This window comes from Polaribacter septentrionalilitoris, assembly GCF_009832745.1.
Classification (GTDB): Bacteria; Bacteroidota; Bacteroidia; order Flavobacteriales; family Flavobacteriaceae; genus Polaribacter; species Polaribacter septentrionalilitoris.
This window is the reverse complement of record NZ_VRMJ01000028.1, coordinates 115,344-171,722: the sequence shown is the minus strand read 5'-3', so window position 1 is coordinate 171,722 and position 56,379 is coordinate 115,344. Positions and strand designations below refer to the sequence as shown.

Below are 56,379 nucleotides of genomic sequence, written 5' to 3'. Positions count from 1 at the left end.
GCTAACAAAATAGGCTATAAAACCGCTAAAAGAAGATTTAAAATGGAACTCAGAAATTTAGCTATTGCCTTGATAGTTCTAAAATGTGAAGGAAATTTAGACCATTTTGAAACCTAAAAAAATGGCCAGAATTTCTTCCGACCATGACTAACTTTTTAGTCGGTTTTTTGTTTCTTTACAATATGGCAAGAAAAACAAAAGACCCTGGATTTGGCTACAGTTCAAAACAAAATGCACAAGATATTATTAATGATGATGGTAGTAGTAATGTTGTTCATATAAACAGAAAAAGAAACATTAACGACTTATATACCTATTTTGTAGATATTTCTTGGTGGCATTTTTTCTTTTTAATTATAGTAACTTATACCATAATCAATATCTTTTTTGCATTTATTTATGTAGGTATTGGTATAGAGCAAATAACAAAACCAAAAGGTGTTTTTTTAGAAGATTTTTTTAATGGATTTTTCTTTAGTGCACAAACATTAACTACTGTAGGCTATGGTGGAATTGCACCAAAAGGAATCACTGCCAATTTTGTGGCAGCTTTCGAGGCAATGATTGGCCTGCTAAGTTTTTCTTTTATAACAGGATTGTTGTATGGGCGATTTTCTAAACCTAAAGCAAAAATTAAATTTAGTGATAATTTAATTTTACGAAAGTTTAAAAATGAACGGGCTATCATGTTTCGTTTAATGAATCAGCGGAAAACAGTTATGATAGAGCCAGAGATAAAAGTAACCCTATCAATATCAGAAAAAGATACTAAAGGTGAATATAAACGTATTTTTTATTCCCTAAAATTAGAACGTGAAAAAATCATGTATTTGCCAACTATTTGGACCATAGTGCATCAAATTGATAGTAACAGTCCTTTGTATAATTACTCAAATAAAGAAATTCAAAACTTAGATGCGTTCTTGTATATTTTAATTAATTATCATGAAGAGTCATTTTCGCAAAAAGTATATCAAATCTATTCTTATGATTTTGATAAGTTGGCGGTTAATGTAAAATATGTTCCTGCAGCTGATTTTGATGAAGAAGGGTATACCATTCTAGATCATGATAATTTGAGTAAAGTAGAGAAAATGTATTAATTTAATGCCCCCACAAAAAACGGATTGCCATAAAAACAAGTACAATTAATCCACCATAAATCAAAACCTTTTTTCCAGCACCTTTATAATAGCGCTCATGATTTTTGATATCTTTTCTATAGCTGTAAATCATTAAACTAATAAAAGCAATCACAAAGAAAATCATAAAAATGATTCTTCCGGTTGTAAAAAAAGCACTTAAAAACATAATTTATTATTTATAAGTTGTGAATTACTCTTAGGTTTATCAAGATATAATTCATAAAGTTTTATATATATTGTTGCTCTGATAAATCAGAAATCTAAAATAGCAAAATTACAAATTAAATGAAGAACGCCATCGTATTTGGAGCAACTTCTGGAATAGGAAAATCTCTTACAGAATTTTTAGTGAGAGATGGTTACAAAGTTGCTATTACAGGTAGAAGATTGGCGCTTTTGGAAGAGTTAAAAGCACAATTTCCAAATCAAATTAGTATCAAACAAAACGATATTCAAAACGTTGATGAAGTTGAAAATGTCTTTAAAGAGATTGTTAGTGAGTTTAAAACCGTAGATTTAATTGTTCAGTCTTCTGGTGTGGCTTTTATCAATCCAAAATTTGAGTGGGATAAAGAGGAGCAAAGTATCAATACCAATGTGTTGGGTGTAACTAGATTATATACTTTGGCTTATAATTTATTCAAAGCACAACAATTTGGTCATTTGGTGGGGATTTCCTCAATTGCATCTATTCGTGGAAATAGATCTGCACCAGTTTATTTTGCAGCAAAAGCTTATCAAAAAGCCTATTTAGAGAGTTTATACCTTAAGACAAAAACTATAAAATCTAAGAAGGTTTTTATAACAGATATTAGACCAGGTTTTGTAGATACAGCAATGGCTTTAGGAGATGGCCTGTTTTGGGTAACTCCTTTAGAAAAAGCTTCAAGACAAATTTATGCAGCCATAAAAAAGAAGAAGAGAGTAGCATATATTTCCAAACGTTGGCGTCTTATTGCAGGGGTTTTAAAAGTTGTTCCAGCTTGGTTTTTAAAGAAAGTAACATAAAATAATAAAATAGTTAATAATGAAAGATAAAATAGCAGCAGTTACAGAATTTCATACTGCATTTAAATTAAACATGAATCAAAAACCAATTGCACACATTGGTGAAGATAGAAACTTATTGCGTTATAAATTAATGCGAGAAGAAAACGAGGAATATTTAGAAGCAGCAAATAACAACGATTTAGTTGAGGTTGCAGATGCATTGGGTGATATGTTATATATTTTGTGTGGAACCATTATAGAACATGGTATGCAAGATAAAATTGAAGAAGTTTTTAATGAAATTCAACGTTCTAACATGAGTAAATTAGGTGAAGATGGCAACCCAATTTACAGAGAAGATGGTAAAGTTTTAAAAGGACCAAATTATTTTAAACCCAACATTGCTGAGATTTTAGAAGATTAAATAGAGGTGTTATCCAATCTCACCTCTATGAGGTTTTAAAGCATCCCTATAAATTTTCATGTCATTTTCATCAACAGTAATGAAAGCAGAAAATAACATGGGATTTTTTTCTTGAATATCAATTTCATAAAAAGGTAAGTTTTCTAGAGTTGCAAATTCTTTTAGATGTATGGTATGATGTTTGGCGGTTTCTTTTGCATCTGGACCTCTAAAATCCCATAATAATTTTATTTTTCTATTCATTTTTTAATTTTTATGATTGATGAAAATAAATAAATAACCTTCTGTAAAACTAATTTCAATGTTATGGTGTTCAGCTGTATTTCTTGTGCCAATTCTATCTCCAAAAACTAGCGTTTCATTATTGAGTTGATAACGTAAACCTTTAGAAGTGATGTTTGTAGCTTTTGGAAAAGGAACCAAAGAAATAATATTGTTTTTGCAATTTTTGATGGTTGTTGTTTTGTCTGCCAAAAAGTAATATCCATGGTTGTCAAAAAAAGTAAGATTCAGTTTTTTTTTCCATTGAATAGCGGAGTGTAAATTTCCTAAAAAATGATCTTGCTCATTTCCGCTAGCTCCAAAGACATCAATGTTATATAGACCTTTATCAAATAAAATTTGTAAAATTTTATCAAAATCAGTCAAATCTTGATTGGGAGTTTCAATTACTTCGATGTTTTCAGGAATTTGTTGAATAGAATCAAAATCGCCCGAAATAAAATCTACTGAAATATTATTCTCTTTTAAAAAATGATATGCGCCATCTGTAGCACAAGTCACAGTATAGCTAGAAAGGTTGGGTATTTTTTTTGGTTTTTCTCCATTTAAGAGTAAGAATACTTTCTTTTCTTTCATAATACAAAAATACCCATTTCAGAATTAATGAAATGGGTAAAAGTTAACTGATATTTAGCTGAAATAGTTTTATCTTTGATGCAAATTTTTAGACTTTGGATACATCAGAATTTACTTCTAAATCAACAAACAAATATATAGATAAAGCAAGTTTTACCTGGCAAACACCAAGCAATATTGCATTGGTTAAATACTGGGGGAAAAGTAATCCTCAAATACCAAAAAATGCTTCTATTAGTTTTACATTAAACAATTGTCATACAATAACTACAATTGATTTTGAAAAGAAAGAAAAGTCTACTGTTGTGGATTTTGATTTATTTTTTGAAGGAAAACAGAAAGATGAATTCAAACCCAAAATATCAGAATTTTTTACCAGAATTCAAGCCTATTGTCCTTTTATTTTTGAATATAAAATGACAATACATTCAGAAAATTCATTTCCACATTCAAGCGGAATTGCATCGTCAGCAAGCGGTTTAAGTGCCATTGCTAGGTGTTTGATGAGTTTAGAATCTGAAATAAACTCAAGTTTATCAGAAGAATACATCAATAAAAAAACCTCTTTTTTAGCAAGGTTAGGTTCTGGGAGTGCAAGTAGAAGTATAGAGGGACCTCTAGTAGTTTGGGGAAATCATCCAGATATTGAAGGAAGTTCAGATTTATACGGAGTTAAATTCCCTTATGATGTTCATCCAATTTTTAACAATTATCAGGACACTATTTTGTTGGTTGATAAAGGTGAAAAACAAGTTTCAAGTACGGTTGGTCACAACTTAATGCACAATCACCCGTATGCAGAAAATCGTTTTCAGCAAGCCAATGAGAATCTGTCTAAGATGTCTGAAATTTTACAAGAAGGTACTATAAAAGACTTTATAAATTTAGTAGAAAGTGAAGCGTTAACGCTACATGCAATGATGTTGACGAGTAATCCTTATTTTATTTTAATGAAACCAAATACGCTTGAGGTAATCAATAAAATTTGGAGTTATAGAGCAGAAAACAATAGCAATATTTGTTTTACATTAGATGCTGGTGCTAATGTGCATGTGTTGTATCCAGAGGATGAAAAAGACGCTGTAAATAGTTTCATTAATAACGAGTTAGCAAAGTACTGCCAGAAAAATCAGTATATTTGTGACAATGCTGGTTTTGGAGCAACTAGAATCTAATTCTCTTACAATATTTAAGAATAGTACAATCAATGAAAAAAACAGCTTTACTTATTTTTCTTTTTTTAGGTTTATTATCAAGTAAAACCATTGCGCAAAAAACCATTTATTTTGATGCGAATTGGAAAGAAACCACTAAGCAAAATGCAACATACTACAGACCTGCGCCAAAAGAGAAGTCTAAAGGACAACTGGTTGTAGACTATTATATTTCTGGAGAGAAAGCTCAAGAAGTGTATTATGTTGATGGTAAACCAGATGGAAAATATTCTTTTTATTACAAATCAGGAGCATTAAAAATTGCTGGAAAATATTCAGAAGGAAAAAAAGAAGGAATTTGGAAAACCTTTTCAAAGCTAGGAAAAATAAAGGAAAAAGGGAAATATAAAGACAACAAGAAAGTGGGGATTTGGAAGATTTTCTATAAAAATATTTAATAAGATAACCTTAACATTAAAAGTTGTATTTTTGCAACGTTATCATAAAGAAAATGAAAGGACCACTATTTTATGCTAAAATCCTTCTTTTTGGGGAATATGGAATCATTAAAGATTCTAAAGGCTTAGCAATTCCGTTTAATGCATATAGAGGAGCATTAAAAACTTCATCAAATTTAATTGGAAAATCAAAAGATTCTAACGAACATCTTAAGCATTTCTATAATTATTTAAAAGATATAGATACTGCACTGGTTTCTTTTGACTTAAATCAATTAGAACAAGATATTGAAAACGGAATGTATTTCGATTCGTCTATTCCTCAAGGATATGGTGTTGGAAGTTCAGGAGCTTTAGTGGCTTCTATTTATGATAAATATGTTGCAGATAAAATAACGGTTTTAGAAAATTTAACTAGAGAAAAGTTGCTGAAATTAAAAAACATCTTTTCTGTAATGGAATCTTTTTTTCATGGTAGCAGTTCTGGTTTAGATCCATTAAATAGCTATTTAAGCATACCTATCTTAATCAACTCAAAAGAAAATATAGAAGCAACAGGCATTCCTTCTCAAAAAGAAGGAAAAGGAGCAGTATTCTTATTAGATTCTCAACAGATTGGTGAAACAGAACCTATGGTAAACATCTTTATGAATAAGATGAAAAACGAAGGGTTTAGAAAAATGATTAGCGAAGATTTTGCTAAAACTACAGATGCTTGTATCGAAGATTTTTTACATGGAAACGTAAAATCTTTGTTTGGAAACGTAAAATCACTTTCTAAATTGGTATTAAAAAACTTTAAACCAATGATTCCTGATGCATTTCATAAAGTTTGGGAAAACGGAATTAAAACAAACGATTACTACTTGAAATTATGTGGGTCTGGAGGCGGAGGTTACATTTTAGGCTTTACAGAAGACTTTGAAAAAGCTCAAATTAGTTTAAAAAACTACAAGTTAGAGTTGGTATATAGATTCTAGCCTTATGTCTAGTTTCAAAATCAAAAAAATCTCATTTAAATTTTTAAGCCTAATCTCTGTAATTAGAGGTTACAATATATTAATACTAGTTTTTGCGCAATACTTAGCAGCTATTTTTATTTTTTCTTCTAAAAAATCTCTTCGAGAAACGGTCTTAGATATTGATTTGCTTTATGTTGTTTTGGCTACTGTATGCGTAGTGGCTTCTGGCTATATTATTAATAATTTTTATGATGTTAAAGTAGATAGAATCAATCGTCCTTTAAAATCAAGTATAGATAATTATGTAAAACAATCAACAAAGTTAAATTTGTACTTTTTTCTAAATTTTTTAGGATTTCTATTTGGTTGGTTTGTGTCTTTTAGAGCGGCTTTTTTCTTTGCAGTATATATTTTTGGAATTTGGTTTTATTCTCATAAACTTAAAAAGCATCCTTTAACGGGTTTAATTTCAGCAACTGTATTAACCATTTTACCATTTTTTGCCATATTTATTTACTTTAAAAATTTTTCGAAAATTATTTTTGTTCATGCTATTTTTTTATTTTTAGTATTAATGATCAGAGAATTGATTAAAGATTTACAAAACATGAAAGGGGCTATTGTAAATAATTATGATACTTTTCCGGTAAGATATGGTGAAAAAAAAGCGAAACAACTCTCTCTCTTTTTATTGATTTTAACGATATTTCCAATGTTGATTTTATTCAATTACCCAGAATTAAGTTACATGAAATATTATTTTTACTTGGCAATGATAACGTTAACATTAGTAGCGGTTTATCTATGGAAATCAACGGAAACCAAACAATACATTAAGTTACATAATATCTTAAAACTATTGTTGTTAATAGGAGTTTTTAGTTTGGTGTTTATTGATACAAGTTTGATTGTAGAAAAAGTGATAGATAAGCTAAATTAAGCTTTATTATACCTATTTTTGCAAAAATTTTAAGTAATGAAATCAAATAAAAACTCGTCGAGAGGACGACAAGAAGGAAAAAAAAGTACGCCTCTCAATAGAAAAAACTTTAAAAAAGACTACAAGAAAATAAAGTCTACTCCAAAGTCTGATGAATCATTAGGAATTCGTCTTAACAAATACATTGCTAATTCTGGAATTTGTTCTCGTAGAGAGGCAGATACGTATATTGAACATGGAAGTGTTCAAGTAAACGGAAAATTAGTGACTGAAATGGGTTACAAAGTGCAACCTAATGATGTTGTTCAATTTGATGGAACTTCAATTTCTCCTGAACAAAAAAGATATATTTTATTGAATAAACCTAAGAACTACATCACAACTATGGATGATGATAGAGGTAGGAAAACAGTAATGGAATTGGTTGCGAACGCATCTAAAGAAAGAATTTATCCTGTTGGAAGATTAGATAGAAATACAACAGGTTTGTTGTTATTTACAAACGATGGAGATTTAGCAAAAAAATTGACACATCCAAAACATAATGTGCGTAAACTATATCATGCTTCTTTAGATAGAAAATTAGATTTGAAAGACCTAGAAAAACTTAGAGGAGAAGTAATTATTGAAGGAAGAAAAGTGTTTATTGATGCGGTTTCATATATCAATGGAGAACCAAAATCTGAAATCGGTATAGAAATTCATTCTGGTAGAAACAGAATTGTTCGTAAGATTTTTGAACATGTTGGTTATAAAGTAAAAAAATTAGATAGAGTTATTTTTGCAGAACTCACTAAGAAAAACCTACCAAGAGGAAGATGGAGAGCTTTAACGCAGTTAGAGGTAGCCAATCTTCAAAAGATGAAATAATAAAAAAAATATTAAACAAAAAACCCTATAAACATTGAGTTTACAGGGTTTTTAAGTGGTACCTCCAGGAATCGAACCAGGGACACAAGGATTTTCAGTCCTTTGCTCTACCAACTGAGCTAAGGTACCATTGCCTTAGCGGATGCAAATATAATATGTTTTTTTACATCTACTAAATAATTTTTAAAAAAATGTATTGTATTTTTGAAGCACCCATCAAAACTGAATATGAATTTAAGTATAGATATTGGCAATACCAGAGTTAAAGCCGCTGTTTTTGAGAAGAATACCATGCTAAGTGTTTTTGTTTTTGATAAGAAAAAAATCATAACAGAAATAAAAAAAATTATTAAAAATTACGAAGTTTCTGATGCAATAATGTCTAGCGTAGCTAAAATATCAGGAAAAAAGAAAGTAAAAATTCAAAATATTGTAAAAGTTCATCAATTATCTTTTGCTACAAGAGTTCCTTTTTTTAATTTATATAAAACTCCAAAAACTTTGGGTGTAGATAGAATTGCTTTAGTTAGTAATGCAGTTTTAAAGTATCCAAATAAAAATGTATTAATTATTGATGCAGGAACTTGTATCACCTTTGATTTTGTAAATGATAAAAAACAGTATTTGGGTGGTGCTATATCACCAGGTATTGAAATGCGATTTCAATCGATGAATATTTTTACAGCGACTTTACCTCGAGTAACGCCTAAAATTTTAGACGATTTTATTGGAACAGATACAGCAGAAAGTTTGAATTCTGGAGTAGTAAATGGAGTAATTCAAGAAATAGAAGGAGTCATTCATCAATATAAAACCAAATATTTAGATTTAACAGTAGTTTTAACAGGAGGAGATACAAATTTCTTGTCAAAACAATTAAAAAGTAGCATATTTGCCAATCAAAATTTTCTCCTTGAAGGATTGAATGAGATATTGACATTTAACCAATAAAAATGATTAAAAATTTAGTTTTCGTTTTTTTGCTATTAGCTTCATTTGCTATATCTGCTCAAAGAACAAGTTCATCACCATATTCTTTTTTTGGTATTGGAGAAGAGTTTACCCCAAATACAATAGAGCAAAGTGCCATGGGAGGTATTGGTGTTGCGTTTAGTCACTATAAATATTTAAATTTTCTTAACCCTGCTGCTTACGCAGATTTAAGGTATACAACATATTCTTTTGGAATATTAAACAGTAATTTAACATTAAAGAACGGAGCAACAAAACAAACCGGTAACACAACAAGTTTAAGTTATTTCGCTTTAGCTTTTCCTATTGGAAAAAAAATGGGAGCTTCAGTTGGTCTTCAACCATTATCATCTATTGGTTATTCTTTAAATAATTCTATTACAGACTCTAATGGAGACATAACACGTCTTACTTCTTTTACGGGTAGTGGTGGGGTTAGTAGAGTGTATTTAAGTTTTGGTTTAAAACTAACTAAAGAAATTACTTTTGGTTTAGAAGCTAGTTCAAGTTTTGGTAATGTTGAAAATTCAGTATCAGAACAAAAAGCAAACGTTTCTTTAGCTTCAAAATATAATGAAACATTAAAAGTTAGAGGGGGATCTCTTAGATTAGGAACTCAGTTTAACAAACAGTTAAAAAATGAGACTACTATCTCAGCAGGAGCTACAGTTAAATTAGGCCATGACCTAAGAGTTACTGGAAATGAATACTTGTATTCTTTAACATTTACATCAGATCGTTCAGAAATTTCTAGAGATACTATTTCTCAAACAACAATTACTGGTAGATATAACTTACCTGTTAAAACAACTTTAGGTTTTGGAATGGGTAAATTTGATAAATGGTATGTTGGTTTAGAGTATGAGGGTCAAGCTGCAATTGGAACTTCAGGTTTTTTAAGTACTTCAAATGCTGCATTTAGATACGGTGATTCAAATAGATTTTCTTTAGGAGGATTTTATATTCCAAAAATAAACTCCATTTCAAGTTACTTTGACAGAATTACTTATAGAGCTGGTCTTCGTTTTGAGAAGACAGGGTTATTGATAAATGGATCAGGTAGCAATGCAAATTTTACTGAAGTTGACGACTTTGGCATGTCTTTTGGTTTAGGTATACCACTGAAACAATTATCTACCCTAAATATGGGGTTTGAATTTGGTAAAAGAGGAACCACTTCAAATAATTTGATACAGGAAAATTATTTTAATTTCAGATTAGGGTTATCTTTGACAGATATTAATTGGTTTCAAAAAAGAAAAATAGATTAACAAAAAACTAACAACATGAAGAAAATTACGTTTTTATTAGCTGTAACACTTACAATGTTATCAGCAAAAACAAATGGACAGGATAATTCAGACAGAGAATGTACAATTAAATACAATCTGTTTAAAGGAGACTTTCAGTCTAAAAAGTATGATGCTGCTTATACCAATTGGATATATTTAATGGATAATTGTAAAGATTTATCTGTAAATATTTATAAGTATGGATCAACTTTAGCAGAGGATGTAAAAAAGGATCCAGCTTTAGTGAAAAGAGTTTACGAACAAAGGTTACAGTACTTTCCTAAAAAAAACCCAGCAAAAGTTCATAGTGACTATGCTACTTATCTATCAAAAAATAAGTTAGCTTCAGAAGATGAGATATTTGTAATTTTAGAAAAAGGATATAATATCGACCCAACGAAAATGGGAGTAAAGAATTTATATAAGTATTTTCAAGGAGTAACAGATAGAAACAAAGATACAAATCCTCAAAAGGTTTTTGATACGTATGATGATGTATTAGAGAATATAAACAAAAAATTAGAAGGTTATGCAGCTAGATTAAAAGAGTTAAAGAAAGACTCTTTAGGCAATAAAAAATTGATTAGAGCGTATTCTATAAATTCTAAAGCTCTAGGAACTGTAGAGGGAGGTTTAGATGCAATTATCTCTGAAATTGCAACATGCGAAAGATTGGTACCTCTTTATTCTAGAGATTTTGAAGCAAACAAATCTAATGCAGTTTGGTTAAAAAGAGCGGTATCTAGAATGTTTAACAAGGGTTGTCAAAAAGATCCTCTATTTGAAAAACTAGCAAGAGCATTTGCAGACGCATCTCCATCTCCAGAAGCATATGCTTTTTTAGCTAATGTGTTAGAAGACAATGGTGATAATTCAGGAGCTAATGCTATGAGACAAAAATCTTTTGATTTAGAGACAGACCCATTAAAGAAAGCTAAATATAAATTAAAATTTGCTCAAGCAGCAAAAGATAGAGGGCAATTAAGTAGAGCAAGAAGTTTAGCCAGAGAAGCTTTAAAGTTTAATCCTAACTCAGGTAAAGCATATTTATTTATTGCAAGATTGTATCAATCTAGTGTGAATAAATGTGGAAAAAATGAGTTCGAAAAAAGAATGGTGTATGTGGCTGCTTTAAACAAAGCAAGAAGAGCAGCATTTGTTGATCCTAGTATTTCTGCTGTAGCAGGTAGATACATAAGAAGCTACAAGGCTAATGTACCTAATAAAAAAGTAATTTTTACAGAGGGTGTAGCACCGGGAAGTTCATATACTATTAAATGTTGGATTGGTGAAACTGTAAAGGTTCCTTCAAACTAATTACTTGAGAGGTTTAAAAATAATATCAAAAAGCATTACTGCATTTATATTTGCAGTAATGCTTTTTTCTTGTACTAATAGTACACAAGAAGTAAAAGATTTCTTGGCTACTAAAAACCTACCAACAGGCATTGCAAAAAATGCTTTTCATGTGTATAAAGATTCAGGGAGAATTACGTCTAAATTAATAACACCATTACTGTATGATTTTAGCAATAGAAAAAATCATCCTTACAATGAGTTTCCTAAAGGCGTAAAAATTATTAACTTTGAAGATAAAGATTCTGTTACAATTACAGGAAACTATGCGTTAACTTATTCAAAAACATTAGTGTCAGAAATTAAAGGTAATGTTGTAGTATTGAATCATAAAGAAAATACAAAGTTAAAAACAGAGCAATTGTTTTGGGATCAAAACACCAATTATTTTTTTTCTGAAAAACCATTTACATTAATGACGTTAACAGATACCATTAATGGAGTTGGATTTGAGTGTAAAGAGGATTTAACTGAGCATTTGGCAAAAAAAACAACAGGAATATTAGAAACAACAGAAGAGTAATATGATGAATAAAATTTGGAAATTCTTTCAATATGGTTATTTAATGGTGGCTTTTATATGCTTGGTAGAAGGTGTTGTAAGATGGAATACAGATAGATCACGAGCTTATTTTTTTCTTGGTTTTTCTATTTTTATTACCTTAGTTTTTTTCTTGAAAAGACATTTTAGAAAAAAAGTAGAAGAAAGAAACAATCAAAAAAAATAGCACTTTACTAAAGTATGGAAATTGAAGTTATTATTATATTGAGTTCAATTATCCTTTCTGCCTTCTTTTCTGGTATGGAAATCGCTTTTGTTTCCGCCAATAAATTGCATATTGAATTAGAGAAAAAGAGAGAGGGTTTTATTCCTAAAATTCTTAACAGGATTACTCAAAAATCATCAAAATTTATTACCACAATGTTAGTTGGTAATAATATTTCTTTGGTGGTTTATAGTTATTACATGGGGCAATTCTTAGTTGATATTTTACCTATAGAGCACTATAATGAATTCTCTATTTTATTAATTCAAACTTTAATTTCTACAATAATTATTTTAATTACAGCAGAGTTTTTACCTAAGGCTATTTTTAGAATTTATGCAAATGAGGTTTTAAAGTTGTTTGCTGTTCCTGCTTATGTTTTTTATGTAATTTTCCATTTCTTTTCAGAATTAATCACTTTAATATCAGACTTTTTATTGCGGGTGTTTTTTAAAACCAATGCAGATGAGGAGCAGACAGAATTTAGTAAAGAAGAGTTAGGTAATTATATTTCAGAACAACTTGAAACAGGAAATGAAGACGATGAAATGGATTCTGAAATTCAAATTTTTCAGAATGCATTAGAGTTTCATAACGTAAAAGCGAGAGAAGTGATGGTGCCAAGAACAGAAATTATTGCAGTAGAAATTCATGAAAAGGTAGCTAACTTAAGAAATATTTTTATTGATACTGGTTTATCTAAAGTGCTAGTCTATAAAACGTCTTTAGATGATGTTATCGGCTATGTAAACGCTTTTGAGTTATTTAAAAGACCTAAAACAATCAAGTCAATTTTACTTCCTATTGAGCTTGTTCCAGAATCTATGTTAATTAATGATGTGCTAAATAGCTTAATGAAAAAGCGTAAAAGTGTTGCAGTTGTTGTGGATGAATATGGAGGTACATCAGGTATGATAACTGTAGAAGATATTGTTGAGGAACTATTTGGTGAAATAGAAGATGAACATGATACTCAAGAATTTCTAGAAAAGAAATTATCTGAAGAAGAATTTGAGTTTTCTGCAAGATTAGAAGTGGATTATTTGAATGAAGAGTATGGAGTAAACATTCCAAAATCAGAGGCTTATGAAACTTTAGGAGGGTTTATAATAGAGCACACAGAAAACATTCCTCTAGTAGAAGAAGTAGTTGATATTAAGGGTTTTGAAATATTGATTCTTAAAATGAGTAGTGCTAGAATAGAAGAAGTTCGTTTTAAAATTATAGATCAAGAAGATTAAATTTTAATACTATTTTTATAACTCTAAGACTTCCTTTTTAATAGCGATTAATATGTTTAAATTGGGTTGCAATATTAAAACCCAAATCGTATATTCGCCAACTGAAATTAAATTAATGACGTATGGCAGTTTTATCGAAAATTAGAGAACGTTCAATGTTCTTAATCATCATAATAGGTTTAGCACTGTTTGCTTTTGTATTAGACCCATCAACTTTAGGAGATTTTTTTAACTCAAGTAAAGTAAATGAAATTGGTGTTATAGATGGAGAATCTATATCTAGGCAAGAGTATGTTGCAGCATTAGAAGACTATAAGCAAAATGTAGGAAATAGAGTTTCTGAAATGCAAGCTTCTAAAACTGTTTGGGATAATATTGTTAGAAAAAAAATCTATCAAAATCAATTAACAGAAGCAGGTATTACTGTTGGAGAGGCAGATGTTTGGAATCAAGTAATCAATGCACCATCAGTTAAAAACAGTCCTCAGTTTCAAAATGAAGCTGGTTTATTTGATGAAGCTAAATTCAAACAATTTTTAGCGGATACAAAAGAGAATAATCCACAGATGTGGGGTGCATGGTCTAATTACATGAGTCAAATTAGAGATAATGCAGAGACCAATACATACAATACTTTAGTTTCTGCTGGTCTTGGAGCTTCTTTAAAAGAAGGAGAGTTTCAATATATAACAGAGAATACAAAATTAAACACGCAGTTTGTTTTTGTGCCTTATTCTGTAATTCCAGATAGTATTGTTAAAATAAAAAAATCTGAGGTAGAGTCATATATTAAAAATCATGCTGATGATTTTAAAGTAGAAGATTCTAGAGATATTTCTTATGTAAAATTTGATATTACTGCTACACCAGAAGATGAAGTAGCTATTAAAAACGACATTGCATCTTTAATACCAGTTTTTAAAGCATCAACTAACGATAGAGAATTTTTGAATCAGAATGACTCTGATGTTAATTTAGATGAGAGTTTTAAGTTTCAAAATCAAGTAAATGCACAAGTGGCATCAAATATTTTTAAAGGCGCTAAAGGTGATGTTTTTGGTCCTTATAAAGACCAAGGTCTTTACAAGATTAGTAAAATTACAGAGGTTGCAAAAATGGCAGATTCTGCAAAGGCTAGTCATATTTTAATTCCTTTTATTGGAGCTCAAAGAGTTGCTCCAAATGTAACTAGAACAGAAGAAGAAGCTAAGAAAACTGCTGATAGTATTTTTAACTTAGTTAAAAGAAGTAAGAGTAAGTTTGCTAAATTGGCAAAAGACTTTTCATCAGATACAGGTTCTGCTCAAAAAGATGGAGATTTAGGTTGGTTTCCATACAACAGAATGACGCCAGAATTTAGAGACTTTGTTTTTGAAGGAAAAAAAGGAGAAGTTGGTGTAGTAAAAACTCCATTTGGTTATCATATTATTAGAATTGATGATGTAAAAGAAGAGCAAACAGTACTTAAATTAGCTACTTATGCTAGACAAATTGTACCCTCTGAAGCAACAGAAAATGCAGTTTTTCAAAAAGCAGAACAGTTCGCTTTAGAAGTATCTAAAGACAATAATTTCTCAGAAATAGCAAAAGAGAATAAATATGTAACAAAACCTGCTATTGGTTTAAAGGTATTAGATGAGAATGTTCCTGGTTTAGGAAATCAAAGACAAATTGTTTCTTGGGCTTTTGGAAAAGACAGAGAAATTGGAGACTTTAAAAGATTTGATTTAGATGGAAGTCATGTTGTTGCATATGTTACTGCAAAAACCGAGAAAGGTTTAATGTCTGTAGAAAAAGCAGTGAATAGAGTTAGACCAATACTTCTAAAAGAAAAGAAAGCCAAATTAATGGCTGATAAATTTAATGGAGCTACTTTGCAAGAAATTGCTAAGGAGAATGCAACCAGCGTTAGAAGTGCTAATGGGGTAAACTTAAAGAGTCCAACTTTATCAGGTGCAGGCTCTGAGCCAAAAATTGTTGGGGCGATGTATACTGCTGATCAAAATAAAGTATATAAAAATATACCAGGTAATAGAGGGGTATTTGCATTTGTAGTTACTAATAAAGAACTACCTACAGCTTTACCTAACTATGAAACAGCTAGAAAAAATATTCTACAAGCAAGAAAAAGAAAAACTTACGCAATGTACGAAGCAATAAAGAAAGCTACAGATATAGAAGACAACAGATCTTATATGTATTCTGGAAACTAATCCTTTTAAAATACAATCAAAAAAAAATCCGTTCAATTAATTTGAACGGATTTTTTATTGTCATTACTTTAAATATAGTTTTATGTTGATTTTTATATACTTAATAATTATGTTTAAAATAGAAATAAAAAAAAGCCTTTTTGATTTATCAAAAAGGCTTTTTACTTGTAAGTAATTTTAAGTTATTATCCGTTCATTGAGATCAAAAACTCATCATTATTTTTAGAGAATTTTATTCTTTCATTTATAAATTCCATAGCCTCTATAGGATTCATATCAGCTAAATATTTACGCAGCACCCACATTCTTTGAACAGTTTTTTCATCCAATAATAAATCATCACGTCTTGTAGAAGATTTAATTAAATCAATAGCAGGATAAATTCTTCTATTAGAAATGTTTCTATCTAATTGAAGCTCCATATTACCTGTACCTTTAAATTCTTCAAAGATTACCTCATCCATTTTAGAACCTGTTTCTGTAAGTGCAGTTGCGATAATAGTTAAAGAACCACCACCTTCAATATTTCTTGCAGCTCCAAAGAAACGTTTTGGCTTGTGTAATGCATTGGCATCAATACCACCTGATAGAATTTTTCCAGACGCAGGAGCAACCGTGTTGTATGCTCTAGCTAAACGTGTTATAGAGTCTAAAAGAATCACAACATCATGTCCGCATTCTACCAAACGTTTTGCTTTTTCTAAAACAATATTTGCAACTCTTACATGTTTGTCAGCAGGTTCATCAAAAGTAGAAGCAACAACTTCTCCACGAACACTACGCTGCATATCTGTAACCTCTTCTGGTCTTTCGTCAATCAATAAAACAATTTGATATACTTCTGGATGATTTGCAGCAATAGCATTAGCAACATCCTTTAATAACATGGTTTTACCAGTTTTAGGTTGTGCTACAATCATTCCACGCTGACCTTTTCCTAAAGGAGAAAATAAATCAATAATCCTTGTTGATAAAGAACTACCTCTTTCTGCTAAATCAAATTTTTCTTGAGGAAATAACGGAGTTAAATGTTCAAAAGAAACACGATCTCTTACTACGTTAGGATTTAATCCGTTAATTTTCGAAACACGAATTAATGGAAAATATTTTTCACCTTCTTTTGGTGGACGAACATTACCTCTAACTGTATCACCAGTTTTTAAACCAAATAATTTAATTTGAGATTGAGATACATAAATATCATCAGGAGAAGATAAATAATTGTAATCAGAAGAACGTAAAAAACCATAACCATCAGGCATCATTTCTAAAACACCTTCACTTTCAATGATTCCATCAAATTCAAAATCAGGGTCTTTGTACCTATTATTAGACTTGTTACCTCTGTTAGAATTATTTTTGTCTCTATTTTGATGGTTTTGTTTGTTCTTATTATTTTGTTGAGTGTTATTCTGCTGATTTTTATGCTGAGGTCTATTCTGAGTTTTAGTATTAGCAGGCTTCTGTTGTGTCTTGACTTCTTTCTTTTCAGGAGAAACAGTTTCCTTTTTTTCGGCTACTTTAGCTGCCTCTTTAGCTATTTTAGGTTTATTCTCTGTAGGAGCAGTATTTTCAGCTGGTTTACTTGGAGCGCTTTTTACAACTCTTTTTCTCTTAGGTCTTTCAGCCTTAGGTTTCTCTTCAGTTTTAGAAGGAGATGTAGATGATGCTTTTGCAGGGTTTGCAGCTTGAACATCTAATATTTGATACACCAAGTCTAATTTTTTTAATTGACTTGTTTTAGTCAAACCAATAGATTTAGCAATTTCTTGTAGGTCAGCAAGTTTTTTTGCCTTTAGTTCTGAAATTTCGAACATTCTTTATGTGTTAAGTTAAAAAGTGAATCTTAATATAGTAAGATTATTAATTTTTTTTGATTTTTCTATTATTGTATATAGCACTATACAATACAACTTGTGCGGTTATTGTTTAGCAAATATATACATTTTTTTTAAGTTTTATGTTTTCTTTTTAAAAAAGAAAAAACTACTTTTGTATTCCTATTTTTTAAGGATGATACAAAGAATACAAAGTATATATTTATTATTAGCCTCAATTGTTTCTGGAGGATTAATATTTGTATTCAATTTATGGGAAAACTTAAAAAATCAAGTTTATGTTTTGGACTTATTTTCGAGAGATACAATCTCTTTAAAAGTAATACCAGCATTATTTTTTGTTTCTGCTATACTTTCCTTTTTAGCAATATTTTTATTTAAAAATAGAAAGTTACAATTTGTAGTAGGACGTTTGTCAATATTGATTAATCTTTTTTTATTAGGATTATTGATATATGTATCTCTAACTTTACCTGGAGAGATTTTGATTTCTAAGAAGGGTATTGGGATGTTCTTACCAATTTTGGCTATTTTGCTTGTTGTTTTGGCAAATAAAGCTATTAAAAAGGATGAAGATCTTGTAAAATCTGTAGATAGATTACGATAAGCCTAACATCTTAGTATATTTAGTGCGAAAAAAACCGAGAATTTATTCTCGGTTTTTGTTTTTTAAGCTTTTTTAAGAAAAAAATAAATACCTTACTTTTACTAGAGTATTAGAAGTGGTAAATATTTAAAAAAATAACCAATTTATAAGGTATTGAAATATAGCTAGTTAAAAAACCTCTCTCACTGAAAACAGTGAGGCTTCTCACCGTTTTCAGTGAGGTGAAAATTTCACTGAAAATGGGGGTTGTAGAATGATAATTTCTAATTTAAATTTGTAAAGTAACAATGAAAGAAAAGATTTACGTTCACGTAGCTGATGATCACAAAATATTAATAGAAGGGATCATGGCTGTAATAAATACAGATAAAGACATTGAGATAAGAGGTTACTCTTTAACAGGTCAAGAAGTCATAGATTGGTTTGCTAATAAGAAGAATACTGCAGACGTATTGATATTAGATATTACAATGCCAATTTTAGACGGGTTTCAAGTTTTAAAATACTTTAAGAAAAAGAAAATTGATCAAAAAGTTATAATATTATCTAGTTATGATGATGTTAAGATTGTTCAAGAAGTTTTAAACCTAGGATGTAAAGGATATATCTCAAAAAACAATGCAGGAGAACATATAGTAAACGCTATTAAAGCTGTTGCTAGTGGAGAACAGTATTTTAGTAACGATATTCAAAATATTTTACTAAAATCTTTATCAGGACAAATGGTACCGCAAGGAGAAATGCCAGACAAGTTCTTGTTAGATACACTAACAGAAAGAGAACTTGATGTACTAAAATTAATAACTAAGGAGTACAGCACAATTGAAATGGCTGATTTACTAAACCTAAGTGTTAACACAGTAGAAACATATAGAAAAAGTTTGTTAAAGAAATTAAATGTAAAAAATTCAGTAGGTTTAGCAATGTATGCTGTTAAAAATAATGTAGTTTAACCCTATCCCCAAAATAACTATTCATAAGTTTTGATTACTTTAGTTAATCATCCCCTAAAAAGCTTATTTATAGTAATCCCCCAGAATACACTACATAATAGTATACATTGCAAATTTACTTTAAATTATAATCCAATTCCATTAACCCGCCCCTAAAAATTAACCTAAAAAGTATTAAACATTCCCATTATGAAAAATTTTAGATTATTTGCTATTGTGGCATCGTTAACATTAGTTTTCTCTTCTTGTACTTCAAACGAAAGTGTATTGCCAGAAGAACAATCATTAGAATTACTTAAATCATATAAAATTAAAAGAGATATTAACGGAGCATATTCTATAGATTTTGATTTCAATGAAAATACATCTGTAGACAATGTAATTGATTACAGTACAAGTACTAATAATTTTTATTTGTATGCCACAGATAATCCAACAAAAAGAAAAGTAACCCAAGATTTAGTTATAGATGGTGAGCAACTTAGAGTCGGTTTTGTAGATGAAAATTCTCAAAAATCCCCAAGACAAATAACAATTAAAGATGATAATATCTTTTTAGCTAAGAATACAGAAGGAACCAAGCTTAATGACTGGAGTATTACTAGTAATGAAGATGGTACATATACACTAGATTTTAAAGTAAAAAGCAAAGTTAGTGTTGACTTTGTGTACAATCAAGAAATAAAAACTTACGAAATCCACTTAGAAGACGGTAAATCATCTGAAAGAGATTTTTCTCGAGTTTTAGAAAAAGAAGAAGGACAACCTCTTAAATTTGATTTTGTAAATCATGTTAAAACCAATAACTTAGCCAAAGGAGATGTAGATTTGCTAGGCGCAACAACTAATTTAGTGAGAAAGCCTCAAGGAGTTATTCTATAATTATTATTATATAAATATTGAAGCTAAATTTAATTATAATATTAGGTTTTTTAATCTGTAATTTAGTAAACCTTAAAAATAAAGAAGTTGTGTTATCTAACACAACTTCTTCTTTTGTTCAAAAAGATTCCTTAAAAATAAAGTATTATAAAGCAAAAAACTTTTTTAAAGAAGAGAAATATACTAATGCTCTTAAAATTGCTCAAGAAATTTTAGAAAAGACCAATTTAACTTTAGATGAAAAAGTTTCTGTAAATTATTTAATTGCAAATATCTTTTACGCAACTAGAAGTAATCAAAATGCTCTTAAATATTATAGAAAAACTTTAAATTATATTACTTCAATTAATGTAGATAATATTCAGAATCAAATAGACTTGTCTTTCAATAGAGATATAATAAAAGCAGAGACCTTATTAAAATATGGTAATATATTTTATAGACTTAATAGTATCGAAAATTTAAAAATTTATAAGGATAGTTCTTTGTATTTTTATAATGAGGTTGAAAAAATACCAGAATTAAATAGTAACATATTAGAAGTAAAATCAAGGGCTTATTCTAATTCTTCTGTAATTTTTCTAAATGACTCTTTGTATAATAAGGCAGAGATTTATGCCAAAAAAGCAATTAATATTCATAAAAAACAAAACAATAAGGTCAACGAATCTGGAGCTTTAGTAAATTTAGCAAATATATATTTATCCGAAAGTAATTATAATGAAGCTAAAAAAACGTATTACAAAGCATTAGACTTAATCAAGAACATCAAGTCTAGTAAAGCGCTTATGGTAAGAGAAAAAATTTACTTTAATTTAGCTTATAATCTATATATTTTAAAAGACTATAAGGCCTATGTTTTTCAAGAACTTTCTTATAATATTAAAGATAGTTTAAGAGATAGAGAGGTAAGAAATATGATAGAGGAGTTAGATGCTAAATATGATTTTAAATCAGCAAAAAAATTACTACTTAAAGAAGAAGAAAATAAAAGATTAAAAGCACAAAGAACTTTTTGGATTATTGGTATAGGTGGTTTAATTGTAATATTATCTTTATTGTACGGAGTTAATTTTTACAAACTCAAACAAAAAAATTTAGGTTTAGAGTTATCACAAACACAACTTATTCAAAGCCAAAAAATAGAAAAAATTAGATCAGATTCTCAAGTTAGAATTTTAAACGCCACAATAGATGGAAAAGAATCTGAAAGAAAGCAGATTGCTGAAACTTTACACGATAGTGTAAGTGCTTTGTTATCCTCAGCAAATTTACACTTACAAGCTACCAAAGGAAAGTTTAATGGAAAGGCCCCTGTAGAAATAGATAAGACCAGAGAGATTATCACAGAGGCATCACAGAAAATTAGAGATTTGTCCCATACGCTAGTTTCTTCTGTGCTCCTTAAGTTTGGATTAAAATTTGCTATTAAAGATATGGCAGATAAGTACTCCAATTCTCGAATTGAAATAAATACTAATTTTGGTGAAGTAAAAAGGTATCAGCAGAGTTTTGAAATCAAAATATATAATATTATTCAGGAATTTGTGAATAATATTTTAAAACATAGTAAAGCATCCTTAGCAAATATTGACTTAGAAGAGAAAGATGGTAAACTCTTTTTAACAATAACAGATAATGGTATTGGATTTGATAAAACCCAAATAACTCAAAAAGATGGTTTAGGTATCAATCAAATTGATGCAAGAATTAAAATAATGAAAGGTGTTTTTCATATCGACTCTAGTAAAAATAACGGAACCAAAATAAAAGTAGAGCTACCTGTTGTAGAAAAAGAGCAACCTAACCTCGTTTAGCCAACTCTATAATTTCTAGACTCTTTATTTCTCCTTTTTCAAGCTCAAAGCGTAACATTGTTCTAACTTTATGAAAACCGTGATTTCCAGCAGCCCCTGGGTTTAAATGTAGCAAGTTTAATTTTTTATCAAACTGTACTTTTAAAATATGAGAATGACCTGCAATGAAGATTTTTGGAGGGTTTTTATTGATTTCTTCTCGAATTCTCAAATTATACTTGTTAGGATATCCACCAATATGTGTCATCCAAACTAAAACATTTTCAACTTCAAATTTTGCATCTAAAGGAAACTCTGCTCTTGCGTTTTTATCATCAATATTACCATATACAGCTCTCAAAGGGTTTAAATTTTGTATAGCGTCTGTTACTTTTAAATTTCCAATATCACCTGCGTGCCAAACTTCATCAGCTTGTTTTACAAACTTTAAAATTTGGTCATCAATATAACTGTGGGTATCAGATAATAGTAAGATTTTTTTCATTCAAAAAAAACTAAGAAAAGTTTAACGTCTCAGTGAGAATCAAAAGTAATGATAACAAAATAAATTCCGTAATTTTGAATACTGCAAAAAACAAGTTTCTTGAGGTATTTTATAGAACTTTCTTACAATGGAAAAAATTATCACGGTTGGCAAATTCAACCTGACGTAATTTCTGTACAAGAAAAACTAAACAAAGCTGTAAGTACAATTACCCAAAAAAATATTGAAGTTGTTGGAGCTGGTAGAACAGATACAGGAGTTCACGCATCACAAATGTTTGCTCATTTTGATATCGATAAAGAAATTAAAGGAGATATTCCTCATAAAATGAATTCATTATTGCCAAAAGATATTGTAGTTTATAATGTTTTAAAAGTTGATGATGAAAAGCACGCACGTTTTGATGCTGTGAGTAGAAGTTACGAATTCAAGATTTGGTTAGGTAGAAATCCGTTTTTGTTAGATTTCTCATGGCAAATTCACTCTCAAAAATTAGACATTGAGTTGATGAATGATGCCGCTAAATTACTATTAGAATACACAGATTTTCAAACATTTTCTAAAGTGAAAACAGATGTATATACATACAACTGTAATATAACAGAAGCAATTTGGAAACAAAAAGACAAAGAACTTACTTTTTACATCACCGCAAACCGTTTTTTGCGAAATATGGTAAGAGCAATTGTAGGTACTTTAGTTGATGTAGGTCTTGGTAAAATAACCAAAGACGATTTTAGAAAAATTATAGAAAGTAAAAATAGAAGTAATGCAGGGTTATCAGTTCCTGCAAAAGGCTTATTTTTAACACAGATTAAATATTAGATTTTGGCAGATAAAACAGGAAAAGCATTCGATTTACAAATCTTCTTAAGATTGATGTCTTTTGCAAAACGCTACAAACTCAATTTTTTTATAGCATCTGCCTCTACAATTTTATTGGCTTGTGTTTCTTTATTGAATCCTTATTTAATAAAAGAAACAGTAGATAAATACATTACAGAAAAAGACTCTCAAGGATTGATTAATAATATCATTCTTATGTTTGGAGTTATTATTTTAGAAGTATTGTTACGTTTCTCTTTCATTTACTTTGCAAATTGGGTTGGTCAACATATAATTAGAGATATAAGGGCTAAAATATTTAGACATATTCTACAGTTTAAAATGTCTTATTTTGATAAGAATTCTGTTGGAAAATTGGTGACAAGAGTGGTTTCTGACATTGAAACTATTGCTGCTTTTTTTAGTAGTGGTGTGTTTACTATTGTAAGTGATGTTCTACAAATGTTTGCTGTAATTTTCTTAATGTTTTATTTCAATTGGAAGTTAGCTTTAATAGCAATTTCTGTGTTACCTATTTTAATTTATGCAACTCGTGTTTTTCAAAAAGCCATAAAAGCTACTTTTCAAGAAGTAAGAAATCAGGTAGCCAATTTAAATGGATTTGTGCAAGAAAGAGTTACAGGAATGAAAATTGTACAACTCTTTAACCGTGAAAAAATAGAGTATAAAAACTTTATGGATATCAACAATAAGCACAAACAAGCTTATATAAAAACCATATGGTATTTCTCCATATTTTTTCCAATTGCTGAGATTTTATCATCTATTGGTATTGGTTTAATTGTTTGGTTTGGAAGTAAACAAATTATTACAGGTGAAGTTCCTGGTCCAGGAACAGTAATGGCTTTTGTACAAATGGCCCAAATGTTATTTAGACCATTGCGTCAAATTGCAGATAAATTCAACCAGTTACAAATGGGAATTGTCTCTGGTGAACGTGTTTTTAAAGTAATAGATACACAAAGTAGCATCGTTAAAAACGGAACAATAAAGGCAGAAAATTTAAAAGGAAACATCAAATTTAACAATGTTAGGTTTAGTTATGTTGAAGACGAGGAAGTCTTGAAAGGGGTTTCTTTGGATGTGAAATCAGGGCAAACTATTGCAATTGTAGGAGCAACAGGAGCAGGGAAATCAACCATTATCAATTTGATCAATCGTTTTTATGAAATTGATGCAGGTGTTATTTCTGTGGATGATATTGCTATCAACCAATATACTTTGGATAGTTTACGAGATCAAGTTGCAATTGTTTTACAAGATGTTTTTCTGTTTTCAGATTCCATCTTAAATAATATCACTTTAAAGGATGAAAACATCACTTTACAAGAAGTTGAAAAAGCAGCAAAACAAATTGGAATTCACGATTTTATTATGACACTTCCAGGTGGTTATCATTATAATGTAAAAGAAAGAGGTGCAATGTTATCATCAGGACAAAGACAATTGATTGCATTTTTAAGAGCTTATGTAAGTAAACCTAGTATTTTAATTTTAGATGAAGCAACTTCTTCTGTAGACGCGCAAGCAGAAAAAATGATTCAGTATGCAACAGAAACCATTACAAAAGGTAGGACATCAATTGTAATTGCACACAGGTTAGCAACAATAAAACAAGCAGATAAAATTATTGTGATGGATAAAGGATTGATCGTAGAAGAAGGAACTCACAATGAACTACTGAAGAAAAATGAAGGGTATTATAAAAATTTATATGAAAAGCAATTTGCAATGGAATTGGCTTCTTAAATCAAATCTTTTTTCAATTTTTCATTAAGTTCTTCATAATCAGAATAAAGTTCAAAACCACCATCTTTAATGTAAGAAATCTCTCCTGTTTCCTCAGAAACCAATAAACACACTGCATCTGTTTTTTCTGAAACACCAATAGCAGCTCTATGTCTTAAGCCAAATCTAGCAGGAATTTTTGCGCTATCAGAAATTGGTAGTACTACTCTTGTGGCTACAATATAATTATCTCTAATAATTAAAGCACCATCGTGTAACGGACTATTTTTGTAAAAAATACTTTCTAATAAAACTTCGTTCAAAACAGCATTCATAGAATCTCCTGTATTAATTAAAAAATCTAAAGCATTAGTTCGTTCAATAACAATTAAAGCACCCGTCTTTGTTTTCGACATTTTTTTACAAGCGTCTAAGATAGTATCTGTGTCAATTTCTGAAGCTATTTCGGTCTGTAAAAACTTTAATTGTTTAAAAAAACTTCGTTTGTTGGTGAAATTTGTGGTACCAATCATCAATAAAAACTTTCGAATTTCTTGTTGAAAAACAATGATTAAGGCAATTACTCCTCCAGAAAGTAAGTAGCCTAAAATACCACTTAACATTTCCATTTTTAAAGCTTGTGTTATTTTCCAGATTAAAAAAATAAATGCAATACCAATAACAATATTAATGGCAACAGTACCTTTTAATAATTTGTAAATGTAGTAGAGTAGTGTTGCCACTAAAAGAATGTCTAAAACATCTAACAAAGAAAATTCAATAAAATCGAACATAAAAAAGGAACCTTGATTTTAGGCTAAAATACTAATAAATTTACTCAAATCAATAGAGTTAGTTTATTTCTGCATCCGAAAGTAATAATGGATATTTTTCTCGAATCAATTTAATTTTTTCTTGAACTTCAAGATTGTTATTGTTTGATAAATTTAACTCATCCAATAAACTCTCATAATTCTGATGATACAATTTAACAGATAATGTATTTCTTAAATGTGTATACGCTGAATTTATAACATCTAAAGTTGAAATATAGGTTTCGTAATTTGTCAATCTATCTGTTTGTATTGATATGATAGCTTTTGATGGATGATCTGATGATGTTTTATCTTGTTTGCCTTCGCACCAATCACAAGTTTTTTTGTTGATATCTAATCCACCACCATTATCTATAAAGTTGATGGCTATCTGTTTTAATTCAGACAATTTGATAATTTTACCATCAACAAATAATTCGTTGTTTTTGTTGAGGTTAACTTCTAGAATGTTCCGTTCATTGAGATTGATTGGAGGTGTTTCCTGTTGCTTTGGAATCTTCCTTGCAATTCCTGCATCTACTTGTAAGGTTGTTGTTACCAAAAAGAAGATTAATAATAAAAATGCAATGTCTGCCATTGAGCCAGCATTAATTTCTGGCAATTGTTTTCTACTCATAATACTTAGTTTTTAAAAGTTAATAAATTTATTTTTCAATGTCTCTTCGAGCGAAGTCGAAAAGTCATTAATTTAAAGTTTGACTAAGTTGAGTTTTGGCGTTAACATATCTTTAACAATAAAAGTGCCAACTTTTTTAAAATAAGTTGACAAATACGTTTAGCCCTGATTGAAACCTTTTGACTACGCTCAAGATAAACTATATCCTTTTTAATTGTCAGTTCGAGTGAATTTGTGAAGAATGAACAAATTTATATCGAGAACACAATTAAAAAGATGTACTGAAAAGCAGGAAATAGCTTCTAATCTTAAAAAGTAACTTGATTCACAATTTTTATGGCTTCAACAGCTTCTTTAACATCATGAACTCGTAAAATGTTTGCACCATTTAGCAATGCAATAGTATTGGCAGAAGTAGTAGCATTTAAAGCTTCTTGTGCAGTAATATCTAAGGTTTTGTACAACATTGATTTTCTTGAAATACCAGCTAAAATAGGAACGTCTAAACTTTTAAATAAGGATAAATTTTTGAGAATTTCAAAATTATGATCTATGGTTTTTCCAAAACCAAACCCAACATCAATAATAACATCATTGAGTTTTAGTTGATGTAATTTGTAGATCTGAGCAGCAAAAAAATAAATAATGTCTTTGATCACATCATCATAAACAGGGTTTTTTTGCATGTTCTGAGGAGTTCCTAACATGTGCATTAAAATATAAGGGACTTGCAAGTTTGCCACAGTATCAAACATTTTAACATCCATGTTTCCTCCAGAGATATCATTAATAATGGCTGCGCCAGAAGCTATAGTTTCTTTTGCTATTTTACTTCTAAAAGTGTCTACAGAAATAATGATTTCAGGAAATTCTTTACTTAGTAACTCTATAACTGGAACTATTCTGTGTAGCTCTTCTTCTTCAGAAATATGAGCAGCTCCTGGTCTTGATGAATAAGCACCAACATCAATAAAAGTGGCACCTTCTATCAACATTTTTTCGGTTTGAGAAAGTATTTCTGACTCATTTTTATACTTTCCACCATCATAAAAAGAATCTGGAGTAATATTTAAAATACCCATTACTTTAGGCGAGGATAAATTGATCAATTTGCCTTTGCAATTAATTGTCATTAGCGAACTACTTTATTGATTATATGACTAATTTTTGGAGCTGTGTAGTTGGTCATTTTCTGCATCAAATTATTGATAGAATAGCCAACCAATAAGAGATTTCTATTCTCAGGTTTTAAATATCCTTCTTCAACCATTCTGTCTAATTGTTGTAAAGTGGCATCAAAAAATCCGTTGATATTTAACAATCCTACAGGTTTTTGTTCTATGTGTAATTGATTTAAAGTCAAAGCTTCAAAGAGTTCGTCCAAGGTTCCAAATCCTCCAGGAAGCGTAATGTAACCATCTATTAACTTACTCATAATCACTTTTCGTGAACTCATGTTTTTGCAAACAATCATTTCCTCAACGTCAGCATGAACAACTTCTTCTTTCTCTAATAACTTAGGAATAACTCCAATAACTTCACCTTTTTGAGAAAGAATGGTGTCTGCAAGAACGCCCATCATTCCTATTTTTCCTCCACCATAAACCAAACCAATATTGTTGTTAACAAAATAATTTCCCAATTCTATAGCAGCTTCTTTGTAAATAGGATTAAACCCTAAACTAGAACCACAAAAAACAACAATTTTATTCATTTGATTTCTAAAAAATTCCTAACAAAAATAAATGAAAAGGTGCTTAGATTTACTATTTTTACAAAAATACTTTAATCGAAAAATGCAAGATACCTCAAAACAATACGATGCTGTCATCAATGAATGTAGAAGTTTATTCATTAAAAAAATGTCTGATTATGGAGCTGCGTGGAGAATTTTACGTTTACCATCTTTAACCGATCAAATATTTATCAAAGCACAAAGAATTCGTCAGTTGCAAGAAAATGAGGTGCGTAAAGTTGATGAAGGAGAAAAGTCTGAGTTTATTGGAATTATTAATTACTCCATTATGGCATTGATTCAGTTGGAAAAAGGTGTGGTTGAAAATCCTGATATAAATACAGAGGAAGCTACTGAAATGTACGACAAGCATGCAAAAATTACTAAAGAATTGATGTTGAATAAAAATCATGATTATGGTGAAGCATGGAGAGATATGAGGGTATCATCATTAACTGATTTGATTTTGCAAAAATTATTACGTGTCAAACAGATTGAAGATAACAAAGGCAAAACATTAGTTTCTGAAGGTATTGATGCTAATTACCAAGACATGATTAACTACGCTGTTTTTGCAATGATTCATTTAGGTGAATGAGTTAGAAATTTTTAAAGTAATAAAGCAATACGTTTCTGTCACTTCGAGTAATTTTCTGAAGAATGAAGAAAATTGTATCGAGAAGTCTAAAATAATAACATGAAAATACTAGTACAAATTGCAAGAATCATAGTAGGAGCCTTATTTATTTTTTCGGGCTTTGTAAAATTGGTAGATCCAATTGGTTCGCAATATAAATTTCAAGAATACTTTTCTGAATCGGTTTTAAATATGGAGTTTCTAATTCCGTTTGCATTACCATTTGCTATTTTGTTAATTGTAGCAGAAATCCTTTTAGGTGTTATGATTTTAATCGGTTATAAATCAAAAATTACAGTTTGGAGTTTATTAATTCTTACACTCATATTCTTGTTTTTAACTTGGTATTCTGCTTATTATAATAAAGTTACAGATTGTGGTTGTTTTGGAGATGCTATTAAACTCACGCCTTGGGAAACTTTTTATAAAAACGTTATTTTAATTGCATTCATCATTGTATTAGTGATTAAAGTAGATTTGATAAAGCCTATTTTTGGAGGTAAAATTCCAAAATTGATCACTTTAATTGCTTTAGGATTGTTTATGTTTATTGTGCAACATGTGTTAACGCATTTACCAATTATAGATTTTAGAGCATATGCAGTAGGTAAAAATTTAGTAGAAGGAATGCAGTTTCCTGAAGACGGAAGTATTCCTCCAGTACACGATTTTATGTTAGAAGATGCGCAAGCAGATTTAGCACCAGAATTGTTAAAAAAGGAAAAATTGATGTTGGTAATCATTTATAACTTAGATAAAGTTGATAAAAATGGTTTCCCAAACATCAAAGAAATCACATCAAAAGCTAAGAATAAAGGATATACTGTTTACGGAGTTTCAGCTTCTTTTACAGATGATTTGTTGGCAGCTAAAGAAAAATACAACTTACCTTTTGAGTTTTTATTTTGTGATGAAACTACATTAAAAACAATGATTCGTGCAAATCCAGGAGTTATGATTTTAAATAAAGGAACAGTTACTCAAAAGAAAAATTGGGTAGATGTTGATGAAATAGAACTATAATGAAACAATTACTATTGGTTTTTATTGGTGGTGGATTTGGAAGTGCTTTACGTTTTCTTGTTGGAAAATGGCTAAATAATCTTGAAAGCGGAATTCCATTAGGTACTTTTGCAGCCAATATTTTAGGTAGTTTGTTTATTGGAATCATTTTAGGGTATGCTGCCAAAAATGATGCAATTTCTCAAAATCACACACTGTTATTAGCTACTGGATTTTGTGGTGGATTTACTACATTTTCTACGTTTGCTTATGAAAATCATATCTTACTAAAATCGGGAGATTTTACCACATTTGCTTTCTATACCATTGCAAGTTTTGTAGTGGGCTTCTTAGCTGTCTTTGCAGGAATATACTTTATTAAATTTTTATAGAATTATATTAATGTCAATTCGATTGAATTTGTGAATAATGATCAAATTTGTGTCGAAAACAAAAAGAATAAAAGATCATGAACGAATTTGTTAAATATCAATCTAAAGAAAACTATGCTATTATTACGATTAACAACGGAAAAGCCAATGCAATTTCTCATGAAGTAATTCAAGGATTAAATGATGGTTTAGATAAAGCACAACAAGATCATAAGGTTGTTATTTTAACAGGTCAACCAGGAATATTTTCTGCGGGTTTTGATTTAAAAGTGATGACAAAATCGCCTACAGCTGCCAAAGAATTGGTTATAAATGGGTCTCAATTGTCTTTAAGAATGTTAGCTTTTCCACATCCAATTATTATTGCTTGTTCTGGTCATGCTATTGCAAAAGGAGCTTTTTTATTATTGTCATCAGATTATAGAATTGGTGTAGAAGGTGATTTTAAAATAGGATTAAATGAAGTTCAAATTGGCATGACAATGCACTATGCAGGAATAGCTATAGCCAAAGCACGATTGTCTGAAGTATACCTCAATAGATGTGTCAATAATGCAGAAATTTTTAATCCAAAGCAAGCTATAGCTGCTGGTTTTTTAGATGTTATCGTTCCTGAAAATCAGTTATTAGCAAAAGCAACTAAAGCAGCAGAATTGTTTGCAAAACTGAATACAAAAGCACATGCTGAAACCAAACTAAAAGTTCGACAACAGCATTTGCAAGATTTACAGAAAGCCATTCAATTAGATTTAGAAGATGATATTTCTATCAACCCTTAATCTAACTGAATTAAATCAATATCACTTTCTTTTACTTTTTTATTCAATTCTTTTACTCGAGTATTAAAAATAGCGTAAAGTTTAGCTAACTCAACATCAATATCTTTGGTGATTTCATTCTTAAAATCAATTGCTTGTTGTGTTGGAGCGTAATTACCAATTCTAGTTAACGAGTTTAAATGCCCTAATTTGTTATTTAATCTAATAGGGAAATTCAGCGGATCTTGTCCACTTTTAGACTTTGTTTGATATAAAGTTTCCTCAACTTTTGTCATGTCTTTTACTAAAGCATCAGCATAATCTAACAATGTTTTGTGTTTCTTTTTGTCTTTTACAGATTTCTTTAACAGGGCAACTTGAGCACGAATTTTCTTTACATTCTTTAAGGCTTTATGAATTTCTGTCATTTTAGAATTAATGCTATTAATGAAATCAAATTGTGCCTTCATATCGGCTTCAGTAGCTTCAGACATAGGATTCTTTAAAATAGAAAACACTTGACTCATTTTTGCGTCATTCACAGCAAGTTCTACTTTATAGTTTCCAGGTAGTGCCATTGGTCCACTTAGAGAAGCCCACCATAAAATCATGCCTTTTACGCTTTCTGCACCATCGTACATCATATTCCAGTAGAAAATATTATTACCGTCTTCTACTTTTAAATTTTCTTCCTTTTTTTCTTTATTAGGTTTTGTGCTATATTTTTTAATAAGGTTGTCATTGGCATCATAAATAGATAAAGACACTATATCTTTTTCACCTTTTTCTTTAATGTAGTAATTGATGGCAACTCCTCCAGGATGATTGGTTCCCATGGTTTTTGAGGTTCTTCCTCTTCCACCACTCATGTTGTAAGCATCTTTAGGTTTAAACAACACAATATCTTGTTTTAAAGTAGATGAGTTTAGTTGATGTAAAGGTGTTAAATCATCAATAATCCAAAGTGAACGACCTTGAGTTGCAGCAATTAAATTATCATCTTTAATAGCTAAATCTGTAATAGGTACAATTGGAAGATTTTGTTTGAAAGATTGCCAGTTTTTACCATCATCAAAAGAAATATACATTCCTCTTTCTGTACCTGCGTATAATAAACCTTTACGTTTTGGATCTGCTCTTAAAGCTCTTGTAAAATCTTCTTCTCCAATTCCATTAGTAATTTTTTTCCAAGATTTACCATAATTTTCGGTTTTATAGAGGTAAGGTTGATAATCTCCAGTTTTATATTTTGTACCAACAATATAAGCTCCACCTTTTGTAAAAGGGTCAATTTCAATGCAGTTAATCATCATCCATTCTGGCATTTTTCTAGGAGTAACATTATCCCATGATTGCCCATTATTTTTAGAAACATGTACCAAACCATCATCAGAACCAGTCCAAATTAAACCTGGTTCTAAAGGAGATTCAGTTGCTGCGAAAATGGTTCCATAATACTCAACACCTGTATTGTCTTTGGTGATTGGTCCACCAGAAGGACCTAATGTTTTGGGATCGTTTCTAGTTAAATCTGGACTAATTACTTTCCAAGACTGACCTTCATTTTCTGTAACATGTAAATGATTAGATGCTGCATATAATCGTTTTTTGTTATTAGGAGAAAAGAAAATTGGAAAATTCCACTGAAAACGATACTTAAAATCTTCAGCTCCATGACCCATAGGATCATCTGGCCAAACATTAATAGCTCTAGTTTCATTGGTTTTGTGATTAACTCTAGTTAGAAACCCACCATAACTACCACCGTAAACAATATCACTATTTAAAGGATCTGCTGCAATATGAGCACTCTCTCCACCAGCGGTAGAAGACCAATCTGAATCAGTTATAAATCGTCCAGAAGTTCTATGAGAAATTCGAACCGTAGAATTGTCTTGTTGTGCTGCTAAAATTCGATAAGGAAAATGATTGTCTGTAGTTACTCTGTAAAATTGAGAAGTTGGTTGGTTATTCATTGTACTCCAATTAATACCAGCATCAAAAGAAATTTGAGCACCACCATCATCACCAATAATCATTCTTTGATTGTCTTCTGGTGCAATCCATAAATCGTGATGATCTCCATGAGGAGCATTGTATGTTTTGTAGGTTTTTCCACCATCTGTAGATTTATGATAACGTACATTTAAGACATATAAAATATCTTCATTTTGAGTGTCTGCATACAAACGTGTATAATACCAAGCTCTTTGACGTAATTTTCTTTCAGAATTTATCAAACGCCATGTTTTACCAGCGTCTGTAGATTTGTAAATACCACCTTTTTTATTTTCAATCAAAGCCCAAACAATATTAGAATTTACGGGAGAAACTGTTACTCCGCTAATTCCCCAAATTCCTTTTGGTAACCCTTTGTTCGTTGAAATGTTTGTCCAAGTTTCGCCTGAATCTGTACTTTTCCAGATTGCAGAACCTTCTCCACCAGAGGATAAACTGTAAGGAGTTCTCCTTACATTCCAAGTTGTAGCATATAAAATTCTTGGATTATTAGGATCTATAATTAGATCAACAACACCAGCATTTTCATTCGAAAAAAGAACTTTACGCCAAGTTTCACCACCATCAGTAGATTTATATACACCCCTTTCTTGAGTTGGTTTGTACAAATCACCTAAAACACCTGCAAAAACAACATCTGGATTTTTAGGGTGAATTCGAACTCTTGGAATATGGCGTGCATTTTTTAAACCTATATGACGCCAGGTTTTACCCGCATTTTCAGATTTCCACATTCCATCACCAGATGATACATTTCCACGAACGGTTTTTTCTCCCATACCAACATACATCACATTATTGTCAGATTCAGAAACTGCTACAGCACCCACAGAACCTCCAAAAAAACCGTCAGAAATATTCTCCCAAGTATTTCCAGCATCATTAGTTCTCCAAACTCCACCACCAGTAGCTCCCATGTAAAAAAGATTTGCTTTTCCAGGAACGCCAGTTACAGCAGCACTTCTTCCGCCTCTAAAAGGTCCTATATTTCGCCATTTTACCGCGCTAAAATATTCTTCAGAAACTTTGGTAGATTTCTTTTGTGCATTAACTTTGGCATTTGTTATAAAAAACACACTAATTGTAAGGAAAATTAATTTTTTCATAAGTTGGTAGTTTGAAAATTAAGATAATAAAAATAAGGATTTTAAATCTGATTACAGCGTTTAGAAAATGGATATACTGTTAAATATTTTAGAAAATAAAAAGATTAGAGAGCAAATTACCATTTCTGGTTCTAAAAGCGAATCAAATAGATTGTTAATTCTACAGAATTTATTTTCTGAAATTTTGATTGATAATTTATCAGATTCTGATGATTCTGTGCACATGCAACATGCACTTTCCACAGATGAAGAAATTGTAGATATTGGTCATGCTGGTACAGCGATGCGTTTTTTAACATCTTATTTTGCTGTTAAAGAAGGTAGAGAAGTTGTATTGACAGGTTCTGAAAGAATGCAAAATAGGCCTATTGAAATTTTAGTAAATGCATTACAAGATTTGGGCGCTGATATTTCTTATGAAGATAAAGTTGGCTATCCACCAATACGCATTAAAGGTAAAAATATCACTAGAAACAAAGTTAAAATTAATGGTAATGTAAGTAGCCAATACATTTCATCATTATTGTTGATTGCATCAAAGTTAGCACAAGGTTTAGAAATTGAATTACTTGGAAAAATAACTTCTGTACCTTATATCAATATGACCTTGAGTTTGTTAACGCAATTGGGAATTGAAAATTCTTTTGAAAGAAATAAGATTAACGTTTACCCAAAAAAATCAATAGAGCAACAAACTGTTGTTGTAGAGTCAGATTGGTCTTCTGCAAGTTATTTTTATTCGATAATTGCATCTTCAGAAATTGGTTCTGTGATTCAATTATCAGCTTACAAAAAAGAAAGTTTACAAGGAGATTCTTGTTTGGCTGAAATTTACCAACATTTTGGAGTGGAAACGGTTTTTAAAGAAAACACGATCATTCTAAAAAAAGTAAAAGAAACTAACAAATCAACTTTAGAAATTGACTTAAAAAACGCTCCAGATATTGCTCAAACTATTGCAGTAACTTGCTTTTCTGAAGGGATTTCTTGTGATTTATCAGGTTTACACACCTTAAAAATTAAAGAAACAGATAGGTTGGTAGCATTGCATGATGAGTTAACCAAATTAGGTGCAACTATTGCTGTAACAGATAAAAGTTTACACTTAGAAAAATCATCAGAAATTAATAAGAATATTTCCATTAAAACGTATAACGATCACAGAATGGCAATGGCTTTTGCTCCTTTAGCATTAAAAGTGCCTATTCAGATTTTAGATGCAGAAGTGGTTACAAAATCGTATCAAAAATTTTGGGATGATATGCAACAAATTGGGATTAAAATAGATAAACTCTAAATTATATTGTCAAACACTTGACAACGCCTATTTCGATATCGTATATTTGCAGCTTTTACAAGAAACATACGTATGAAATTATCCAATTTTGAATTTGAATTACCAGAAGAATTAATTGCACAATACCCAGCAGAACATAGAGATGAGTCTCGTTTGATGGTGTTGAACAAAAAAGATGGAACTATTGAACATAAAATGTTCAAAGATTTAATCAATTATTTTGATGAAGGTGATGTTTTAATGTTAAACAATACCAAAGTTTTTCCTGCTAGAATGTTTGGAAATAAAGAAAAAACTGGAGCAAGAATCGAAGTTTTTTTACTAAGAGAACTAAATGCTGAAAACAGACTTTGGGATGTTTTAGTAGACCCTGCAAGAAAAATAAGAATTGGAAATAAATTGTTTTTTGGTGAAGACGATAGTTTAGTTGCAGAAGTTATTGACAATACAACTTCAAGAGGAAGAACGTTACGTTTCTTATTTGATGGTTCTTACGAAGAGTTTAGAGCAAAATTATTAGAACTAGGTGAAACACCTTTACCAAAGTTTATCAATAGAGAAGTTGAGCCAGAAGACGAAGAGCGTTACCAAACAATTTATGCAAAACACGAAGGTGCAGTTGCAGCGCCAACAGCAGGATTACACTTTTCTAAACACTTATTAAAAAGATTAGAAATTAAAGGAGTAGATTTTGCTGAAACAACATTACACGTTGGCTTAGGAACTTTTAGTCCTGTAGAGGTTGAAGATTTATCGAAACATAAAATGGATTCTGAGCAAATCATTATTCCAGCTGCATCAGCAGAAAAAATCAATAAAGCCAAAGCAGAAAAAAGAAGAGTTTGTGCGGTAGGAACTACTGTGATGAGAACAATTGAATCTTCAGTTTCTTCTAATCAGCAGTTAAACGAGTTTGAAGGTTGGACAAATAAATTTATTTTTCCACCTTACGATTTTAGTATTGCAAACGCAATGATTTCTAATTTTCACGCGCCAAAATCTACCTTAATGATGATGACTGCTGCATTTGCAGGATATGACTTTTTAATGGAAGCGTATCAAGAGGCGATTAAAGAAAAATATAGATTTTCTACTTACGGAGACGCTATGCTAATTTTAGAATAATTTTAAAATATCAGATCAATAATAAAAACTGATACTTAATTTAAGTGTCAGTTTTTTTTGATATATTATTGTTGTTTTTACTTGTGTTTCAACCAAATTAAAAGGTTTTAATAGTTAATGAAAGCTTGCCCTAAAACAAAAGTATTACCTTAAAATATATGTGTATTTTTGCATTTTTAATTTTAACAAAGCATCTTGAATAAAAAGAAAGACATCAGAGCATTAACCAAAGAGCAATTGCGCGATTTTTTTGTAGAAAATGGCGATAAAGCTTTTCGTGGAAATCAAGTTTATGAGTGGCTTTGGAACAAGTCTTTACACACTTTTGAAGACATGACAAACATTTCTAAACAAACTAGAGAAATGTTAGAAGAAAACTTTGTCATCAACCACATAAAAGTAGATTCGATGCAAAAAAGTGCAGACGGAACTATAAAAAACGGAATTAAATTACACGATGGTTTGGTGGTTGAGTCTGTTTTAATTCCTACAGATAAAAGAACTACAGCATGTGTTTCTAGTCAAGTGGGATGTAGTTTAGATTGCAAGTTTTGTGCAACTGCACGTTTAAAAAGAATGCGTAATCTAAACCCTGATGAAATTTATGATCAAGTTGTTGTTATAGACAAACAAAGTAGATTGTATCATAACCATAAACTAACAAACATTGTTTTTATGGGAATGGGAGAGCCTTTAATGAACTATAAGAATGTGTTAAAATCCATAGAAATGATTACTTCTCCAGAGGGTTTGGGAATGTCTTCTAAAAGAATTACAGTTTCTACTTCTGGTGTACCTAAAATGATTAGAAAAATGGCTGATGAAGAAGTAAAATTTAATTTAGCAGTTTCTTTACATTCTGCTATTGATGAAGTTAGAACATCAATAATGCCATTTAACAGCAACTTTCCGTTAAAAGATTTACGAGAATCTTTAGAGTATTGGTACGAAAAAACAAAACGAGCAATTACCTATGAATATGTTGTTTGGAATGGAATTAATGATAGAAAAGAAGACATTAAAGCACTAGTTGATTTCTGTAAATATGTGCCTTGTAAAGTCAATTTAATTGAGTATAACCCTATTGATGATGGTCAATTTCAACAGGCAAGTAATTCAGCAATTAACAACTATATTTCCAATTTAGAAATGCATGATATTACAGTAAACGTTAGAAGAAGTAGAGGTAAAGATATAGATGCAGCTTGTGGGCAATTAGCCAACAAATCTTAACATATATTTAGTTTTCTAAACAATCAAGAACTCTTAAAACCTTAGTAATAATACGTATTTTTGCAAAGTATTCTGATAACTAATCAGCTTTAATGAAGCCAGTAGAACTTATAAAACTTCCTATTAAAAATGAAATGGAACTCTTTGAAAAGAAATTCAAGGATTCTATGTTGTCAAAAGTTCCACTGTTAAATAGAATTACCTACTATATTGTTCGTAGAAAAGGAAAACAAATGCGACCAATGTTTGTTTTTTTGGTAGCAAAAATGGTGTCAAGTGGAGGTTTTGATGAAAGAACTTATAGAGGAGCTTCTGTAGTAGAACTCATTCATACTGCCACTTTAGTTCATGATGATGTTGTTGATGATTCTAATAGAAGAAGAGGTTTTTTCTCCATCAATGCACTTTGGAAAAACAAAATTGCAGTTTTAGTAGGCGATTTTATGTTGTCTAAGGGACTTTTGTTATCTATAGATAATGAGGATTTTGATCTCTTAAAATTGATATCAATAGCAGTTCGTGAAATGAGTGAAGGGGAGTTGCTTCAAATAGAAAAAGCAAGAAAACTAGATATTACAGAAGAGGTTTATTTTGATATAATTCGTCAGAAAACGGCTACCTTGATTGCTGCTTGTTGTGGAATTGGAGCAGCTTCGGTTGGGGCAAATAACGATACTGTTCAACAAATGCGAAAGTTTGGTGAGTATATTGGTATCGCTTTTCAAATAAAAGATGATTTGTTTGATTATTCTGATGAAAAAATAGGAAAACCTACAGGAATAGATATCAAAGAACAAAAAATGACATTACCGTTAATTCATACGTTGAATACTTGTTCTAAAAAAGAGAAAGCTTGGTTGATTAACTCTATTAAAAAATACAATAAAGACAAAAAAAGAGTGAAAGAAGTAATTGCTTTTGTTAAAGAAAATGGAGGTATTGAATACACCATTTCTAAAATGAATGATTACAAAAACAAGGCTTTAGCCCTTTTAGAAAACTATCCAGAGTCAGAATACAAAAACTCTTTATTAACTATGATAGATTATGTTGTAGAACGTAAAATCTAGTTTTTTTATAATTCTAAAAGTTCCTCTAAAAAATCTCTCTTGTTTGATAACCTTGGAACTTTGTGTTGTCCGCCTAACTTCTTTTTTTTCTTTAGCCAATTGTAGAAAAGTCCTTCTTTAGCAATATGAATTTTTGGTAATGCTAACGTCATGTTTTTATAACGTTTGGCTTCGTAATCAGAATTGATGGCTTTTAAAGCATTGTCTAAAATCTCAGTAAAATAAGCAATACTATCAGGTGCTTTTACAAACTCTATAATCCATTCGTGACCACCATTATCTTTTCCTTCCATAAAAATTGGCCCTACAGTATATTCTTTAATGATAGCCTCTGTTTTTTCGCAAGTTAACTTTAGGGCATCTTCAACATTTTCAATATTTAATTCTTCTCCAAATACATTAATATAATGTCGAGTTCTTCCAGTAATTTTTATTCGATAAGGATTTAACGAAGTAAACCTAATGGTATCTCCAATCATATAACGCCACAAACCACCATTTGTGGTGATAATTAAAGCATAGTCAATGTCTTTTTTGACTTCAGAAATCGGAATTGCATTAGAGTTTTCACCCTTATATTCAGACATTGGAATAAACTCATAGAAAATTCCATAATCTAACATCAATAACAATTCTTTAGAACCATTTCTATCTTGAATGGCAAAAAATCCTTCTGAAGCATTATAGGTTTCGTAATATTTAAAATCTGCTTTCGGAATGATTTTTTTGTATTGTTCTCTGTAAGGATTGAAGTTAACACCTCCATGAAAATACACTTCTAAATTTGGCCAAACTTCTAAAATATTGTTCTTCCCTGTTCGTTCTAAAATACGATGCAATAACACCAGCATCCAACTTGGTACACCAACTAAACTGGTGATATCTTCGTTGATAGTTTCATCAATAATGGCTTCCATTTTAGTTTCCCATTCGCTCATTAATGCCACTTCTTGACTTGGAGCAGAACTAAAATCGGCCCAAAAAGGTAAATTCTCAGTGATAATTGCAGACAGATCACCAAAGTAAGAATTGTTGTCTTTATATACTTCAGAACTACCCCCTAATTTTAAACCTTTACCTTTAAATAATTGGGTTTGCGGGTTGTTGTTAATGTACAAACACAGCATATCTTTCCCCGCTTTCATATGGCAATACTCCAAAGCTTCATCAGAAACAGGAATAAATTTACTCTTTGCATTTGTGGTTCCGCTACTTTTTGCAAACCATTTGATATGAGTAGGCCAAAAGATATTTTGCTCTCCTTTTCTACATCTTTCTATCAAAGGCTCAAAAGTTTCGTATTTATGAATTTTTACTTTCTTAGTAAATTCTTTGTAGGTTTTTATGGATGAAAAGCCATTCTCTTTACCAAACTCAGTGTTTCTTGCTGTATGTAAGAGTTTAAAAAGTAATTCTTTCTGAACATCATTAGGGTATTTTATAAACAGTTCCATTTGATGTTTACGTTTCTTTAAAAACCAAGAAATAATAGAATTGATAATCTGAAACGCCATAGAAAATTCGTAAGTTTGTTTGGTTCGATTTTAGAATTTCATTTTTAAAATCACCTGCTAAAAATACTAAAATTTGTGAGATGAACTACCAAGGAGTTTTAAAAAAAATGATGACCGAAAATGCTGAGGAAATTCAGTATTACTTAGACATGGGATCTGATTTTTTGAATATGAATCAGTTGTTAAACAAAGAGTTTACCATTTCTTTTGTAAAATATGAATGTTTAAATTGTCATTTAGATAAACCAATTTATAGACAAGGGTTTTGTAAATCATGTTTTTTTGATATTCCTCAGGCTGCAGATTGGATCATGAGGCCCGAATTAAGTAAAGCTCATTTAGACGAAGAAGATCGTGATTTAGCTTATGAAAAAAAAGTACAATTACAACCTCACATTGTATATTTAGCAAATTCAAGCAATGTAAAAGTTGGGGTAACTAGAAAACAGCAGGTTCCAACACGTTGGATAGATCAAGGTGCTCATGAAGCAATAGAAATAGTAGAGGTTCCAAACCGTTATTTAGCAGGAATTACAGAAGTTGCTTTAAAAGAACATGTTGCCGATAAAACCAATTGGCGTAAAATGCTAAAGAATGATATTGAAGATGAAAATTTGGTTGAATGGAGAGAGAAGTTGAAACAATACATTCCTGATGAAGCCAAGAAATATTTTATTGAAAACAATTCTGAAACCAATTTAAATTTCCCTGTAACAAAATATCCTGAAAAACCTAAAAGCTTAAACTTAGGAAAAACACCAACCTATACAGGTAAATTAGTAGGCATCAAAGGACAGTATTTTATTTTTGAAGATGAAACAGTCTTTAATGTAAGAGCAAATGAAGGTTTGGTTGTTGCTATTGAAGTCTAACCTGTTAATTGAATTATACAATAACGATTTCATAATTTAAAATCCTTAGAAATGAATAACAATTTATTAAAAGTAGCACTAGCACAAATATCTCCAGTTTGGTTAAACAAAGAAAAAACCATCAAAAAAATAGAGAAATCAATTTTAGATGCTACAAAAGAAAATTGTGAATTGATTGTTTTTGGTGAAGCATTATTACCAGGTTATCCTTTTTGGTTAGCGTTAACTGATGGCGCAAAATGGAATACAAAAACCAATAAAGAAATTCATGCACATTATGTTCGAAATGCTATTACGATTGAAAAAGGTGAATTAGACTCTATTTGTAAATTGGCAAAAGAATACAATATTGCTATTTATTTAGGAATTATGGAACGTGCTCAAAATAGAGGCGGACATAGTATTTATGCGAGTTTGGTGTACATCAATCAAGATGGAGAAATAAAATCTGTACATCGAAAATTGCAACCTACTTATGATGAACGTTTAACTTGGGCTCCTGGAGATGGAAATGGCTTGCAAGTTCATCCACTAAAAGAATTTATTGTTGGAGGTTTAAATTGTTGGGAAAATTGGATGCCTTTACCAAGAACGGCTTTATATGGTTTAGGAGAAAATTTACATATTGCAGTTTGGCCAGGTTCTGATCATAATACCAAAGATATTACACGCTTTATCGCAAGAGAATCTCGTTCTTATGTGATTTCAGTTTCTGCATTAATGAATAAATCGGATTTCCCAAAAGACATCCCTCATTATGATAAAATTATAAATAAGGCTCCAGATGTTTTAGCAAATGGAGGCTCATGTATTGCTGGTCCTGATGGAGAGTGGATTATTGAGCCTGTTATTAATAAAGAAGGATTACTTATTGAAACCATAGATTTTAATCGTGTTTTAGAAGAACGTCAAAATTTTGATGTAGTTGGACATTATTCAAGACCAGATGTAACCAAATTGCATATAAATAGAGAACGACAAAGTACAGTTTCATTTGATGAATAGATTTTAACTACAAATGATAAACAATTAATCAGTACTATGGTTTTTGAACAAAAAGAAATACAATTACAACCTTACCAAAGAGGATTTCATTCTATCACAGAAATTGTGATTCAAGCAATTCCTGAAATCAAAAAAATAGAAAAAGGATTTTTAAAGGTATTTATCAAACATACATCAGCAAGTTTAACCATTAATGAAGACGCAGACCCAAGTGTGCGTGTAGATTTTGAAAGTCATTTTAATACAATGATTCCCGAAAATGCGCCATATTATATTCATACATATGAAGGTTCTGATGACATGCCAGCGCATTTAAAAGCATCTTTATTAGGGAGTTCAGTTGAGATTCCTATTACCAATGGAAGATTAAATATAGGTACTTGGCAAGGTATTTATCTGTGTGAACACAGAAATTATGGAGGAGGAAGAAAATTAGTGTTAACTGCTTTTGGAGTTTAAAAATTTTTATAAAAAAAGCCCACAAAACTAATGTCTGTAGGCTTTTATTAATCAATCTACCAAGTGTAGTTTTTTAACTTTGCTTGACGTTTAATGGCTTTCACCATCACATTATCTAGCTGGTCTTTTTTATTCCCTTCTTTTTGCTTTTTGGCAATATAACTTCTTCTTTTTTTATCTAATTCTTTAATTTTTTTCTGAATTTCAGCACGTTCTTTTGCTTTCACTTTTACGTATGCTTTAATTTCAGCCTCCGTTTTATTTTGGAGTTCTTTTGGTAATTTTTTCTTTTCAATTTTTTTGTAATCTACTTTTTGCTTTTTATCAGCATCAACCAAATCCCAAGAAGAATTTTCATACAATCTAGAACTTTTAGAAATAGCACGCTTTACTTCAATTCCTTCATTTATTGAAAATGCATTTGCATCTTGTATTTTCTGATTTGAATATTTAGAAAACCCTTTGTTTCCATAATAGATGTAAGTTTTGTTCAATCTTCTATTTAAGATGATAATCTCATCATCATAAGGAGTTACAATATGTACTATTTTTTTATTGTGATTAATGGTCATATAATCTCCACCACCTAAATCTGCACCATCTTTCCATTTACCTGAAATTCCGTTGTTGTAGTTTCCACAGAAAATAGTGTTAATCAAAATATCTTTTTCTTTGGCTTCACTGATGGCTTCTTTATAATTGATTTTTCCCTGTGTAAAAGGTTCATTTCCAGCAATAAAAATAAGACGCAAATCATTTTTGTTTTTTCCCCAAGACAATTCTTTTAATGAAGTTTGAATTACTTGTCCGCAAAATTCACTTCCACCACTGGTTTTTAATGAAAATAGTTTTTCTGAGATTTCATCCAAATCGTTACTAAATTGTAAAACTTGTCTTATAAAACCCTCTTGACTAGGTAAACTTGAATTACCATATTCATATAGTGCAATTTCTAAATTTGGTTTTTGAATACCGTATTTTGCATAAGAAAGTTCGTTTATAATCTCCCAAAGTTGTGCTTTTGCTTGATTGATTAATCCGTCCATACTATTGCTTGTGTCTAATAACAAAGCCACTTTAATAGTTTGTTTTTTGGAAGATTTTTTTGTGTTCTTTTCTAAAGTAGTGCCATAAACAGTACTACTTATAAAGAGAATTGCGATAACTTTTAATACCAATGTTTTCATAATAAGATTGTTTTTTAGGTGTTACAGATGATAAATAGTTTGGTTGTTAAAGTTGATTCAATATTAATGCCAACTTTTTACAAAATAAACTTAGAATGAGTGAACGTTACTTTTGGATGAGTGAACAAGAACATGAATTAGTTATCGCATACTTTTTTTAAGATATCAGGCTGATTATGAGAAACTCTGTTTTTTTGGAAACTTTTTTGTGTGTATGTTTACAGTATTATTTTAATGATGACTTTAAAAAACAGCCTAACATATTTCCTTTTTTTCTTTATTCTTGGAATTTCAGCCCAAGAGAATTCTATAGCTGTACCTACAAAAACTTTTGAGGTAAAAGTAGTAGTTGAAGATAAAAGCACAGGGAACCCAATAAAAAATGCTGATATTTTTGCGGGAGGTAGCTACTACAATTACTCGCCAATATCTAGTAATTATATTATTAAAGCCAAAGTTGGCGATGAGATTAGAGTAACACATCCAGATTTTGATACAGTGTATTACACAATTAAATCTGATGAAGAAATTCGTGTTTTGGTTGAAGATTTTTATCCTAAAACTAAACCATACAAAAGCAATCAATCAAGTAGAAAAAAACTTTCAAAAGAATCAGATTTTTATCATAAGTATTTAGATTCTGCTAAGTTTTATAAGAAAATTGATATTGATAAGAGTTTGTCTTTTGTAGAAAAATCTTTAGAAAAGAAAAACTCTCGTCAGCGAAATTCAGCTTCATATAAGGTTTTAGCTGATGTGTATTTGTATTGGAAACAATATGATTTAGCGGTAAATAATTATAAATTATCGCTGCAAATTAAAACTTCTTTATCAACGAAAATTGCCTTAGCAAAAGCACAATTTTTATTAAGAGATTATTCAGCAAGCGAAACTACTTTTTCTGAATTACTAAAAGAAAACTTAAGTAATTATGAGAAAATTACAGTTTTAGAAGGTTTAGGTGATGTTCATTTTGTGTTAAAAAAATATAATAGTGCCAAAACCTATTTTAATGAAGCATTAGATTTGGCAAAGAAAAACTCAGTCACTCCAAAAATAACTGATTTAAATTCGAAATTGGCAGATGTATTTGCTGCAGAAGGAAATATACAACAAGCAAATTCGAGGTTTCAAAATTCATTAAATCTGGCTGCGAAAGAAAATGTAAATCGTGCTCTAAAAGAAGAAGAAAAAGTAGCTGATTTTTATAATTCTAATAGACGGTTTGATGACGAAATCAAACTAAGAAAAGAAAGTTTATTAAAAACAAAACAAAATAAATTATCTTCTAAAAAGTCTAGGGTTAATGATTCAATTACATCACAAAAAATCAACTATAAAATTGGTAATGCCTATATTTTAAAAGAAGATTACAAAGAAGCAATTCCGTTTTTACAACAAAGTATTCAAGACGCTGATAAAAAGAAAGATATTATAGTAGAAAAAGATGCAACTCGAAAATTATCAGAGGTTTATGCCACTGTTGGAGAGTATGATAAAGCCTTAAAAAGTTATGAGGATTATGTGAAATTGGTAGACGAATCTTATATTCAAAAAGAACAAGAAATTCAGCAAGTAAAACGTTTTTCAAAAAAAATTTCAGACAATCAAAACAGAATTGCAAGTTTAGAAAAAGATAAAGAATTGGCAGAAAGTAGAATGAATTTGGCCTACATAGATCAAAAATTATCTGAAGAAAGTAATCAAAGACAACGCATTATTATTTACTCTTTATTTGGTGGTTTTTTGCTGATGTGTTTGTTGGCTTATTTTATGTTTCGAAACATAAAACAACAAAAATTGACCAACAATTTATTGGCCTTAAAATCGATGCGATCTCAGATGAATCCGCATTTTATATTCAATGCGTTAAATTCTGTAAACAGTTTTATTGCTGTAAATGATGAACGTAATGCTAATAGATATTTGTCTGAGTTTTCAATTTTAATGCGTTCTGTATTAGAGAATTCAGATGAAGATTTTATTCCTTTACACAAAGAAATTGAACTATTAGAATTGTATGTAAAATTAGAACATAATCGTTTTAAAGAGAAGTTTGAGTATCAAATAGATATTGATGAAACTATTAATTTAGAAGACTTTTCTATTCCGCCAATGTTGTTGCAACCTTACATAGAAAATGCAATTTGGCATGGTTTGAGATATAAAAAAGAGAAAGGAAAATTAGAAATTTTGATTCATAAAAAAGATAAAGAATCAGTGGTTATTTCAATTATTGACGATGGAATTGGACGAAAAAAATCAGAAGAACTCAAAACAAAGAATCAATTAAAACAGAAATCAAAGGGAATGAGTACCATAAAAAATAGGATTGCTATTTTAAATGACATGTACAAAGAAAGAATTTCGGTTAGTGTTTTTGATTTGTTTGAAAATGGAGAAGGCACAAAAGTTGAATTGTTACTAAAGAAAAAATAATCAGGTTTAGTAATTCATAATAAATATGCTGATATTATTTTAAGGGTTATACAACGTTAGCAAACAAGTTTAGCCCTGATTGAAGCAATTGTTTGAGCTCTTTTTTAGTGTCAGTTCGAGTGGTTTTTCTGACAAAGGAAGAAAAATTGTATCGAGAACAAACTAAAAAAAGCGAGTGCGAAAAGCAGGAAATAGCTTCTGAATACTAAAAAAAATACGATGAAATTAAAAGCAATATTAGTAGAAGACGAACAAATTAGTAGAGATATTTTACGCAATTATATTGGTAAATATTGTCCAAATGTTACCATATTAGGTGAAGCAGAAAATATTGATGAAGCGTATCAGCTTATTCAAAAGCATGAACTGGATTTGGTGTTTTTAGATGTAGAAATGCCTTTTGGAAATGCTTTTGATTTATTAGAAAAAGTTGAAGATAGATCGTTTGAAACTGTTTTTGTAACCGCTTACGATCATTATGCAATTGAGGCTTTGAACAACCATGCAAGTTATTATTTGTTAAAACCAATTTCTATTGATGAGCTGATAAAAGCAGTAAATATTGTGACTGAAATTAAAGAAAAAGAAAACGAATTACAGCATCAAATTCTAACGCCAAAAACAAATAAAGCAGAAGCTAAAATTACCATTCCACAACAAGACGGATTTGAAGTTATAGACATTAATGATATTGTTTTTTGTAAAGCTGACGATAATTATACAGAAATTCATCTAGCAAATTCTAAAAAATTAGTTAGTAAAACCTTAAAGTATTTTGAGCAAGCTTTAAGCGAATATACTTTTGCTAGAATTCATAAATCGTATTTGGTAAATGTAAATGCTATTATAAAATACAAAAAAGGTAAAGGAGGTAGTGTTGTTGTTTCAAATGGAAAAGAAATTTTAGTTTCTGCATCTCAAAAGAGTAATTTATTGTCTTACTTTAAGTGATTTTTCTTTAGTTTTACAAACTAAAGAATTAAAAATATGCCCATTATAAAACCCGTAAAAGGTAAACATCCTCAAATTCCAGAAGATTGTTATATTGCAGAAAACGCCACTATTGTAGGTGAAGTTTCTCTTGGTAAAGAATGTAGTATTTGGTTTAATGCTGTACTTCGTGGAGACGTACATTTTATCAAAATTGGTAATAAAGTTAATATTCAAGATGGTGCTGTAATTCATGCTACGTATCAAAAATCACCAACAACAATTGGTAATAATGTTTCTATTGGGCATAATGCTATTGTGCATGGTTGTACAATTCATGACAATGTTTTGGTGGGTATGGGGTCTATTATAATGGATGATTGTGTTGTAGCATCGAATTCTATTATTGCTGCAGGAGCAGTAGTTACTAAAAACACCAGAATAGAAGCAGGTAGTATTTATGCAGGTGTACCCGCTAAAAAAGTAAAAGATATATCAGAAGAATTGATTTCTGGAGAAATTGATAGAATAGCCAATAATTATATAAAATATTCTAGTTGGTTTAAAGAATAAATAGAAAACCCGATTTCAATTAAGAAATCGGGTTTTCTTTAAAATTAATCAACCAAAACTAATTTATTTTCCGTCTTTCATTTTTCTTCTTTTTTTCATTTTTCTCTTTTTCGACATCATTTCTTTTCTCTGCTTCATTTTTTTCATTGCCATCATCTTTCTTCTTTTCTGCATTTTTTCAAACTTCTCGAATTGTTCTTTGTTTAAAATGTCTTTCATTTTATTTTTTATCATAATTCGATTATCTAACTGCTTGTTTTGCATAGTATAAATTTCGTCAGCAGTTGGTTTTTGTTTGTTTTTTCTTGCCTCTTTTCTTTTTTCCATTGCTGCCTTTCTCTCAGTGATTTGTGCCATTAAAATTGGTTTGATTTGTTTTTGCTGTTTTTCAGACAAATCAAAAGCTAGAGTCATTTTTTTAATTGCCAAATTGGTATGTTGTTCAGTAGTTAAATTTGGTCTTTTTTGTTTTCTGTTTTTTTGTGCTTGCGTGGTAAATGTTACTGCAAATACAAAAACTAAAATTGTTGCTAAATTTTTCATAATTATAAAGTTATTATTTGTTATTTTCATTTTTAAGACCTTAGAAAATTAAAAAGGTTTAATTTGTTTTTATATTTATTTGTTCTTTAGTTGTTGATAGTTAGGTAAATAAAAACTCGATTTCTATAACGGAAACCGAGCTTTTTATTAACTAATCAACCAAAATTATTAATAGTAATTTTTAATTACACTTCTTTGACACATCAAAAAAGAAATAGTTTAAATTTGCATTATACATTAACAAGACTTTAACTTTATAGCTATGCGTTACATATTTTGGATACTTTTTTTTGTTTCTTATTTAGGTTTTGCTCAAACAAAACAACAAGATAGTATTCGTGTAGATTTAAGCAGTCCTAATGCTACTGTCTATACACATTTGTATTTTTTGCAATCAGATTCTTTTGAGCCTAAAAAAGCAGGAAAAACTATTTTAGGATTATCTGAAGAAAAAGCGATTCAGAAAGCTATTAAAATTAAGCAAGTTTTAGACGGAAAAGGGTTGTTTGTAGATTTTAACAAAATTCCTAATAATCCAAATTATAAAGATACCATAGGATATTCATCATATTATAAATACATATTATTTCCTCAGAGAATGCCTCAAATTTATCTAGAAAAAGTAGGAGAGAAGTGGTATTACTCAACAGAAACAGTAACTAAAATTGAAGATTTATACAAAGAAGTTTTTCCTTGGTATGTGCAAAAATTGCAAACTATTATTCCCGTTTCAGGACATAAAAAATTATTAGGGGTAGAATTGTGGCAATTTGTTGCCTTATTACTTTTGGTGTTTTTATCCTATATTTTATTTTTAGTGGTAAAAAGAATTGCTTTTTTCATTTTGAAGAAAATTCAGCATCAAATCACAAAAAATACAAATCTCGAGGTTGATAAAGTGTTGAAAAAACTAGCACATCCTCTAAGTTTATTGTTAGTAGTTGCTTTTTTAGATAAAATTTTTCCTTCTCTACAATTTGGATTAGATGTAAATACTTGGGTTTTTCTAGTGTTAAATATTGCAGAAACTGTTTTTTGGATTTATGTATTCTTAAAATTAGTACAAGTAGTAATGCACATTTATGCTGAGTTCACAGAAAGAACACATAGTAGGTTAGATGATCAATTGGTACCAATATTAAACAGTTTTTTTACAGGAGTTGTAATTGTTGTTGGGCTTTTTAGACTGTTAATTCTTTTTGGAGTTGATGCTACTACGATGTTGGCAGGAGCAACAATTGGAGGTTTGGCTTTTGCATTAGCCTCTCAAGATACTGTCAAGAATTTGATAGGCACAATTATGATTTTTCTTGACAAGCCTTTTCATATTGAAGATTGGATTGAAGCAGGAGAAGTTGTGGGTACAGTAGAGAAAGTAGGTTTTAGATCTACTCGAGTAAGAGCAGCAGATACTTCTGTGTATCAAATACCAAATAGTAAATTATCTGAAATTGTAATTAATAATAAAGGTTTACGATTGTTTAGACGTTACAACACCAATTTAGGATTGCGTTATGATACACCTCCAGAACTCATTGAAGCTTTTGTAAAAGGGGTAAGAGAAATTGTAATCTCTCATCCAGAAACGCGTTCAGACTCTTTTAATGTTGAGTTTACTGGCTTTGGTGATTCTGCACTCTTGATTATGGTAAACGTTTATTTTAAAAGTTTGGCTTGGGGTATTGAGCAATCTTCTAAACATAGATTGCATATTGCTATTGTAAAATTAGCAGCAGAATTAGGAGTTGATTTTGCGTTTCCATCAACTACAGTTACTATTGAACAGTTTCCTGAAAAGAAAGGATTGTTGCCAAAGTACGATATTAATGAAGAACGTATTAACGGAGCAATTGCTAAAGTTTTAGAAGAATTTAAAGGAGAGAAATTTGAAAGTGGTGATGCTTAATGGTTAATAATCTAACCAATACTTTCCTTTTTTAATGGCATTTTCTATAGCGATATTAAGGTCTTCAGAAATCCAATTTGGTAGTTCTTTGGCATCTGTTAAGTTTAATAAAGAGAGTATACCGTTTTTTGATTTTTTTGAAACCAACAACAATACAGGGAAGTTTGGTTCGTTTTCTGAGTTTTCAGAATCTTTTAGAAATGAAATGGATTCAAAAACATCTAAAATATTGTTCCCCCAATTGTATTCTAATTCTCTAAAATCTAATATTACAGCATCAGGATCAAAATTAATAAGTCCAGTAATTGTGTTTGTAGTTATAAATTTTGCATGATTTTTACCTAAAGAACCATTAGGATAGTTTCCAGAAAAAGAAACAATTAAAACATCAATTCTATTTTCATTTTTATCAACCATAAAATAGTTGCAATTGATAGAATCTGGAGTCTTAAGATTTCTTTTTGATATCAAATAATTCATTCTTAAAGATAAAAAAACCTCATCATAATTGATGAGGTTTTGTATATAAAAAATTGAGTTTTTTATTTAGGTTCTAGAATCATATCAATTCTATCAACTACATCTTGTAAGTGGTATCTTCTTAAAGTATTACCACTATTCATAGCTCTTTTAGCATCTCTTTGCAAGCGTTTTAATTCACCTCTTACCACAGATTTAACATCAGATTGGTTGATTGTAATTCCACTTCTTTTTAAATAACCACGATTAAAACCTCTTTGATCAGAAGCTTTATTTAGTAAGTAATCTAATCTATCTAAATGAGCTCTTTGTAAATTTCTTCTATAGGTATCTATAGAACGTCCAGAGTAAATTTCACTCCAAACACCTTTACGTAAATCACTCATCATGTTTACTAATGTGTAAGCTTTAGAAGAACCATTTAAAGTTTCGTTTTCAATCATTCTAGCCATTCTACCAGCATCTAAAATATTGTTTAGCGTTCTTGCTTGTAAACCTCTTACTCTTTCTACAGAGCCAGAAAATTCTGTTTTGCTAAAAATATTTTCGTCTAACATCCAGTTAGGAGTTTTAAACAATTCATCCATTACAAATTGTAATGCTTCTTTTTGTTTTGCTTTATCTACATGTGTATATACAGCTCCTTCTTGGTCAGATGTTTTGTAATATTCGTACACACCACCAATGTTTGCAGAAACATGACCCATATATCTATTAAACTGACTTAATAATTGGCCATACATGGTAGATAATTCGTCATAATTTTGTCCTTTTTCAGAAGTCCATTCTTCTAATCTAGGTAAAATTCTTTTTAAGTTTTTAATACCATACATAGAAGCTTTCATAGCATCATCTCCTAAATCTTCTGTTTGAGAACTAGGGTCTACAACACCACCAGCTTGTTGGTGCCCAAATCTGTACATTGGGTCTCCAGCATGTTTTAAAATCCAAGAGTCTAAAATTGGTTTTTCTTCTTTAGCAGTTTTATCTAAAATAGGTCTATAACCCCAAGCAATTGCATACTTGTCATACACACCAATGTTTGGCATTAGTGCAACACCCTTATCTTCTGGTTGAGCAACGTAGTTAAAACGAGCATAATCCATAATAGAAGGTGCAGTTCCGTATTTTTTTGTGAAACTTGCAGAACGTAAAGAATCTACAGGATATGCAACAGAGCTCCCCATATTATGAGGCAATCCTAAAGTGTGTCCTAATTCATGAGAAGATACAAAACGTATTAAACGTCCCATTACTTCTGTTTTAAATTCGTTTCCACGTGCATCTGGGTTAATAGCTGCAGTTTGAATAAAGAACCAATTGTGTAACAATGTCATTACATTATGGTACCAGTTAATATCAGATTCTAAGATTTCTCCAGAACGTGGATCACTAACGTGAGGTCCATTTGCATTTGGTATTGGAGAAGCTAAATATCTAATTACAGAATAACGTACATCCTCTGGACTATATTCTGGGTCTTCTTCTTTAGTAGGCGCTCTTTTACCAACAATTGCATTTTTAAAACCTGCAGCTTCAAAAGCCACTTGCCAATCGTTTACACCTTGTATAATATAAGGAACCCACTCTTCTGGTGTTGCTCTATCTACATAATACACAATTTGTTTTTTAGGTTCTACAAGCTCTCCTCTTTTAAATTTTTCAATATCTTCATCTTTAACTTCTAAACGATATCTGTCTAAATAAGTAACTGTTTTACTTTTTTGAGCTTTTAAACCATAATCTGTTTGTCCTCTTGCAAACCAACCAACTCGCTCATCAAAATATCTACGTTTCATAGGTACTTTTGGTAATAATACCATAGAATTACTCATTTCTAAAGTTATAGATCCAACACTGCTGTTAGATGGCGGTCTATTAGCAAAATACGTTTTTACGTGTCTTATTTCAATGTTTTTCGGGTAACTAGTTACTCTATCTATATAAGATCGAGATTTATCCATTCTAGTGGCTTGGTAACGTTTTCTGTAGAAGTTAGGAAAACCTAAAGGTTTAACATCTGTCGAAAATAATGAAGTTGCATCTATAACTGTTGCAGTAGAATCTTTACTAAATGCTTTTATTGGAAAAGCAAATAAAATAGGTTCTAGATTAGAATTAACAACAGCCTCATGTACAGGTAAAATAGTGTCTGCAACTACATTATGAGAAACAACTCTTAAAAGTATTTGTTTGTTCTTCTTTTCCCAACGTAAAACTTGAGTGTTTGTTTTTCCACCTCCAAAACCAATACCACTTGCTGTTTTAGCAATTCTTGTTACCATAAGCATTTCTCTTTTTAACAAAGAGTCTGGTATTTCAAAAAGGTAAGTGTTTTCTTTTTTATGAACTTTAAATAAGCCATCATCAGTTTTATGGTCTTTAGTAACCACCTTACTATAAGGTTGAATACCTCCTTTTTTGGCTCTAGGTTTTGGTTTTTGTGTGGTTTTAGCTGGTGCTTTCTTTTTTTTCTTCCAGAATTGCGCATTTGACTCTGAAGAAAAAGCAAAAACCATAGCAACTGCTAACAGTTGCGGTAGTATTTTTTTTATCATGATAATTAATTTGAATTGAGGGTCGAAATTAAGCAAACTAAAAAAATAGAAGTCTTAATGATATGTTAAAGAGATTGTTTTTATATTTTTTTATTTAAAAAAACTTTTTAGAAAGCCTACCCTTTTCAGTTTCAATAGATAAGATATAAATAGAATTTGATAAGGTTTTTGTTAGTTTGTACACAAAAAAAAGCACCCAAAAAAGGATGCTTTAATGAATTGGGGAAATACTTTTTCTTTTCTCTTATTACATTCTATCTTTCCATATTTTGTGATATGCAGGATTTTCTTTTTCTCCTTTTTTTAATGCTTCTATAGCAAGATCAAAAGCATTGAACAACTCATTACCTTTAATAATTTTAAAAATTGCTTCTTCTGGACCAAAAGTGTATTTTCCGGCTTGTTTTAAAGATTTGGCATTTGTAGAAAAATCCATTGTAAAGAACATTCCTTGAGTTCTGTAAGTTACGTTTCTAGAAAATGCAGATATTTTTACCACAGGATTTAAACCTTCGCTTTTTAAATCAAAATCTAAATCTACTGTAACAGCTATTAGGCCATCTAGATTTAATTCTTTCATCATTCTTTCGTTCATATAATCTCCGGCAAAGGTTGTTTTAATATCTTTTAGCATATCCATAGCTCCAGTTCTTAAGAAACGTTTTGTACCGTAAGCTCCTTTTTCTACAAAGGTTTTTGTAACTGTATCTAAAATGGGCTTCATTTCTTTGTATGCGCCTGTGTTTAAAACATTTTGAACAGGAACTACGTTTACCCCTTTTTTATGAAGTCTAGCAGTAAATTCATCATATAAATTATTAACAAATTTTTGCCATGTTTCATCTGTTAAGTTAGGGAACCATTTTTTGATAGTGGTTTTAGTGGTGGTAATTACTTTATAGTCTAATTTGTATTCTGTTTTAGTTGATGTGGTAGTTTTTTCTTTTTGCAAATTACCTCTAACCACAAAAGATGAAATACCAATATTTTTCATTTTATCTAAAGGAGGATGTGTATAAGGGTTTCCTTTTATAATGTTTACATTATATTCACCTTCTACGGTTTTAAATTTACCTGAAGCTTTGGTATTTTTATCTTTACTAAAAGAATTACCAATTAAACTACCTCCAGCAATATCTCCTTTAGCTAAGAAAGGAGTAAAGTCTGAAAAAGTTGATGTTTTTTGAATAACACCAGCAGCTGTGTTATAAATCATTTCATACTTTACTCTAGTAACTGATAATGTATTTTTCTTTACAATTGGTAATGGTGAATTTTCAAAATTTTTGAAAGATTCTTTAGGTATTGTAATTGTGTTTTTAGCTTTTGATGGATATAAATGTGTTGGAACTTTTAAGCTCATGGCGTTTATAATCATCTCTATAAAAATCTCTGAATTAGGATCTGCATCGCCACCTTTAAGTTCTATAACAACATCTTTTGTACCATCTATGATAATATCTCCACCTTTTGGAACACCATTTACAGAAATAATTTCTAGTGGTGCAGCAGGAGCAATGTCTATATTAATTTTATCTCCAGAAGAACTTGTTATTTCAACTTGTTGAGTTCCTCTTTTATCGGCTGAAAAGCCTTTAAAATATGTGCCCATTCCTGCTTTTTCGAGTTTTGTTCCGTTTAGTTTTACATCACCATCTGTATCTGTAAAACCAATACCGTTATAATTTAAAAAGAAAATAGAAACTCCATCTCCACAAGTCTCCCAACCTGGTGTCTTTGTTGCAAAATCTACTTGACTTTTAGGGATTAACCCTTGCGCATAACCAATAGATAAGGCTACATCTTTTAAATCTGATTTCGGTTTAGCTTTTATGAGGGCACCAGTTACTTTAGAAATTAGTTTCATCGGTTTTAATTTTTTAAAAAACCCCTCTTTATGTACATAACCACATTCATATGCTTTCTTCTCTTTTTTCTTTAAAAAAGATTGCCCGTTTATTGAAAGGAAGCCAAATAGCATTAATGCTAAAAGAATCCTGTTTTTAATTGTTTTCATGTAAAATTGTTTTTTAGGTTGATGTTACTTTTACAAAAATAACACTGATATAATTTTCTAGAAATACGGCATTTGCCTTATTTTATAAAAAAAAGCATTAAAAGCTGTTTTAGCTTTTAATGCTTTTTAAATTATTTTGATCTAAATATTGTAGATTATTTTATCTTCAATTTAAATTCACCATCTGTAACATCCACTACGTCAGAAAAATCTGGATTTGAAGTGTCAGACCAATCTGGTGCAACAGCTTTAAATGTAAAAGTTCCTTCAATATATGTGTCATTTGATGCAGTAATTGTTATGGTTCCATGAGTTGTGTTTGCTGGTGCAGAATTGCCACCATCTGTACCGTAACTTTTTACTGCATTTATAGTATAGCCAAAAGAAACATTAGAACCATTGGTGTTGTCTTTAATATCATAAGTACCAATACCGTTAAATTTATTAGTAAATAAAAAACCAATTCCATTTGTAGTTTCATTTTTAGCAACAAACTGGTATGTTGTATTTCCTGCAACCGAGAAAATTTTAACATAAGAAAATAGAGGGTCATCTTTAGATAAAAAATCTACTCCGTTAATTTTACAAATTAAATATTGGTCTTGATTCGGGATTTTTAATGTATCTTCTATTGTCTCTTCTGTATTCTGTCAAGAAGAGAAGAAAATTGAAATACAGATTATTGCCGTAATTGTTTTTAAAAAAGTTTTCATATTTGTTTTTTTATTGTTTTATAATTTTTCTTGAAAATGTGCTTACATCAGTTTTAACTTGCAATACGTAGATGCCATTTGGTAAATGAGAAGTACCAATTGTATTATTTTTTATAGAGGAATACATTACTTGTTTTCCTAGTACATTAAATATTTTAATCGATTTTATTTGTTGATTATCAACCTTAATGTTTAATATATCTGATGTTGGGTTTGGATAGACACTAACTTTAGCAAATTGATTTAAAGTTTCTTCTTCAAGAGATAAAGCGCTTTCTTCTAATATCCATAGTTCGTTTCCTGTAGTTCCATCATTTGCTGTAAAATAGAGTACATTTTCACTAGTAAAAAAATTGCTTGGGTTACTACCATTTCCATATTGATTTGTAGATGGATTGATGTCTTGTAATAAAACAGTTCCTGTTTCTGTTCCATCAGATTTCCATAACTCTCTATTTTGGCTATTATCTCCTGCACCAAAGATTACTAAATCACCAAAACTTCCTATTTCTGCTATATTTGCATTACTAGAACCAGATTGTATATCTTTAACTATTTCA

The 56,379-nt window shown here is 30.1% G+C and carries 53 protein-coding genes and 1 tRNA gene (1 of these 54 cut by a window edge); 36 read left to right on the top strand and 18 right to left on the bottom strand.

Annotation, left to right across the window (positions count from 1 at the left end; all coding sequences use genetic code 11):
* The first annotated feature begins 182 nt into the window (after positions 1–182).
* Positions 183–1,103, top strand: coding sequence for an ion channel (locus FP421_RS06740; protein ID WP_159948904.1), 921 nt, complete (start codon positions 183–185; stop codon positions 1,101–1,103).
* Position 1,104: 1 nt separating this feature from the next.
* Here FP421_RS06740 and FP421_RS06735 read toward each other — a convergent pair whose 3' ends face one another.
* Positions 1,105–1,311 carry a hypothetical protein gene (locus FP421_RS06735; protein WP_159948901.1) on the bottom strand — a complete coding sequence of 69 codons (207 nt, stop codon included), beginning with the start codon at positions 1,309–1,311 and terminating at the stop codon, positions 1,105–1,107.
* Between the two features lie 119 nt (positions 1,312–1,430).
* Between FP421_RS06735 and FP421_RS06730 the strand changes: the two genes are divergently transcribed.
* The gene (locus tag FP421_RS06730) at positions 1,431–2,153 is read left to right on the top strand and encodes an SDR family NAD(P)-dependent oxidoreductase (RefSeq protein ID WP_159948899.1); all 723 of its coding nucleotides are present in this window, start codon (positions 1,431–1,433) and stop codon (positions 2,151–2,153) included.
* A gap of 19 nt (positions 2,154–2,172) precedes the next feature.
* Positions 2,173–2,559, top strand: a complete 387-nt coding sequence (locus FP421_RS06725) for a pyrophosphohydrolase domain-containing protein (protein WP_159948897.1) — start codon at positions 2,173–2,175, stop codon at positions 2,557–2,559.
* A gap of 9 nt (positions 2,560–2,568) precedes the next feature.
* Here FP421_RS06725 and FP421_RS06720 read toward each other — a convergent pair whose 3' ends face one another.
* Positions 2,569–2,802: a hypothetical protein gene (locus tag FP421_RS06720; RefSeq protein ID WP_159948895.1), complete on the bottom strand. Its 234-nt coding sequence runs from the start codon at positions 2,800–2,802 to the stop codon at positions 2,569–2,571.
* Positions 2,803–2,805: 3 nt separating this feature from the next.
* Positions 2,806–3,417 carry a thiamine diphosphokinase gene (locus tag FP421_RS06715; RefSeq protein WP_159948893.1) on the bottom strand — a complete coding sequence of 204 codons (612 nt, stop codon included), beginning with the start codon at positions 3,415–3,417 and terminating at the stop codon, positions 2,806–2,808.
* 95 nt (positions 3,418–3,512) lie between these two features.
* Between FP421_RS06715 and FP421_RS06710 the strand changes: the two genes are divergently transcribed.
* From FP421_RS06710 to FP421_RS06690, 5 genes are read left to right on the top strand one after another with little or no spacing between them, the layout of a single operon-like run.
* Positions 3,513–4,592: a diphosphomevalonate/mevalonate 3,5-bisphosphate decarboxylase family protein gene (locus FP421_RS06710; RefSeq protein ID WP_159948891.1), complete on the top strand. Its 1,080-nt coding sequence runs from the start codon at positions 3,513–3,515 to the stop codon at positions 4,590–4,592.
* A 32-nt stretch (positions 4,593–4,624) separates the two neighbouring features.
* Positions 4,625–5,029, top strand: a complete 405-nt coding sequence (locus tag FP421_RS06705) for a toxin-antitoxin system YwqK family antitoxin (protein WP_159948889.1) — start codon at positions 4,625–4,627, stop codon at positions 5,027–5,029.
* Positions 5,030–5,082: 53 nt separating this feature from the next.
* Positions 5,083–6,009: a mevalonate kinase family protein gene (locus FP421_RS06700; RefSeq protein ID WP_159948887.1), complete on the top strand. Its 927-nt coding sequence runs from the start codon at positions 5,083–5,085 to the stop codon at positions 6,007–6,009.
* Between the two features lie 4 nt (positions 6,010–6,013).
* Positions 6,014–6,931 (top strand): geranylgeranylglycerol-phosphate geranylgeranyltransferase, encoded by a 918-nt coding sequence (locus tag FP421_RS06695; protein WP_159948885.1) that lies wholly within the window; start codon positions 6,014–6,016, stop codon positions 6,929–6,931.
* 36 nt (positions 6,932–6,967) lie between these two features.
* Positions 6,968–7,801, top strand: a complete 834-nt coding sequence (locus tag FP421_RS06690) for a pseudouridine synthase (RefSeq protein WP_159948883.1) — start codon at positions 6,968–6,970, stop codon at positions 7,799–7,801.
* Between the two features lie 56 nt (positions 7,802–7,857).
* On the opposite strand, the gene FP421_RS06685 is transcribed toward FP421_RS06690, so the two are convergent.
* A tRNA-Phe gene (locus FP421_RS06685) sits at positions 7,858–7,930 on the bottom strand.
* Between the two features lie 99 nt (positions 7,931–8,029).
* Here FP421_RS06685 and FP421_RS06680 point away from each other — a divergent pair.
* The 7 genes from FP421_RS06680 (at position 8,030) to FP421_RS06650 (ending at position 15,642) form a co-directional block, all read left to right on the top strand.
* A complete protein-coding gene (locus tag FP421_RS06680; RefSeq protein WP_159948881.1) occupies positions 8,030–8,752 on the top strand; it encodes a type III pantothenate kinase in 723 nt (240 codons plus the stop codon).
* Positions 8,753–8,754: 2 nt separating this feature from the next.
* Entirely contained in the window at positions 8,755–10,044 is a 1,290-nt protein-coding gene (locus FP421_RS06675; RefSeq protein WP_159948879.1) for a hypothetical protein, read from the top strand.
* Between the two features lie 15 nt (positions 10,045–10,059).
* Positions 10,060–11,382, top strand: a complete 1,323-nt coding sequence (locus FP421_RS06670) for a tetratricopeptide repeat protein (protein WP_159948877.1) — start codon at positions 10,060–10,062, stop codon at positions 11,380–11,382.
* Between the two features lie 4 nt (positions 11,383–11,386).
* Positions 11,387–11,944 (top strand): LPS export ABC transporter periplasmic protein LptC, encoded by a 558-nt coding sequence (gene lptC / locus FP421_RS06665; RefSeq protein ID WP_236548064.1) that lies wholly within the window; start codon positions 11,387–11,389, stop codon positions 11,942–11,944.
* Position 11,945: 1 nt separating this feature from the next.
* Positions 11,946–12,149, top strand: coding sequence for a hypothetical protein (locus FP421_RS06660; RefSeq protein WP_236548062.1), 204 nt, complete (start codon positions 11,946–11,948; stop codon positions 12,147–12,149).
* A 14-nt stretch (positions 12,150–12,163) separates the two neighbouring features.
* Positions 12,164–13,429, top strand: coding sequence for a hemolysin family protein (locus tag FP421_RS06655; protein ID WP_159948875.1), 1,266 nt, complete (start codon positions 12,164–12,166; stop codon positions 13,427–13,429).
* A gap of 122 nt (positions 13,430–13,551) precedes the next feature.
* Positions 13,552–15,642, top strand: a complete 2,091-nt coding sequence (locus FP421_RS06650; RefSeq protein ID WP_159948863.1) for a peptidylprolyl isomerase — start codon at positions 13,552–13,554, stop codon at positions 15,640–15,642.
* A 185-nt stretch (positions 15,643–15,827) separates the two neighbouring features.
* Here FP421_RS06650 and rho read toward each other — a convergent pair whose 3' ends face one another.
* Positions 15,828–17,459, bottom strand: coding sequence for a transcription termination factor Rho (gene rho / locus FP421_RS06645; protein WP_159948861.1), 1,632 nt, complete (start codon positions 17,457–17,459; stop codon positions 15,828–15,830).
* Between the two features lie 196 nt (positions 17,460–17,655).
* Between rho and FP421_RS06640 the strand changes: the two genes are divergently transcribed.
* From FP421_RS06640 to FP421_RS06625, 4 genes are all read left to right on the top strand, one after another.
* The gene (locus tag FP421_RS06640) at positions 17,656–18,087 is read left to right on the top strand and encodes a DUF4293 domain-containing protein (RefSeq protein ID WP_159948859.1); all 432 of its coding nucleotides are present in this window, start codon (positions 17,656–17,658) and stop codon (positions 18,085–18,087) included.
* A gap of 287 nt (positions 18,088–18,374) precedes the next feature.
* A complete protein-coding gene (locus FP421_RS06635; protein WP_159948857.1) occupies positions 18,375–19,040 on the top strand; it encodes a response regulator in 666 nt (221 codons plus the stop codon).
* A gap of 189 nt (positions 19,041–19,229) precedes the next feature.
* Complete coding sequence (locus FP421_RS06630; RefSeq protein WP_159948855.1) at positions 19,230–19,922, top strand: hypothetical protein; 693 nt, start codon at positions 19,230–19,232, stop codon at positions 19,920–19,922.
* A 17-nt stretch (positions 19,923–19,939) separates the two neighbouring features.
* Positions 19,940–21,739: a tetratricopeptide repeat-containing sensor histidine kinase gene (locus FP421_RS06625; protein ID WP_159948853.1), complete on the top strand. Its 1,800-nt coding sequence runs from the start codon at positions 19,940–19,942 to the stop codon at positions 21,737–21,739.
* Here FP421_RS06625 and FP421_RS06620 read toward each other — a convergent pair.
* A complete protein-coding gene (locus FP421_RS06620; RefSeq protein WP_159948851.1) occupies positions 21,726–22,223 on the bottom strand; it encodes a metallophosphoesterase family protein in 498 nt (165 codons plus the stop codon). The two genes, FP421_RS06625 and FP421_RS06620, sit on opposite strands and share 14 nt — an antisense overlap.
* Before the next feature lie 99 nt (positions 22,224–22,322).
* Here FP421_RS06620 and truA point away from each other — a divergent pair, with 99 nt between their 5' ends.
* Positions 22,323–23,048 (top strand): tRNA pseudouridine(38-40) synthase TruA, encoded by a 726-nt coding sequence (truA, locus tag FP421_RS06615; protein ID WP_159948849.1) that lies wholly within the window; start codon positions 22,323–22,325, stop codon positions 23,046–23,048.
* A 3-nt stretch (positions 23,049–23,051) separates the two neighbouring features.
* On the top strand, positions 23,052–24,818 hold the full coding sequence (locus tag FP421_RS06610; RefSeq protein ID WP_159948847.1) for an ABC transporter ATP-binding protein: 1,767 nt from the start codon (positions 23,052–23,054) through the stop codon (positions 24,816–24,818).
* Here the strand turns inward: FP421_RS06610 and cdaA are convergent.
* From cdaA to FP421_RS06590, 4 genes are all read right to left on the bottom strand, one after another.
* Entirely contained in the window at positions 24,815–25,591 is a 777-nt protein-coding gene (gene cdaA, locus FP421_RS06605; RefSeq protein WP_159948845.1) for a diadenylate cyclase CdaA, read from the bottom strand. The two genes, FP421_RS06610 and cdaA, sit on opposite strands and share 4 nt — an antisense overlap.
* A 58-nt stretch (positions 25,592–25,649) precedes the next feature.
* Positions 25,650–26,249 (bottom strand): ExbD/TolR family protein, encoded by a 600-nt coding sequence (locus FP421_RS06600; RefSeq protein ID WP_159948843.1) that lies wholly within the window; start codon positions 26,247–26,249, stop codon positions 25,650–25,652.
* 308 nt (positions 26,250–26,557) lie between these two features.
* Positions 26,558–27,382 (bottom strand): dihydropteroate synthase, encoded by an 825-nt coding sequence (gene folP / locus FP421_RS06595; protein ID WP_159948841.1) that lies wholly within the window; start codon positions 27,380–27,382, stop codon positions 26,558–26,560.
* A complete protein-coding gene (locus tag FP421_RS06590; protein WP_159948839.1) occupies positions 27,382–27,963 on the bottom strand; it encodes an LOG family protein in 582 nt (193 codons plus the stop codon). Before FP421_RS06590 ends, folP begins: the two co-directional genes overlap by 1 nt.
* A gap of 82 nt (positions 27,964–28,045) precedes the next feature.
* On the opposite strand from FP421_RS06590, the gene FP421_RS06585 reads away from it, so the two are divergent.
* The 4 genes from FP421_RS06585 to FP421_RS06570 all read left to right on the top strand — a co-directional run bounded on the left by FP421_RS06585 (position 28,046) and on the right by FP421_RS06570 (position 30,794).
* On the top strand, positions 28,046–28,582 hold the full coding sequence (locus tag FP421_RS06585; RefSeq protein ID WP_159948837.1) for a DUF1599 domain-containing protein: 537 nt from the start codon (positions 28,046–28,048) through the stop codon (positions 28,580–28,582).
* 99 nt (positions 28,583–28,681) lie between these two features.
* Positions 28,682–29,644 carry a BT_3928 family protein gene (locus tag FP421_RS06580; RefSeq protein ID WP_159948835.1) on the top strand — a complete coding sequence of 321 codons (963 nt, stop codon included), beginning with the start codon at positions 28,682–28,684 and terminating at the stop codon, positions 29,642–29,644.
* Positions 29,644–30,015, top strand: a complete 372-nt coding sequence (crcB, locus tag FP421_RS06575; RefSeq protein ID WP_159948833.1) for a fluoride efflux transporter CrcB — start codon at positions 29,644–29,646, stop codon at positions 30,013–30,015. The genes FP421_RS06580 and crcB overlap by 1 nt, the downstream gene beginning before the upstream one ends.
* A 77-nt stretch (positions 30,016–30,092) precedes the next feature.
* A complete protein-coding gene (locus tag FP421_RS06570) occupies positions 30,093–30,794 on the top strand; it encodes a crotonase/enoyl-CoA hydratase family protein (protein WP_159948831.1) in 702 nt (233 codons plus the stop codon).
* Here FP421_RS06570 and FP421_RS06565 read toward each other — a convergent pair.
* Entirely contained in the window at positions 30,791–33,898 is a 3,108-nt protein-coding gene (locus FP421_RS06565) for a WD40/YVTN/BNR-like repeat-containing protein (protein ID WP_159948829.1), read from the bottom strand. The two genes, FP421_RS06570 and FP421_RS06565, sit on opposite strands and share 4 nt — an antisense overlap.
* A 67-nt stretch (positions 33,899–33,965) precedes the next feature.
* Here FP421_RS06565 and FP421_RS06560 point away from each other — a divergent pair, with 67 nt between their 5' ends.
* From FP421_RS06560 to FP421_RS06545, 4 genes are all read left to right on the top strand, one after another.
* Positions 33,966–35,195: a 3-phosphoshikimate 1-carboxyvinyltransferase gene (locus FP421_RS06560; protein WP_159948827.1), complete on the top strand. Its 1,230-nt coding sequence runs from the start codon at positions 33,966–33,968 to the stop codon at positions 35,193–35,195.
* 72 nt (positions 35,196–35,267) lie between these two features.
* The gene (queA, locus tag FP421_RS06555) at positions 35,268–36,320 is read left to right on the top strand and encodes a tRNA preQ1(34) S-adenosylmethionine ribosyltransferase-isomerase QueA (protein WP_159948825.1); all 1,053 of its coding nucleotides are present in this window, start codon (positions 35,268–35,270) and stop codon (positions 36,318–36,320) included.
* 195 nt (positions 36,321–36,515) lie between these two features.
* Positions 36,516–37,553, top strand: coding sequence for a 23S rRNA (adenine(2503)-C(2))-methyltransferase RlmN (gene rlmN, locus FP421_RS06550; protein ID WP_159948823.1), 1,038 nt, complete (start codon positions 36,516–36,518; stop codon positions 37,551–37,553).
* 92 nt (positions 37,554–37,645) lie between these two features.
* Positions 37,646–38,623, top strand: a complete 978-nt coding sequence (locus tag FP421_RS06545; RefSeq protein WP_159948821.1) for a polyprenyl synthetase family protein — start codon at positions 37,646–37,648, stop codon at positions 38,621–38,623.
* Positions 38,624–38,628: 5 nt separating this feature from the next.
* Here the strand turns inward: FP421_RS06545 and FP421_RS06540 are convergent, their stop codons facing one another.
* Entirely contained in the window at positions 38,629–40,137 is a 1,509-nt protein-coding gene (locus FP421_RS06540) for a GH3 auxin-responsive promoter family protein (RefSeq protein ID WP_159948819.1), read from the bottom strand.
* An 80-nt stretch (positions 40,138–40,217) separates the two neighbouring features.
* On the opposite strand from FP421_RS06540, the gene FP421_RS06535 reads away from it, so the two are divergent.
* Genes FP421_RS06535 through FP421_RS06525 form a run of 3 tightly spaced genes read left to right on the top strand, consistent with a single transcriptional unit; the run spans position 40,218 to position 42,473 of the window.
* Complete coding sequence (locus FP421_RS06535) at positions 40,218–41,009, top strand: DUF2797 domain-containing protein (RefSeq protein WP_201288805.1); 792 nt, start codon at positions 40,218–40,220, stop codon at positions 41,007–41,009.
* A gap of 51 nt (positions 41,010–41,060) precedes the next feature.
* Positions 41,061–42,014 (top strand): carbon-nitrogen hydrolase family protein, encoded by a 954-nt coding sequence (locus tag FP421_RS06530; protein WP_159948817.1) that lies wholly within the window; start codon positions 41,061–41,063, stop codon positions 42,012–42,014.
* A 36-nt stretch (positions 42,015–42,050) separates the two neighbouring features.
* A complete protein-coding gene (locus FP421_RS06525; RefSeq protein WP_159948815.1) occupies positions 42,051–42,473 on the top strand; it encodes a secondary thiamine-phosphate synthase enzyme YjbQ in 423 nt (140 codons plus the stop codon).
* Positions 42,474–42,529: 56 nt separating this feature from the next.
* On the opposite strand, the gene FP421_RS06520 is transcribed toward FP421_RS06525, so the two are convergent.
* Entirely contained in the window at positions 42,530–43,660 is a 1,131-nt protein-coding gene (locus tag FP421_RS06520; RefSeq protein ID WP_159948813.1) for a vWA domain-containing protein, read from the bottom strand.
* A gap of 234 nt (positions 43,661–43,894) precedes the next feature.
* Here FP421_RS06520 and FP421_RS06515 point away from each other — a divergent pair, with 234 nt between their 5' ends.
* From FP421_RS06515 to FP421_RS06505, 3 genes are all read left to right on the top strand, one after another.
* Positions 43,895–46,099 carry a tetratricopeptide repeat-containing sensor histidine kinase gene (locus tag FP421_RS06515; RefSeq protein WP_236548061.1) on the top strand — a complete coding sequence of 735 codons (2,205 nt, stop codon included), beginning with the start codon at positions 43,895–43,897 and terminating at the stop codon, positions 46,097–46,099.
* A 219-nt stretch (positions 46,100–46,318) separates the two neighbouring features.
* On the top strand, positions 46,319–47,050 hold the full coding sequence (locus FP421_RS06510) for a LytR/AlgR family response regulator transcription factor (protein WP_159948811.1): 732 nt from the start codon (positions 46,319–46,321) through the stop codon (positions 47,048–47,050).
* A 36-nt stretch (positions 47,051–47,086) separates the two neighbouring features.
* Positions 47,087–47,602, top strand: a complete 516-nt coding sequence (locus FP421_RS06505) for a gamma carbonic anhydrase family protein (protein ID WP_159948809.1) — start codon at positions 47,087–47,089, stop codon at positions 47,600–47,602.
* A 63-nt stretch (positions 47,603–47,665) separates the two neighbouring features.
* Here the strand turns inward: FP421_RS06505 and FP421_RS06500 are convergent, their stop codons facing one another.
* The gene (locus tag FP421_RS06500) at positions 47,666–48,145 is read right to left on the bottom strand and encodes a hypothetical protein (RefSeq protein WP_159948808.1); all 480 of its coding nucleotides are present in this window, start codon (positions 48,143–48,145) and stop codon (positions 47,666–47,668) included.
* Positions 48,146–48,407: 262 nt separating this feature from the next.
* Between FP421_RS06500 and FP421_RS06495 the strand changes: the two genes are divergently transcribed.
* Positions 48,408–50,051: a mechanosensitive ion channel family protein gene (locus FP421_RS06495; RefSeq protein ID WP_159948807.1), complete on the top strand. Its 1,644-nt coding sequence runs from the start codon at positions 48,408–48,410 to the stop codon at positions 50,049–50,051.
* Between the two features lie 3 nt (positions 50,052–50,054).
* Here the strand turns inward: FP421_RS06495 and FP421_RS06490 are convergent, their stop codons facing one another.
* The 4 genes from FP421_RS06490 to FP421_RS06475 form a co-directional block, all read right to left on the bottom strand.
* Positions 50,055–50,531, bottom strand: coding sequence for a hypothetical protein (locus FP421_RS06490; RefSeq protein ID WP_159948806.1), 477 nt, complete (start codon positions 50,529–50,531; stop codon positions 50,055–50,057).
* 62 nt (positions 50,532–50,593) lie between these two features.
* Complete coding sequence (locus FP421_RS06485; protein WP_159948805.1) at positions 50,594–53,089, bottom strand: zinc-dependent metalloprotease; 2,496 nt, start codon at positions 53,087–53,089, stop codon at positions 50,594–50,596.
* A gap of 247 nt (positions 53,090–53,336) precedes the next feature.
* Positions 53,337–55,106 carry a hypothetical protein gene (locus tag FP421_RS06480; RefSeq protein ID WP_159948804.1) on the bottom strand — a complete coding sequence of 590 codons (1,770 nt, stop codon included), beginning with the start codon at positions 55,104–55,106 and terminating at the stop codon, positions 53,337–53,339.
* A gap of 723 nt (positions 55,107–55,829) precedes the next feature.
* A protein-coding gene (locus FP421_RS06475) for an ELWxxDGT repeat protein (protein ID WP_159948803.1) crosses the window boundary here: on the bottom strand, positions 55,830–56,379 show its end. 2,321 nt of this gene lie beyond the right edge of the window; 550 of the gene's 2,871 nt are visible here — the last part of the coding sequence; the start codon falls outside the window, past its right edge — the gene reads right to left on this strand; its stop codon occupies positions 55,830–55,832.

What these genes read in the sequence shown, in the direction of transcription:
- FP421_RS06740 (WP_159948904.1), top strand. Translation starts at nt 183, where the DNA reads ATGGCAAGAAAAACAAAAGACCCTGGATTTGGCTACAGTTCAAAACAA.
- FP421_RS06735 (WP_159948901.1), bottom strand. Translation starts at nt 1,311, where the DNA reads ATGTTTTTAAGTGCTTTTTTTACAACCGGAAGAATCATTTTTATGATT.
- FP421_RS06730 (WP_159948899.1), top strand. Translation starts at nt 1,431, where the DNA reads ATGAAGAACGCCATCGTATTTGGAGCAACTTCTGGAATAGGAAAATCT.
- FP421_RS06725 (WP_159948897.1), top strand. Translation starts at nt 2,173, where the DNA reads ATGAAAGATAAAATAGCAGCAGTTACAGAATTTCATACTGCATTTAAA.
- FP421_RS06720 (WP_159948895.1), bottom strand. Translation starts at nt 2,802, where the DNA reads ATGAATAGAAAAATAAAATTATTATGGGATTTTAGAGGTCCAGATGCA.
- FP421_RS06715 (WP_159948893.1), bottom strand. Translation starts at nt 3,417, where the DNA reads ATGAAAGAAAAGAAAGTATTCTTACTCTTAAATGGAGAAAAACCAAAA.
- FP421_RS06705 (WP_159948889.1), top strand. Translation starts at nt 4,625, where the DNA reads ATGAAAAAAACAGCTTTACTTATTTTTCTTTTTTTAGGTTTATTATCA.
- FP421_RS06700 (WP_159948887.1), top strand. Translation starts at nt 5,083, where the DNA reads ATGAAAGGACCACTATTTTATGCTAAAATCCTTCTTTTTGGGGAATAT.
- FP421_RS06695 (WP_159948885.1), top strand. Translation starts at nt 6,014, where the DNA reads ATGTCTAGTTTCAAAATCAAAAAAATCTCATTTAAATTTTTAAGCCTA.
- FP421_RS06690 (WP_159948883.1), top strand. Translation starts at nt 6,968, where the DNA reads ATGAAATCAAATAAAAACTCGTCGAGAGGACGACAAGAAGGAAAAAAA.
- FP421_RS06680 (WP_159948881.1), top strand. Translation starts at nt 8,030, where the DNA reads ATGAATTTAAGTATAGATATTGGCAATACCAGAGTTAAAGCCGCTGTT.
- FP421_RS06675 (WP_159948879.1), top strand. Translation starts at nt 8,755, where the DNA reads ATGATTAAAAATTTAGTTTTCGTTTTTTTGCTATTAGCTTCATTTGCT.
- FP421_RS06670 (WP_159948877.1), top strand. Translation starts at nt 10,060, where the DNA reads ATGAAGAAAATTACGTTTTTATTAGCTGTAACACTTACAATGTTATCA.
- FP421_RS06660 (WP_236548062.1), top strand. Translation starts at nt 11,946, where the DNA reads ATGATGAATAAAATTTGGAAATTCTTTCAATATGGTTATTTAATGGTG.
- FP421_RS06655 (WP_159948875.1), top strand. Translation starts at nt 12,164, where the DNA reads ATGGAAATTGAAGTTATTATTATATTGAGTTCAATTATCCTTTCTGCC.
- FP421_RS06650 (WP_159948863.1), top strand. Translation starts at nt 13,552, where the DNA reads ATGGCAGTTTTATCGAAAATTAGAGAACGTTCAATGTTCTTAATCATC.
- rho (WP_159948861.1), bottom strand. Translation starts at nt 17,459, where the DNA reads ATGTTCGAAATTTCAGAACTAAAGGCAAAAAAACTTGCTGACCTACAA.
- FP421_RS06640 (WP_159948859.1), top strand. Translation starts at nt 17,656, where the DNA reads ATGATACAAAGAATACAAAGTATATATTTATTATTAGCCTCAATTGTT.
- FP421_RS06635 (WP_159948857.1), top strand. Translation starts at nt 18,375, where the DNA reads ATGAAAGAAAAGATTTACGTTCACGTAGCTGATGATCACAAAATATTA.
- FP421_RS06630 (WP_159948855.1), top strand. Translation starts at nt 19,230, where the DNA reads ATGAAAAATTTTAGATTATTTGCTATTGTGGCATCGTTAACATTAGTT.
- FP421_RS06620 (WP_159948851.1), bottom strand. Translation starts at nt 22,223, where the DNA reads ATGAAAAAAATCTTACTATTATCTGATACCCACAGTTATATTGATGAC.
- cdaA (WP_159948845.1), bottom strand. Translation starts at nt 25,591, where the DNA reads ATGTTCGATTTTATTGAATTTTCTTTGTTAGATGTTTTAGACATTCTT.
- FP421_RS06600 (WP_159948843.1), bottom strand. Translation starts at nt 26,249, where the DNA reads ATGAGTAGAAAACAATTGCCAGAAATTAATGCTGGCTCAATGGCAGAC.
- folP (WP_159948841.1), bottom strand. Translation starts at nt 27,382, where the DNA reads ATGACAATTAATTGCAAAGGCAAATTGATCAATTTATCCTCGCCTAAA.
- FP421_RS06590 (WP_159948839.1), bottom strand. Translation starts at nt 27,963, where the DNA reads ATGAATAAAATTGTTGTTTTTTGTGGTTCTAGTTTAGGGTTTAATCCT.
- FP421_RS06585 (WP_159948837.1), top strand. Translation starts at nt 28,046, where the DNA reads ATGCAAGATACCTCAAAACAATACGATGCTGTCATCAATGAATGTAGA.
- FP421_RS06580 (WP_159948835.1), top strand. Translation starts at nt 28,682, where the DNA reads ATGAAAATACTAGTACAAATTGCAAGAATCATAGTAGGAGCCTTATTT.
- crcB (WP_159948833.1), top strand. Translation starts at nt 29,644, where the DNA reads ATGAAACAATTACTATTGGTTTTTATTGGTGGTGGATTTGGAAGTGCT.
- FP421_RS06570 (WP_159948831.1), top strand. Translation starts at nt 30,093, where the DNA reads ATGAACGAATTTGTTAAATATCAATCTAAAGAAAACTATGCTATTATT.
- FP421_RS06565 (WP_159948829.1), bottom strand. Translation starts at nt 33,898, where the DNA reads ATGAAAAAATTAATTTTCCTTACAATTAGTGTGTTTTTTATAACAAAT.
- FP421_RS06560 (WP_159948827.1), top strand. Translation starts at nt 33,966, where the DNA reads ATGGATATACTGTTAAATATTTTAGAAAATAAAAAGATTAGAGAGCAA.
- queA (WP_159948825.1), top strand. Translation starts at nt 35,268, where the DNA reads ATGAAATTATCCAATTTTGAATTTGAATTACCAGAAGAATTAATTGCA.
- FP421_RS06545 (WP_159948821.1), top strand. Translation starts at nt 37,646, where the DNA reads ATGAAGCCAGTAGAACTTATAAAACTTCCTATTAAAAATGAAATGGAA.
- FP421_RS06540 (WP_159948819.1), bottom strand. Translation starts at nt 40,137, where the DNA reads ATGGCGTTTCAGATTATCAATTCTATTATTTCTTGGTTTTTAAAGAAA.
- FP421_RS06535 (WP_201288805.1), top strand. Translation starts at nt 40,218, where the DNA reads ATGAACTACCAAGGAGTTTTAAAAAAAATGATGACCGAAAATGCTGAG.
- FP421_RS06530 (WP_159948817.1), top strand. Translation starts at nt 41,061, where the DNA reads ATGAATAACAATTTATTAAAAGTAGCACTAGCACAAATATCTCCAGTT.
- FP421_RS06525 (WP_159948815.1), top strand. Translation starts at nt 42,051, where the DNA reads ATGGTTTTTGAACAAAAAGAAATACAATTACAACCTTACCAAAGAGGA.
- FP421_RS06520 (WP_159948813.1), bottom strand. Translation starts at nt 43,660, where the DNA reads ATGAAAACATTGGTATTAAAAGTTATCGCAATTCTCTTTATAAGTAGT.
- FP421_RS06515 (WP_236548061.1), top strand. Translation starts at nt 43,895, where the DNA reads ATGATGACTTTAAAAAACAGCCTAACATATTTCCTTTTTTTCTTTATT.
- FP421_RS06510 (WP_159948811.1), top strand. Translation starts at nt 46,319, where the DNA reads ATGAAATTAAAAGCAATATTAGTAGAAGACGAACAAATTAGTAGAGAT.
- FP421_RS06505 (WP_159948809.1), top strand. Translation starts at nt 47,087, where the DNA reads ATGCCCATTATAAAACCCGTAAAAGGTAAACATCCTCAAATTCCAGAA.
- FP421_RS06500 (WP_159948808.1), bottom strand. Translation starts at nt 48,145, where the DNA reads ATGAAAAATTTAGCAACAATTTTAGTTTTTGTATTTGCAGTAACATTT.
- FP421_RS06495 (WP_159948807.1), top strand. Translation starts at nt 48,408, where the DNA reads ATGCGTTACATATTTTGGATACTTTTTTTTGTTTCTTATTTAGGTTTT.
- FP421_RS06490 (WP_159948806.1), bottom strand. Translation starts at nt 50,531, where the DNA reads ATGAATTATTTGATATCAAAAAGAAATCTTAAGACTCCAGATTCTATC.
- FP421_RS06485 (WP_159948805.1), bottom strand. Translation starts at nt 53,089, where the DNA reads ATGATAAAAAAAATACTACCGCAACTGTTAGCAGTTGCTATGGTTTTT.
- FP421_RS06480 (WP_159948804.1), bottom strand. Translation starts at nt 55,106, where the DNA reads ATGAAAACAATTAAAAACAGGATTCTTTTAGCATTAATGCTATTTGGC.